55 protein-coding genes, 3 tRNA genes and 1 pseudogene (2 of these 59 running past the window's edge) are annotated in these 56,886 nt (G+C 45.3%); 28 read left to right on the forward strand and 31 right to left on the reverse strand.

Annotated elements, in window-relative coordinates:
• From LEP1GSC047_RS20370 to LEP1GSC047_RS20380, 3 genes are all read right to left on the reverse strand, one after another.
• Positions 1-522 carry the 5' portion of an adhesin OmpL37 family surface protein gene (locus LEP1GSC047_RS20370; protein ID WP_010415374.1) on the reverse strand. 330 nt of this gene lie to the left of the window's left edge, so the window shows 522 of its 852 coding nt (coding positions 1-522); it begins with the start codon at positions 520-522; its stop codon lies off the left edge, out of view.
• Positions 523-640: 118 nt separating this feature from the next.
• A complete protein-coding gene (locus LEP1GSC047_RS20375; protein WP_010415370.1) occupies positions 641-2,908 on the reverse strand; it encodes a heavy metal translocating P-type ATPase in 2,268 nt (755 codons plus the stop codon).
• A 103-nt stretch (positions 2,909-3,011) separates the two neighbouring features.
• Positions 3,012-3,218 (reverse strand): heavy-metal-associated domain-containing protein, encoded by a 207-nt coding sequence (locus LEP1GSC047_RS20380; RefSeq protein ID WP_010415367.1) that lies wholly within the window; start codon positions 3,216-3,218, stop codon positions 3,012-3,014.
• Positions 3,219-3,388: 170 nt separating this feature from the next.
• Between LEP1GSC047_RS20380 and cueR the strand changes: the two genes are divergently transcribed.
• The gene (cueR, locus tag LEP1GSC047_RS20385) at positions 3,389-3,775 is read left to right on the forward strand and encodes a Cu(I)-responsive transcriptional regulator (RefSeq protein ID WP_010415365.1); all 387 of its coding nucleotides are present in this window, start codon (positions 3,389-3,391) and stop codon (positions 3,773-3,775) included.
• 159 nt (positions 3,776-3,934) lie between these two features.
• On the opposite strand, the gene LEP1GSC047_RS20390 is transcribed toward cueR, so the two are convergent.
• The 5 genes from LEP1GSC047_RS20390 to LEP1GSC047_RS20410 form a co-directional block, all read right to left on the reverse strand.
• Positions 3,935-4,318 (reverse strand): PilZ domain-containing protein, encoded by a 384-nt coding sequence (locus tag LEP1GSC047_RS20390; protein ID WP_010415363.1) that lies wholly within the window; start codon positions 4,316-4,318, stop codon positions 3,935-3,937.
• Positions 4,319-4,325: 7 nt separating this feature from the next.
• On the reverse strand, positions 4,326-5,072 hold the full coding sequence (locus LEP1GSC047_RS20395; protein WP_010415360.1) for an NRDE family protein: 747 nt from the start codon (positions 5,070-5,072) through the stop codon (positions 4,326-4,328).
• A 3-nt stretch (positions 5,073-5,075) separates the two neighbouring features.
• Positions 5,076-6,845, reverse strand: coding sequence for a fibronectin-binding adhesin Lsa66 (lsa66, locus tag LEP1GSC047_RS20400; RefSeq protein WP_010415358.1), 1,770 nt, complete (start codon positions 6,843-6,845; stop codon positions 5,076-5,078).
• A gap of 109 nt (positions 6,846-6,954) precedes the next feature.
• Entirely contained in the window at positions 6,955-7,509 is a 555-nt protein-coding gene (locus LEP1GSC047_RS20405; protein ID WP_020988974.1) for an NUDIX hydrolase, read from the reverse strand.
• Positions 7,506-9,353 (reverse strand): carbon starvation CstA family protein, encoded by a 1,848-nt coding sequence (locus tag LEP1GSC047_RS20410; RefSeq protein ID WP_010415353.1) that lies wholly within the window; start codon positions 9,351-9,353, stop codon positions 7,506-7,508. Before LEP1GSC047_RS20410 ends, LEP1GSC047_RS20405 begins: the two co-directional genes overlap by 4 nt.
• Before the next feature lie 104 nt (positions 9,354-9,457).
• On the opposite strand from LEP1GSC047_RS20410, the gene LEP1GSC047_RS20415 reads away from it, so the two are divergent.
• Positions 9,458-10,366, forward strand: a complete 909-nt coding sequence (locus tag LEP1GSC047_RS20415) for a J domain-containing protein (RefSeq protein ID WP_010415350.1) — start codon at positions 9,458-9,460, stop codon at positions 10,364-10,366.
• Between the two features lie 31 nt (positions 10,367-10,397).
• On the opposite strand, the gene LEP1GSC047_RS20420 is transcribed toward LEP1GSC047_RS20415, so the two are convergent.
• Complete coding sequence (locus LEP1GSC047_RS20420) at positions 10,398-10,859, reverse strand: YHS domain-containing (seleno)protein (RefSeq protein ID WP_010415347.1); 462 nt, start codon at positions 10,857-10,859, stop codon at positions 10,398-10,400.
• A 282-nt stretch (positions 10,860-11,141) separates the two neighbouring features.
• Between LEP1GSC047_RS20420 and bufB the strand changes: the two genes are divergently transcribed.
• Together bufB and LEP1GSC047_RS20430 are read left to right on the forward strand one after the other, a co-directional pair.
• Positions 11,142-11,990: an MNIO family bufferin maturase gene (bufB, locus tag LEP1GSC047_RS20425; protein WP_010415344.1), complete on the forward strand. Its 849-nt coding sequence runs from the start codon at positions 11,142-11,144 to the stop codon at positions 11,988-11,990.
• Complete coding sequence (locus tag LEP1GSC047_RS20430) at positions 11,987-12,745, forward strand: HvfC/BufC N-terminal domain-containing protein (RefSeq protein WP_010415341.1); 759 nt, start codon at positions 11,987-11,989, stop codon at positions 12,743-12,745. Before bufB ends, LEP1GSC047_RS20430 begins: the two co-directional genes overlap by 4 nt.
• Here the strand turns inward: LEP1GSC047_RS20430 and bufA2 are convergent.
• A complete protein-coding gene (gene bufA2, locus LEP1GSC047_RS20435; RefSeq protein WP_020987682.1) occupies positions 12,732-12,989 on the reverse strand; it encodes a BufA2 family periplasmic bufferin-type metallophore in 258 nt (85 codons plus the stop codon). The two genes, LEP1GSC047_RS20430 and bufA2, sit on opposite strands and share 14 nt — an antisense overlap.
• 237 nt (positions 12,990-13,226) lie before the next feature.
• Complete coding sequence (locus LEP1GSC047_RS20440; protein ID WP_020989010.1) at positions 13,227-13,814, reverse strand: YceI family protein; 588 nt, start codon at positions 13,812-13,814, stop codon at positions 13,227-13,229.
• 252 nt (positions 13,815-14,066) lie between these two features.
• On the opposite strand from LEP1GSC047_RS20440, the gene LEP1GSC047_RS20445 reads away from it, so the two are divergent.
• A complete protein-coding gene (locus LEP1GSC047_RS20445) occupies positions 14,067-15,626 on the forward strand; it encodes an LA_3751/LA_3752 family putative glycosyltransferase (protein WP_020989139.1) in 1,560 nt (519 codons plus the stop codon).
• A 27-nt stretch (positions 15,627-15,653) separates the two neighbouring features.
• Here LEP1GSC047_RS20445 and LEP1GSC047_RS20450 read toward each other — a convergent pair whose 3' ends face one another.
• From LEP1GSC047_RS20450 to LEP1GSC047_RS20460, 3 genes are read right to left on the reverse strand one after another with little or no spacing between them, the layout of a single operon-like run.
• The gene (locus tag LEP1GSC047_RS20450; protein WP_010415331.1) at positions 15,654-16,349 is read right to left on the reverse strand and encodes a glycosyltransferase family 2 protein; all 696 of its coding nucleotides are present in this window, start codon (positions 16,347-16,349) and stop codon (positions 15,654-15,656) included.
• Positions 16,346-17,140, reverse strand: a complete 795-nt coding sequence (locus tag LEP1GSC047_RS20455; RefSeq protein WP_010415327.1) for a hypothetical protein — start codon at positions 17,138-17,140, stop codon at positions 16,346-16,348. Before LEP1GSC047_RS20455 ends, LEP1GSC047_RS20450 begins: the two co-directional genes overlap by 4 nt.
• A 10-nt stretch (positions 17,141-17,150) precedes the next feature.
• Positions 17,151-18,260 (reverse strand): LIC_10450 family protein, encoded by a 1,110-nt coding sequence (locus LEP1GSC047_RS20460; RefSeq protein ID WP_010415325.1) that lies wholly within the window; start codon positions 18,258-18,260, stop codon positions 17,151-17,153.
• Between the two features lies 1 nt (position 18,261).
• Here LEP1GSC047_RS20460 and LEP1GSC047_RS21750 point away from each other — a divergent pair, with 1 nt between their 5' ends.
• From LEP1GSC047_RS21750 to LEP1GSC047_RS20505, 9 genes are all read left to right on the forward strand, one after another.
• Positions 18,262-18,639 (forward strand): hypothetical protein, encoded by a 378-nt coding sequence (locus LEP1GSC047_RS21750; RefSeq protein ID WP_020988992.1) that lies wholly within the window; start codon positions 18,262-18,264, stop codon positions 18,637-18,639.
• 333 nt (positions 18,640-18,972) lie between these two features.
• Entirely contained in the window at positions 18,973-19,245 is a 273-nt protein-coding gene (rpsT, locus tag LEP1GSC047_RS20470; protein WP_010415319.1) for a 30S ribosomal protein S20, read from the forward strand.
• 16 nt (positions 19,246-19,261) lie between these two features.
• Positions 19,262-19,334: transfer RNA gene (locus tag LEP1GSC047_RS20475), tRNA-Val, on the forward strand.
• Between the two features lie 37 nt (positions 19,335-19,371).
• Positions 19,372-20,763 (forward strand): phosphoglucosamine mutase, encoded by a 1,392-nt coding sequence (gene glmM / locus LEP1GSC047_RS20480; protein WP_010415314.1) that lies wholly within the window; start codon positions 19,372-19,374, stop codon positions 20,761-20,763.
• A 2-nt stretch (positions 20,764-20,765) separates the two neighbouring features.
• Positions 20,766-22,598 carry a glutamine--fructose-6-phosphate transaminase (isomerizing) gene (gene glmS, locus LEP1GSC047_RS20485; RefSeq protein ID WP_010415312.1) on the forward strand — a complete coding sequence of 611 codons (1,833 nt, stop codon included), beginning with the start codon at positions 20,766-20,768 and terminating at the stop codon, positions 22,596-22,598.
• Positions 22,599-22,600: 2 nt separating this feature from the next.
• Entirely contained in the window at positions 22,601-23,644 is a 1,044-nt protein-coding gene (locus LEP1GSC047_RS20490) for a GlmU family protein (protein WP_010415310.1), read from the forward strand.
• Positions 23,645-23,664: 20 nt separating this feature from the next.
• Complete coding sequence (locus LEP1GSC047_RS20495) at positions 23,665-25,272, forward strand: carboxyl transferase domain-containing protein (protein WP_010415308.1); 1,608 nt, start codon at positions 23,665-23,667, stop codon at positions 25,270-25,272.
• A 326-nt stretch (positions 25,273-25,598) separates the two neighbouring features.
• Positions 25,599-26,900: an ammonium transporter gene (locus LEP1GSC047_RS20500; protein WP_039935868.1), complete on the forward strand. Its 1,302-nt coding sequence runs from the start codon at positions 25,599-25,601 to the stop codon at positions 26,898-26,900.
• Between the two features lie 38 nt (positions 26,901-26,938).
• Positions 26,939-27,283: a P-II family nitrogen regulator gene (locus LEP1GSC047_RS20505; protein ID WP_008595143.1), complete on the forward strand. Its 345-nt coding sequence runs from the start codon at positions 26,939-26,941 to the stop codon at positions 27,281-27,283.
• Positions 27,284-27,352: 69 nt separating this feature from the next.
• On the opposite strand, the gene prmC is transcribed toward LEP1GSC047_RS20505, so the two are convergent.
• From prmC to fusA, 7 genes are all read right to left on the reverse strand, one after another.
• Positions 27,353-28,216 carry a peptide chain release factor N(5)-glutamine methyltransferase gene (gene prmC, locus LEP1GSC047_RS20510; protein WP_020989075.1) on the reverse strand — a complete coding sequence of 288 codons (864 nt, stop codon included), beginning with the start codon at positions 28,214-28,216 and terminating at the stop codon, positions 27,353-27,355.
• 11 nt (positions 28,217-28,227) lie between these two features.
• Positions 28,228-28,304 (reverse strand) — tRNA-Arg (locus LEP1GSC047_RS20515).
• A gap of 53 nt (positions 28,305-28,357) precedes the next feature.
• The gene (locus tag LEP1GSC047_RS20520; RefSeq protein ID WP_010415293.1) at positions 28,358-28,999 is read right to left on the reverse strand and encodes a Crp/Fnr family transcriptional regulator; all 642 of its coding nucleotides are present in this window, start codon (positions 28,997-28,999) and stop codon (positions 28,358-28,360) included.
• A complete protein-coding gene (locus LEP1GSC047_RS20525; RefSeq protein ID WP_010415291.1) occupies positions 28,999-30,057 on the reverse strand; it encodes a cyclic nucleotide-binding domain-containing protein in 1,059 nt (352 codons plus the stop codon). The genes LEP1GSC047_RS20520 and LEP1GSC047_RS20525 overlap by 1 nt, the downstream gene beginning before the upstream one ends.
• A 24-nt stretch (positions 30,058-30,081) precedes the next feature.
• Complete coding sequence (locus tag LEP1GSC047_RS20530) at positions 30,082-31,311, reverse strand: amidohydrolase family protein (protein ID WP_010415290.1); 1,230 nt, start codon at positions 31,309-31,311, stop codon at positions 30,082-30,084.
• A 43-nt stretch (positions 31,312-31,354) separates the two neighbouring features.
• Complete coding sequence (locus LEP1GSC047_RS20535; protein ID WP_010415288.1) at positions 31,355-32,020, reverse strand: LIC_10271 family cell wall hydrolase; 666 nt, start codon at positions 32,018-32,020, stop codon at positions 31,355-31,357.
• Positions 32,021-32,110: 90 nt separating this feature from the next.
• Positions 32,111-34,231 (reverse strand): elongation factor G, encoded by a 2,121-nt coding sequence (fusA, locus tag LEP1GSC047_RS20540; RefSeq protein ID WP_010415286.1) that lies wholly within the window; start codon positions 34,229-34,231, stop codon positions 32,111-32,113.
• Between the two features lie 209 nt (positions 34,232-34,440).
• On the opposite strand from fusA, the gene LEP1GSC047_RS20545 reads away from it, so the two are divergent.
• The 5 genes from LEP1GSC047_RS20545 (at position 34,441) to LEP1GSC047_RS20565 (ending at position 39,540) form a co-directional block, all read left to right on the forward strand.
• Positions 34,441-36,018 (forward strand): potassium transporter TrkG, encoded by a 1,578-nt coding sequence (locus LEP1GSC047_RS20545; RefSeq protein ID WP_020988988.1) that lies wholly within the window; start codon positions 34,441-34,443, stop codon positions 36,016-36,018.
• Positions 36,019-36,501: 483 nt separating this feature from the next.
• The gene (locus tag LEP1GSC047_RS20550) at positions 36,502-37,401 is read left to right on the forward strand and encodes a decaprenyl-phosphate phosphoribosyltransferase (protein ID WP_010415283.1); all 900 of its coding nucleotides are present in this window, start codon (positions 36,502-36,504) and stop codon (positions 37,399-37,401) included.
• Positions 37,402-37,419: 18 nt separating this feature from the next.
• Positions 37,420-37,935 carry a TlpA family protein disulfide reductase gene (locus tag LEP1GSC047_RS20555; protein WP_010415281.1) on the forward strand — a complete coding sequence of 172 codons (516 nt, stop codon included), beginning with the start codon at positions 37,420-37,422 and terminating at the stop codon, positions 37,933-37,935.
• A 71-nt stretch (positions 37,936-38,006) separates the two neighbouring features.
• Complete coding sequence (locus LEP1GSC047_RS20560; RefSeq protein WP_010415279.1) at positions 38,007-38,777, forward strand: hypothetical protein; 771 nt, start codon at positions 38,007-38,009, stop codon at positions 38,775-38,777.
• Positions 38,778-38,889: 112 nt separating this feature from the next.
• A complete protein-coding gene (locus tag LEP1GSC047_RS20565; RefSeq protein WP_010415277.1) occupies positions 38,890-39,540 on the forward strand; it encodes a DsbA family oxidoreductase in 651 nt (216 codons plus the stop codon).
• 10 nt (positions 39,541-39,550) lie between these two features.
• Here the strand turns inward: LEP1GSC047_RS20565 and LEP1GSC047_RS20570 are convergent, their stop codons facing one another.
• A complete protein-coding gene (locus LEP1GSC047_RS20570; protein WP_039935633.1) occupies positions 39,551-40,429 on the reverse strand; it encodes a hypothetical protein in 879 nt (292 codons plus the stop codon).
• A 186-nt stretch (positions 40,430-40,615) separates the two neighbouring features.
• Between LEP1GSC047_RS20570 and LEP1GSC047_RS20575 the strand changes: the two genes are divergently transcribed.
• Both LEP1GSC047_RS20575 and LEP1GSC047_RS20580 read left to right on the forward strand, forming a co-directional pair.
• Positions 40,616-41,179, forward strand: a complete 564-nt coding sequence (locus LEP1GSC047_RS20575; protein ID WP_010415272.1) for a polyhydroxyalkanoate synthesis regulator DNA-binding domain-containing protein — start codon at positions 40,616-40,618, stop codon at positions 41,177-41,179.
• Positions 41,180-41,252: 73 nt separating this feature from the next.
• A complete protein-coding gene (locus tag LEP1GSC047_RS20580) occupies positions 41,253-42,146 on the forward strand; it encodes a HEAT repeat domain-containing protein (RefSeq protein WP_010415269.1) in 894 nt (297 codons plus the stop codon).
• A gap of 57 nt (positions 42,147-42,203) precedes the next feature.
• On the opposite strand, the gene LEP1GSC047_RS20585 is transcribed toward LEP1GSC047_RS20580, so the two are convergent.
• Positions 42,204-42,280, reverse strand: a tRNA-Val gene (locus tag LEP1GSC047_RS20585).
• A 507-nt stretch (positions 42,281-42,787) separates the two neighbouring features.
• On the opposite strand from LEP1GSC047_RS20585, the gene LEP1GSC047_RS20595 reads away from it, so the two are divergent.
• Together LEP1GSC047_RS20595 and LEP1GSC047_RS20600 are read left to right on the forward strand one after the other, a co-directional pair.
• The gene (locus LEP1GSC047_RS20595; RefSeq protein WP_010415266.1) at positions 42,788-43,639 is read left to right on the forward strand and encodes a metal-dependent hydrolase; all 852 of its coding nucleotides are present in this window, start codon (positions 42,788-42,790) and stop codon (positions 43,637-43,639) included.
• Positions 43,640-43,659: 20 nt separating this feature from the next.
• A complete protein-coding gene (locus LEP1GSC047_RS20600) occupies positions 43,660-44,511 on the forward strand; it encodes a metal-dependent hydrolase (protein ID WP_010415264.1) in 852 nt (283 codons plus the stop codon).
• A gap of 105 nt (positions 44,512-44,616) precedes the next feature.
• Here LEP1GSC047_RS20600 and LEP1GSC047_RS20605 read toward each other — a convergent pair whose 3' ends face one another.
• Complete coding sequence (locus tag LEP1GSC047_RS20605; protein WP_010415261.1) at positions 44,617-44,916, reverse strand: YciI family protein; 300 nt, start codon at positions 44,914-44,916, stop codon at positions 44,617-44,619.
• A gap of 59 nt (positions 44,917-44,975) precedes the next feature.
• The gene (locus LEP1GSC047_RS20610) at positions 44,976-46,268 is read right to left on the reverse strand and encodes a UvrD-helicase domain-containing protein (RefSeq protein WP_039935872.1); all 1,293 of its coding nucleotides are present in this window, start codon (positions 46,266-46,268) and stop codon (positions 44,976-44,978) included.
• 169 nt (positions 46,269-46,437) lie between these two features.
• Here LEP1GSC047_RS20610 and LEP1GSC047_RS20615 point away from each other — a divergent pair, with 169 nt between their 5' ends.
• Positions 46,438-47,145: a YwaF family protein gene (locus tag LEP1GSC047_RS20615; protein ID WP_010415257.1), complete on the forward strand. Its 708-nt coding sequence runs from the start codon at positions 46,438-46,440 to the stop codon at positions 47,143-47,145.
• A 225-nt stretch (positions 47,146-47,370) separates the two neighbouring features.
• On the opposite strand, the gene LEP1GSC047_RS20620 is transcribed toward LEP1GSC047_RS20615, so the two are convergent.
• A complete protein-coding gene (locus LEP1GSC047_RS20620) occupies positions 47,371-49,215 on the reverse strand; it encodes an OmpA family protein (protein WP_010415254.1) in 1,845 nt (614 codons plus the stop codon).
• 880 nt (positions 49,216-50,095) lie between these two features.
• Between LEP1GSC047_RS20620 and LEP1GSC047_RS20625 the strand changes: the two genes are divergently transcribed.
• The 3 genes from LEP1GSC047_RS20625 (at position 50,096) to LEP1GSC047_RS20635 (ending at position 50,945) form a co-directional block, all read left to right on the forward strand.
• A complete protein-coding gene (locus tag LEP1GSC047_RS20625) occupies positions 50,096-50,299 on the forward strand; it encodes a hypothetical protein (protein WP_010415252.1) in 204 nt (67 codons plus the stop codon).
• Positions 50,300-50,389: 90 nt separating this feature from the next.
• Positions 50,390-50,629, forward strand: a complete 240-nt coding sequence (locus tag LEP1GSC047_RS22300) for a hypothetical protein (protein ID WP_010415250.1) — start codon at positions 50,390-50,392, stop codon at positions 50,627-50,629.
• The gene (locus LEP1GSC047_RS20635; protein WP_010415249.1) at positions 50,619-50,945 is read left to right on the forward strand and encodes a type II toxin-antitoxin system RelE/ParE family toxin; all 327 of its coding nucleotides are present in this window, start codon (positions 50,619-50,621) and stop codon (positions 50,943-50,945) included. Before LEP1GSC047_RS22300 ends, LEP1GSC047_RS20635 begins: the two co-directional genes overlap by 11 nt.
• A 702-nt stretch (positions 50,946-51,647) precedes the next feature.
• On the opposite strand, the pseudogene LEP1GSC047_RS22420 reads toward LEP1GSC047_RS20635, so the two are convergent.
• The 5 genes and pseudogenes from LEP1GSC047_RS22420 to LEP1GSC047_RS21760 all read right to left on the reverse strand — a co-directional run bounded on the left by LEP1GSC047_RS22420 (position 51,648) and on the right by LEP1GSC047_RS21760 (position 54,275).
• Positions 51,648-52,018: pseudogene (locus LEP1GSC047_RS22420) on the reverse strand (PIN domain-containing protein).
• The gene (locus LEP1GSC047_RS20645) at positions 52,008-52,259 is read right to left on the reverse strand and encodes a hypothetical protein (protein ID WP_010415243.1); all 252 of its coding nucleotides are present in this window, start codon (positions 52,257-52,259) and stop codon (positions 52,008-52,010) included. The pseudogene LEP1GSC047_RS22420 and the gene LEP1GSC047_RS20645 overlap by 11 nt, the downstream one beginning before the upstream one ends.
• Positions 52,260-52,306: 47 nt before the next feature.
• Positions 52,307-52,744, reverse strand: a complete 438-nt coding sequence (locus tag LEP1GSC047_RS21500) for an Rpn family recombination-promoting nuclease/putative transposase (protein WP_238325621.1) — start codon at positions 52,742-52,744, stop codon at positions 52,307-52,309.
• A gap of 20 nt (positions 52,745-52,764) precedes the next feature.
• Entirely contained in the window at positions 52,765-53,034 is a 270-nt protein-coding gene (locus LEP1GSC047_RS22425; protein WP_081654408.1) for an Rpn family recombination-promoting nuclease/putative transposase, read from the reverse strand.
• Between the two features lie 779 nt (positions 53,035-53,813).
• Entirely contained in the window at positions 53,814-54,275 is a 462-nt protein-coding gene (locus tag LEP1GSC047_RS21760) for a hypothetical protein (protein WP_146036926.1), read from the reverse strand.
• 326 nt (positions 54,276-54,601) lie between these two features.
• Here LEP1GSC047_RS21760 and LEP1GSC047_RS20880 point away from each other — a divergent pair, with 326 nt between their 5' ends.
• On the forward strand, positions 54,602-56,886 hold the start of the coding sequence (locus tag LEP1GSC047_RS20880; protein ID WP_020989170.1) for a TIGR04388 family protein. The gene runs 2,485 nt beyond the window's last position; only the first 2,285 of its 4,770 coding nucleotides appear in the window; the start codon lies at positions 54,602-54,604; its stop codon lies beyond the right edge, outside the window.

Raw genomic sequence — 56,886 nt, forward strand, 5'->3', positions numbered from 1 at the left:
GGTTTTGATACCGGGCAGATAAGGTCTAGTATTATCGGCGATCGTCTTCTTAATCCCCGCCGCTCCTAATTCCCTGTACCCGATTTCCAACTGATGAGTCGCCTCGGCATCCTTTGTTCGAAGGGCGTATTTCGCCAAATGGTCCAACTCTCGTCGTACCTGAAATCGATACTTCTCCACTGCGCCGGAATATAGAACGACTAAAAGTCGCTGCGTTTGTCTCATTTCGTCGTAGGAATGGGGAAGATCGAATTGAAGATAAAGGGTAAGGGTTTCGATATGATGCTGGATGCAACGACGGTACAATGCCTTATCGTCCGCGCTTCCGAAGTTCGAGACCGTACTATTGATCGCCCTGAGATGGAATTCGTTTTCCTTCAATCCGTGTTCGACTCGAAGTAATGCGGTTGCCCGATTGCTGTCTATATCGGCTTCGATCCCGTCCATCGGAATGCCGAGCAAAATCGGTAATCCGAATAAAATTAAGCCAAGTCGAAACTTGTTTGCGGGGAAGCCTAGCATACTCTAATTTTCGGTTTTTAAGGGGGGTGAAATTGACCTCGGGGCTCGATAAGAACTAGTTCACGAATTTCATCCTTATGTCCGATTCGACGTAGAACTATCGGCCGGAATTCGTCTTTTATTTTCTTTTTAAACGTAAGGCGTTGCCCACGACCGAAACGGAACTAAACGCCATCGCGGCGCCGGCGATCCAAGGCGCTAGGTAGCCGGCTGCAGCGATCGGAATACCGAATGCATTGTATGCCAAGGCCCAAAATAAATTCTCCCTGATATTGCGCACCGTCGCTCTGCTGATCCGTATCGCATCCGCCAATCTTCTCAGATCGCCTTTTACGAGCACCACTCCGGCGGTTTCCATAGCGATATCGGTTCCGTTTCCCATTGCGAAACCGACTTCCGCCTTTGCCAGGGCTGGTGCGTCGTTGATTCCGTCTCCTGCCATTCCGACTTTTTTCCCGGTCGATTGAATACTTCCTATAACATCAGATTTTTCTTTTGGATGTAAAGATGCACGGACTTCGGTAATACCGAGTTTGGACGCGATACTTTCCGCTGTAAGTTTATGATCTCCCGTTAAGAGCACTAATTCCAAACCCAGGTGATTGAGTTCATCGACGGCTTCTTTCGTGGTGTCTTTCAATTTATCTTGAAGGGAAAGGATTATCCAGGAAGGATTAACTCCCTCCACTTTTCCCCAAACCACCGTTTTTCCTTCGGCTTCCCAGGCTTTGCTTTGGGTGACCAATTTAAGAGGGAGGTCCTCGATATTGGAAGAAAGGAATTCCGCCTTACCTACCATTACGGATTCTTCCTTGATACGAGCCCGCAGCCCTCCTCCCGGCTCTGCTCGAAGGTCGGTCGGAAGTTCTATGTGCAGCCCTTTTTCTTTTCCATATTCTACGATTGCCTTGGCCAATGGATGTTCCGAAGCGGATTCGGCCGAAGCGATTTTCCGCAAAATCTCCGATTCCCCGATTCCGGTCGTGAGAATTCCGTCAACTGCAGGTCTCCCTTCGGTTAACGTACCGGTTTTGTCGAATGCGAGTACTTCCAAGGTCGCTGCAGTTTCGAGGGCTTCGGCATTTCTAAATAAGATTCCCTGGCTGGCGGCTTTTCCGGTACCAACGAGAAGGGAAACGGGAGTCGCAAGACCCAAAGCACAAGGACAAGCAATTACGAGAACTGCAATCGATTTCTCTAATGCACTTCCCAAGATTCCGGGTTCCAACAAAAAATACCAGAGAATAAAATCCAAGATCGCGATGAGAACCACCGATGGAACGAAAACCGAAGAGATTTTGTCCGCGACTCTTTGAATCGGTGCTCTTGACGCTTGCGCGTCTTCGACGGTCCGAATAATGGAAGAAAGAAGCGTATCCGACCCCACTTTATCCGCTCGGACGATCAACGCACCGTTGCCATTGATCGTCCCGCCCATGACCTGAGATCCCGGGTATTTTTCGACAGGGAGACTTTCTCCCGTTAACATCGATTCATCGACGGCGCTGGATCCGGAAAGCACGATTCCATCGGTGGGCATTCTTTCTCCGGGGCGTATATGAATCTCGTCACCCGGATTCAGATACTCGGAAGGAACTTCGATCCATTCTTCCCCTTTCCGTATTCTCGCGATTTCAGGCTTTAATGCCAGTAAGGATTGTATCGCTTGCGAACTTCTACCTTTGGCAACTGCCTCCATCCATTTTCCCCCTAGTAAAAACGTGAGCAATACCGCGGACGTTTCGTAATACAAAGGCGGAACCATCGAATGAGCCGAGTGATCATCCGTTATAAGAAAAAACGGATTTCCGTTCGCAATTCCGGTAACAAAACTGATCGTTAAACTATACCCGAAAGCCGCAGTCGTTCCGAGAGCCACTAGCACATCCATATTCGCGGCGCCGTTTCTTAAGGCTCGGAAGGCGCCTCGATAAAAAGGAAATCCGATCCAAAATTGGACCGGAGCGGCAAAAACGAATTGAACCCAGGGATTCATAAGTAATCCGGGCAGAGGAAGGAATGAGAGAAACTCGAAATGAGAGACCATCGAATAAAGTAAGGGAAGCGAGAAAAAAGTAGATAATAAAAATCTAATTTTTAAGGAATTGATCTCGTGTTGATGGGTTTTGGTTACTTCGGCGGAATTCTTGTCGGTATGCTCGGAGGCTTTATATCCGAGTGACTCGACTTTTGCGAGCAGTTCTAAAGTCGTAGTTTCGGGGTTATGACGCACGAAAGCGGTCTCTCTCGCAAAATTGACTCTCGCTTCCGATACGCCCGGTATTTTGGACAGGCCTTTCTCGATTCGCAAAGCGCAGTTCGCGCATGTCATGCCGAATAAATCGAGCGTGACTTCTTCCATACCTTGAGTTTTATTTGCTGTCATGTTAATTATAATTTCCCTTAAACGAATACAACTGTGAGAGTATCGTCACGTTTTAAGAGCTTACTATGCGACGTTACGGAACATTCGGTTTCGTCTTTGCAATTTAAATATTCTTAATGGACAAAAGAGTATACCCTTCTTCCCGAATCGCATTCGAAAGGTCGGCTTCGGTGGAAGCACTTTCTATTTTAGCGATGCCCGTTTTTAGGTCGATTTCGATCTTCGCTTTCGGATCCATTTTCTGAATCGCTTTTTTTATCGTGGACATGCAATGATCGCAGGTCATTCCGTCTATCTTTAGTTCTCTCATTCGAGTTTTCTCCTCTATCGCTACGGCAAAGTTTAAAGCTTACCGCCGTGGGAAGGTCAATAGGCTAAACCAAAAAAAGATAAAAAAAAGAAAAAAAGTAACTTTTCTTCAATCCTTCCCATTATTGGAATGTTTTACGATTAAAAGAATTCTTAATTCGGATATAAATTATGAACATCGGCGAGCTGTCTAAACTTACCGCGATCAGCGCAAAATTAATCAGACATTACGAATCTACCGGACTCATTCCAAAAGCCTATCGAACCGAATCGGGGTATAGAATCTACGGAGAAAACGACGTTCACACCTTGAGATTCATCAAGCGTGCCCGGGGGTTAGGTTTTTCTTTGAAGGAGATTAAACAGCTTTTAGGGTTATGGAGAAATAAATCCAGAGCCAGCGCTCAGGTGAAAGCGCTAGCAGTGTCCCATGTAAAGGAAATGGAGGAAAAAATCGCAGAATTAGAAGGGATGTGCGCTACTTTACGTCACCTATCCAAACATTGTCATGGGGATAGTCGACCGGATTGCCCGATCCTAGAGGAACTAGGCGGTTGATCAGAGGACTGAAGACAGAAGCTACACGACGTTCGAAAGGTTACGGAAGTAGAGGAAGAATTTACGATGACACAAGAAACTTTTTCTAGAAGGTGGAAACTCCACTCACCAATGTTCCGTCCTCAGTTGCGATTCAGGGCCCGATCGCTCCGGAATTGATTAGGCTAAGGGTTTCTTGTCCTTATCGAAAAACTTTTTATGAATCAAATCTTGAATCAGATCCCGATCCTCATCCAAAAGATTTACGAAGATAACATTGGCTTTTTTTCCGGAGACTCGGATCACTTCTGATTCCAGTTCCATGTTCTTACCGTTGATGGGAGCAAAGAGAAAGATTCGATCTCCTTCGAAAACGGAAGTTCTCGTTTCTAAACCGGCTCCTCCCGTTCCGATATCCACTAGGTGGGCCGGAAATCGCTGAGACTTCCCTTTGACCGAAAAGTCGGCATCGATCGTGATTTTGACGCGAGCGTTCTTCCTCTTTTGTTGAGAGGGGTCCCGATACTCGTATTTATCGTCGAAAAGAGAATGCGTGCCCGCCATAGGACAATCATAGAGAGGTTCGGAATTCAGTCAAAGTGAAATTGAATTCCTCTTCAGGGCCTTCTTCGCAAGGTTGGATCGGCTTATAAAACGAGTTAACTTGTTCGTTTTCGACAACAAAAATAGTTCTAGATACCGTCGTCGCATCCCTTCTATGCATGCATGGAGAAAGCGCTCCTTTTTCCGGTAGGTGCGAGGAGAGGAAATTTTTTGCCAAAGAAACGAAGTCCATCCCGTCGGGCAATGCCGACGGTAAAAAATGTTTTTCGAAGATGTCCCGTCTTACTACCTGAGCTTTCGGGCCTTGCGTGAAAGAGCTGCCGAACACCGTATAGATGCCCTTATCTTTTTCGTTTTCATACGTTTGGCCGTCCCAAATAAAAATATCGGTTTCGTCTCTTCGAATCCGGAATAATTTAAAAGGATAGTACTGTTCGAGTTCCGAAACGGAATAGGACTCCGGAATGCGTTCTTTCAAAAGAATAGAACGCACTAAAAGACCCCTGCTAGTGGGATTGCGCAGAAGTTTTAAGGCGGCTTCGTAGTAATTCAAAAGACAGATGATCTCTCCGTCTTGGGAAATTCCGATCCAAGTCCCGCCCGCATCTCCGTCTATGGGTGCAATTGCCTTTGCCGAAGGAGATTCCAATAAAACCGGAGACAGGGAAGGCTTCCGTTTTACGGATTCGTCCCGGTTGAATCCAAGCCCGTAAAGCTTGCGAGTCGGGTCCCGATAGATTAAGGCTGTGCACATTTATTATTTTCCCACGCTTAGAAAAAAATCGATTCGTTGGTTCCGGTCCATTTCATAAGTTCCGTTTCCGGGGATCAATGGAAGAGTTTCTCCGAATCCCCGAAATCGATACCTTCCGAATTCCGATTCTTTTCCAAAGAAGGAGCGATAGATTTTTCGGGCCTTCTCTTCCGAAAGTTTCAAATTATATTCATCGTCTCCATAGTGAGAGGTATGAAATTGAAGTTCGATTTTGTAACCGGGTAGCTTCGCTAGGATGGATTTTAGAGTCGAAGGGAGAGTCCACCAACGTTCTTCATAGAGGCGTTCCGGAATCGAAATCCTATAGCCTTCCTTCTCTTTTATAATCAAGATACCTGTTCTAAGATGACCCAGCTCCTCTTCGCCTTCTCTTCCGAAAAGATCTTTATAATGAAGGACGACTCGTAACGGTGCTAAGGAACCGATCCGCCTTCCTTGGTCGTCTTTTCCGGACCAGGATAGTCTTTCGGGAATAGCGTTTTGTCCCGACCATACTCGAACGATTCGTTCCTCTTTTTCATCATCTCCGAAGGATTCTAAAAGGGAGATTTTCCAATTTAGAATCGGCAATTTTTTTGAGCGAATCCGAATTTCCAGACTATCCTTATACCAGTCGTCGTCGGGAGTGACTCCGTTCGGGAAAACGTCGTAGGAAAATTTCGCCTTATCGTCGGATAACGTGAATTTCTTGGGGAAGCTCGAGAATTTATCGTAACGACTATAAATCGTTAAGCGAACGAAATATGCACCGGAGTTTAAAGGGCGATTTTCTTTATCCTTGGGTTCCCAGGTCCATTCGGCGGGCGGCTCACCCAGCCCTTTATGCGTATAGACTTGAGTCTCGTCGTCGCCTTTCCGTTTAAAAACCTCCCATTCGAACGAATCCGATTTTAATTTGGAGGAAATAAAAGCGGTAAATCGAATACGACTTAACGTAACGCTCGGATCAGTGGAGTAAAGTTCCGTGTCGGTATTGATATCGGCTCCGACCACTTCCGATCTAACGGAGAGATTGTCGATTCTGGTAAACGATTCATTGCCGGCCGGATCTCTCGCGGTTAGTTTGTAGGAATAGAGTCCCGCAGGAACCTGTTTTCCGGATGCGTCGGTTCCGTCCCAACTCAAGACAGAAGGGAGATCCCTCGTTCTCCAGCTATAGGATTTTATAGAGCGTCCTTGCGGGTCTAAAAATTCGCCCCAAAAAATATCGGCTGATTCTCCGACTCCCTTCTGCTGGATCTGTATCTTGGATAAATTTCTATCCTCGAAAAGAAGCAGTCGGTTTTTTGTTCCGATCTCCACTTTCGGGGGATGCGAATCCAAATATACGGTGGCTTCTTCGGAAAGAATTCTTTCTTGGTTGGAAGTTAATAATAATAGTTGATAAGTGTAGTAACCGTCCGGAACGGTATTACCGTTTTCATCTTCCCCGTTCCATTCTATATTTTCCGGGACTATCACGTCTTCCGGAGCGAATTCGTTTTCGTCCCACAGGAAAACGAAATCCTTTTTTCGAAGACGATTTGCCTCGAATTTGCGAACGGACTCTCCGGACGCATTTCGAATGGTAAGTTCCCAATCCTGCAATTTCGGTAGGGAAGAGGATTGAATTTTAAATCGGAGGGAATCGATCGAACCGTCCCGATTCGGAGAAAACGTAGTAGTTTCCGTGCTAATCAAAGAATTAGCGTGCAAAGCGGAGCTCAAAAAAAACCCGAAGATCAGCAAGCGCGGGATCAATTTGATGCACATGCTCCTAGAAAAATCCGGTTAGGAAAAATTGCACCGGTTTTTCGAATCTTTGAGAAGGATAGAAATATTCGATCTAACGCAATAAATCCGTCCTTTGGTTCTAAGAGCGTCAGTCAGTATTCTTTTTCTTTCGATCGGCGGATAAGGAACCTAGGTGAATTCCGCTTTCGGGAATTCCGTCTTCCTCGGTATATTTACGTAAGGCATACGTAACGGAAGCGAAAGCGATTTCCTCCCAAGGAATTTCATCGGGCGAGAATAATTTCACCTCCTCGGATTCGGGGCTTACGTCGAATTTTCCGTCTACGAGATTCGCCAGAAAAAACATATAAACCTGACTGATATGAGGAATGCTATAAACGGTATGCAATCGGAGAATTTGGATCTGTGCGTTTGCTTCCTCCGAAGTTTCCCGAGAGGCGCCGTCTTCTACGGTTTCTCGATTTTCCAGAAAGCCGGCAGGAAGAGTCCAGTACCCTTTTCTGGGTTCTATCGCTCTCTTGCATAAGAGAATTTTACCTTCCCAAATCGGTATGCTTCCTACGATCACCTTCGGATTTTGGTAATGAATCGTACCGCAGGTTTGGCATGTATACCGAGGAAGGCTATCTCCCTCGGGAATCCTCAATGTAACCGCGGAACCGCAAACGCTGCAAAATTTCATGTTCGAGAAAACCGCCTCCAGGCTAGGATTGCCTCCACGAGTAACCAGAGAGTGAGTAGGATTAAGGTTCCGCCCACCGCTGCGAGCAGGTAATTCGGAGTTTTATCGAATAGAAATTCGTGAAAGTTCGCGATCATCGCCCATAAAGTCGCAGTTAATACGAATAACATCGGAATAAACGAAACCCAAGTTTTTCGTTTCGAATATAATAAGTAAATCGTAACCACGAGTAAGGCCAAGCCCGCCAGCAATTGGTTCGTAGTCCCGAACAATTTCCAAAGAGCTAATCCGGCGGCTTTTTTCTTTCCTCCTTGTTCGACTTCCAGAAAGGCAAAAAAGGCGATGGCAAGACAGGCGATCGTGCTTGAAATATATCGATTTCCTAATATTTTTTTTATAAAATCGATTCCGGTGCTTTCGGCGATTTCTTCCACATTATAACGCAGCAAACGAGTGGCCGAGTCCAACGAAGTTAAGGCGAAACTTACCACGATCAATGCGATGAATCCTTGAGCGAATCCCTGATCGAATCCTAGCTGGGAAATGAATCTACCGGTTCCGTAAATATACGCTCCGACCTGAGGAGCTAAACCCTGAATTCCGGCCCATGATTTATAAAAGGAAGACCATTCTGCGGCGGAGGAAAAACCGATCGTGCATGCGACTACCGAGGTAAGACCGAGTAAGGATTCGCCGATCATTCCGCCGTAACCGATAGGTCTTGCATCCACTTCGCGATTCAATTGCTTAGCGGTCGTTCCGGAACTTACCAAGGCGTGAAATCCCGAGACGGCTCCGCAAGCGATCGTAATAAATACGAAGGGTATCAAATCCAAACCGATCGATTCCGAACGAACCGCATCCGCATTGAACGAGGTAAATTCTCCGAATATACTTCCCTTGAAGAAACCGAGATAGATAGCGATGATGCCGATATATAAAAGAAAGGAATTAATATAATCGCGACTTTGCAGTAGGAGCCAGATCGGCGTTACGGAAGCTAAAAATGCGTAGAACAAAAGCAGAATTTTCCAACTAGGAATACTCGGCGATCTCTCGGCGTCCCCAAGTCCGGTCCAGGAGAGAACGGATTCGTTCATTCCGATAATCATTACGATTAATGTAAGGATTACCGAGAGTATGGTAAGCGGCGCGAGTTTGAATCCTTTCTTAAAATGTAACCAACCCACCAATAGAGCCAGAAGCATGAGTCCAACTGTCGGAATAACGGCTTCCGGAAAATTACTTCTCAATTGAATCGGGGAGGCGCTCTCGATTCGAATTTCATCCGAATGAGCGTGAACCGAAGGAACCTTTTCTTCCTGAGCGGAAATCGTCGGCTTGGGATTAGGAGGGGTTATTTTTTTCCCCGCCGAGAACATTTCCGCAAGTACGATGACGAAAACACCCATGGCCAGAGCTACTAGGAAAAAAATAATTGCATGGAATAGACTTCTTGCACGCGGCCCTAATAAATCCTGCGCCACTTGTCCGATGGACTTCCCTTCGTTACGAACGGAAACGACTAAGGCTCCAAAATCATGAACGCATCCTATAAAGATCGCCCCAAAAACGACCCAGAGCATGGCAGGAAGCCATCCCCAAATCACCGCAACGGCCGGACCTAAAATGGGAGCCAGTCCCGCAATCGAGGCATAGTGGTGTCCGAACAGGATGGACGGTTTCGTAGGAAGGTAATCTACCCCGTCGTTGTATCTATGCGCCGGCGTATCTCCTGTCGTATCTTTTAGCCTGAAAACGGACCTGGAAAGATATCCGGAATAGAATTTATAGCCTAAAAAATATAGGAAGAAGCATCCGAGGACGGTAATAAGGGGTAGCATGGGGGAAAGGTCTTTCCTTACCCGGCACCGATCAAACCTTTTTTACCGGGAAAAGGATTGGACAATCAACCTCGAAGAAACAGGGTCTAATTTAGGGACCTGATGTGACGGCGAAAAGTTTCGATCAAGTGAAGTCCTCCATCGAGGATATACTTTTTGAAATCCAATCCTCTAGTACGGATTGCGAATGGTATATTTCCGCCGACAAATTAATCGAAATATTGGATATTCGGAGGGAGGATTACTATAAAATCCTCTACGGTCTTCGGGCCGACATGGCCTATTCTTCGAAAGGTGCCCAAGGCTTTCGGGAATCGAGGGCGGATATCCTGGTACTTCTCTTGGGTAAGATTCTAAAGATCGAAGGACTGGAGCACGAATTTGCAAAAGCCGGCGTTTATTTCGACGACGTTTATTTAGAGGAACTTCGAATCCATTTAAAAGAGATCGTAATCGCCAAATTGGACAAACACGATCTGGATAAAGATTTACTTTTACTCTTAATCTCCTCGACTAAGAGATTTGAAGACGCTTTCGATTCCTACTTCGACGATAAATTCGATCTGGGACGTTTAGTCGATAACGGAATTGCGGAATTTTTGGATCGAAAATCCATCCCGGCCGATTATGGCGCGGATGTCTTCCTTCGAAAATACTTTTACCAAATCTTAAATACCAAGGTTTTTCCTCTTCGGGAGTTCACGGCCGAATACAGGGATCGAGCTTATTACGAGATTTTCGGTCGCTTTCGAAAGGATGAACAAAAAAAGAAAAAAGCCAAAGCTCATAATCGTCGATCGCGGGTCGTCAATTCCTACGAAGAGGACGAGGAGACGCGCCGTCATCGGGATTTTTTAGGTTTGGCGGAGGATTACGATAGCGGGGATCTTAGAAAAAAATATAAGGAATTAATTAAGAAATACCATCCCGACGTGAACAAAGACGGTCTTGAAATGACCCAGAGGATCGTAGCTTCATATAACTATCTCGTCATGAAGGGAAGAAGCGAATGATCGCTTCTTCAGTAAATAAAGGATTTATAAATTACGGAATTTCCTTTTTCTTCGGAAGTTTAACCCATTGATCGTCCGCTTTCTTTATATTTCCCGGAATGTCCCGACTCCAGAATCCGTTTACTTTTTCGTTATAGTTCAGATATAGTTTTCCTTCCACGATTTTCCAAGCGTTCGGATCGATTTCATAAGTTTCACCATCCCGCATAGCGTACGCGCAATATCCGCCGTATTGGGGCGCGAAATTTTCGGGCTTTTTCTTAAATGCGTCCATGTTTTTGCGCGAGGAGAATTTCCATTTAGCCCCGTTCCAAGTGGTTTGGAATTTGTCATCCCCGGCGACAGCTTTGTTATCCGAAAAATAGGAAACCGGATCATAGCCGCGAATCGCGACTAAACCGTCGGCTTTGAATACCGGGTCGACCGCCTGCCTGGCGCTACAGGCAAGAACGAAAAGCAAAAGAGATGGAAAAAGAAAATACAACTTGTTCATGTAACCTAGTTCGTTTTAAATCGAAATAGGTTACAAGTCGAGAGAGTATCAGAAGACAGAGGTCAGAGGGCCGAAGACAGAAGTTGCTCGAAGTTAGAAATGCTACAGAGGACGGGAGACAGAACATTGATAAACGAAATTCCCACGTTCTAGAGGAAGATTCTTGCGTTATAGCGGATTCTTCCTCCTGCCCCAGGATTTCCAACATCGAGCAGCTTCTGTCTAGCGTGAGCGAAGCGAATGCATCTGTCTTCTGACCTCTGTCCTCAGGCCCCTGTAAATATGCCGAATCTGAAAAATAAGAATGAATCGCTCGGAGCATTGGGCATCGGTGTCGGTCTTCGCTCGGAGCATTATCCCTACTTACGGGAGAAAAAACCGGTTCGAATCTCTTGGTTCGAAGCCATTACCGAAAACTACATGGATTCGGAGGGAAAGCCTTTCGCGATGTTGGAAGAAGTTCGAAAGGATTTTCCAGTCGCGTTGCATGGCGTCTCCTTATCATTGTTAGGCGGTTCTTTTCCGAATCCGCGTTATATGAGCAAATGGAAGTCCCTAATAGAAAGAATCGATCCCGCGATCGTCTCCGATCATCTGTGCTGGACGGATCATGACGGCCAATATTTGCATGACCTACTCCCATTTCCGTTTACCGCCGGATTTCAAAAACTGGCCGTCGAGAGAATCGGAAAAATTCAAGAGTTTTTAGGAAGAAGAATCCTGATTGAAAACGTTTCGACATACGTACGATTCCGTTCGGACGAAATGACGGAATGGGAGTTCTTATCAGGCGTTCTGAAGGAGAGCGGCTGCGGCCTATTATTGGATTTAAATAACGTTTATGTAAATTCGTTTAATCACGGTTTTTCCGCGAACGAATTCTTGGAAAAAATTCCTTGGGATTCCGTAGGCCAAATTCATATCGCAGGGTTTACCGATACCGGAGATTTTTTGTTCGATACTCATTCAAAACCGGTGTCCAAAGCGGTTTGGGATCTAATGGCCGCATACGCTAAGAAGATTGAAGGCATTCCGATATTATTGGAATGGGACGCCGATATTCCCTCCTTTCCGGAATTGGAGATCGAGGCTTTAAGGGCCGCAGAATTCCTGTCGATTGGAACGATATGAAAGAAAATACTTTTCGGGAACTATTTGCCGGCTCGATCCTAAGTTCGAATTGGAAAACCCCCTTACGGCCGGAAATTCTTCCCGCGGCGCGATTAAATGACGTTTCGGCTTTGGAAATTTATTCTTCGGGATATATCGTAAGGTTAACCGAAGCGTTAGGCGAAATTTTCGAGACAGTCTGGAGAGTCTTGGGAGACGAGGAATTCTTTACTATTTCGGAAATCTTCCTTCACAGTAATCCTTCTATTTCGTATAATTTATCCGATTATGGGAAGGAGTTCCCCGCCTTCTTGGAGCGGAAATTTCCGAAAATCGGATTCCTAAGAGAATTGGCGGAGTTCGAATATTTGTTCGCTCAACTGTTTCACCGGCCGGCCGATTCAGCGATCGATCCGAAACGTTCATTGGAAGGAAAGGAGCCGGGAGATCTTCGTTTTGTCTTTTCCGATTCGGCAGTTTTCTTGAAAAACAATTTTCCCGTTTACGAACTATGGAAAAAAAGAAAGGAGGAGTCTTGCCGGATTCCCGAAGAAAAAAGCGCTGAATTTCTGTTATTAGGTAGAAAAGGACTGGATGTTCGAACGGAAGTTCTGGACGAATGGGGGTGGACTTTCGGTAAGCGGTTGCAGGAAAATAAAACCCTCCTGGAAGCAGTGGAACTGACCGGAATGCCTTCATCGGGTACTAAAGCCGTCACCGACTTTTTATCCACTTTGATCCAAGGAGGGTTCTTAAAGGATATTAAGATTTCTTAAAGGTTCCTTTTTTAGCGTCACAATCCTTTTTGGAAAGGGAGAGCCAGCCATGACCTTTACAGGAATTTTTACCGGCGCATGAATGTCCTTTACCGCCGCAATCTCCGGTTCCTTTGCAGGAATTAATTCCGTGACATTCCCCCTTCGAATCGTCCGATCCGGATTTATCCTCTGCGATGGCTCCGGTGGTCAATAAGCCCGTTAATGCCGCTCCGATCAATAAATGTTTAGCTAAGTCGTTCATTTGATTTCTCCTTTTGAAATCGGGAAGATCGTTCGTTCTTAGAAACGTCAACGCTTCCGTTAATCTTCTGTTAATTCGATTAGATGGAGAAATAGTTACAAGATAGTAAGGGCATGAAACGATAATTTCGGAAGGAACTCGTATTAGGACGAAAAAAAAGGTAGAGTCCCGCGGGATGGGACCGTCGAAGTGTAAAAAGCGGGAGCGAAAGCGATCCCGCTTTTATCATTCGATCTATTATTCCGGAATTGCTTCGCCTTCGATGCGAATAGCAACTTCTTCTCCGACTAACACTCCGCCGGTTTCGAGAGTTTTGTTCCAGGTCAGGCCGAAATCCTTTCTATTGATTTTGGTCTCGGCTTCAAATGCGAGATGGGTATTTCCCCACGGGTCTTTTGCAGAACCGCCATATTTCACATCGAGGACGACAGGTTTGGTGACGCCTTTGATCGTCAATTCTCCTGCGACTTTGGATACGCTCCCTTTTTTAACGGCAGCTTTCGTTGCCTTGAAGGTTATGGTAGAAAACTCGCCGGCGTCGAAGAAATCCTTCGCTTTCAAGTGCTTGTCGCGGTCGGCGTCATTCGTGGACACCGAAGCCACTTGGATCGTTACTTCCAATCCGGTTAAGCTGTTGGTTTTTTCGTCGAACGTAAATTTGCCGTTATATTCCTTGAATGTTCCGGGAACATTGGAGATGGCAAGGTGTTTGACTTTGAAGCCAACGGACGTATGAGCGTTGTCTAACTTAAAGTTTCCGGCTTGCGCGCTAGTAAAAGCGAAGGCTGCCAGCAACACTACGAGTAGAAAATTTTTTTTGTTCATGAGTAATTACCTAACTCAAATGGAGTTGTATTCGGATAGTTCAACTTGTAATAGTTTAAATTACAAGTATTTTTTTAAAAAATTCCCCGATCGGAATTTTTCCGAAAGTCCCGCACTTCGCTTAGCATTTTTTACCGTAATTGTCTTACTCTATCGGATTTTTGTGGATCAAGTCAATCCGCTCGACTATCTTGCCTTATCTGCTTGGTCGGTTTTCAATCTGCAGGATTGTCCGAACTACGAGAAATTTAAGTGCGCGATAAAAATCTAAAAGCATTTCTCGTTTTTGCCACCGCGTATCTGGGTTTATTGATTTGGCTCAAACCATGGAATGGATTCTTTTCCGATTCGTTATTAAAAATACATGAATCGTATTCTCTTGCCGCCTCCGGTTTTCATTCGGAATTACTTTTGTATCCGGGAAAAGCGATCGATCCGAATTACGAATTTTTTCTATGGCAGGGTATATTTACCTTTCGGTCCGAGGATGGACTTATAGGAGTTTTCCCGATTTTCCTGTCGGTACTATATCTTCCTCTGACAAGTTGGGGAGCCTTTTCGTTTATTCCTTTTTTCGGTGCGATATTTCATCTAGGGTCGGTATGGATCCTGCGAAATCATTGGAAATTATCCTGGTTTTGGATCGCATTTGCTTTCTTTGGAACTTACGTTTTTCTAATGGGGCCGGAAGCCTCGGAGCATCCGATCCTTTTATTTCTGCTTCTCTTAGGTATCACTCAATTTTTCAAATTCGAACGCCGAGGGATGATGTTCGCAGGTTTGTTTTTTGGCCTCGGAGTTTGGCTTCGTCCGGAGACTCTCGTTTTTTTTGTTTCGTTCTGGATTGCCGGTTGGATAAGTTTCGGAAAAAATTGGCTTCGAAGCTCTTTTTACTTTTCGCTCTCTTTTTCCTTACTCGTTTTCTTATTCTTCCTATTTAATTTTTGGGATTATCATCATATTTTCGGCCCCCGCGTTTCCGAAAATTTCAAGCCGGATCTTTCGGCCGAAAATACGGTTTTCAAGAGAGCCTGGGATATTCTTGTGGGATCATATGCGATGCCCGGTTTTTTACTCTATCTGCCCGTATCGGTGATCTTGTTCGGGGGAATTTTCTTTACCTGGTCGAAAATTACGCCCTTCGAAAAAATTCTGTTCTACACACTTTGCATTTTTATTCCGGCGATCGCGGTTCTATCACCGAATAACGGGATCTCCAATTGGGGGCCTAGGTACCTTGGGTTATCCTTATTCCCATTCACGATACTTTTATCGAGAGTATGGGCGGTCTCGGACTGGAAGATCATCCGCGTATCGGGTATTTTGAACGGAATCGGTATGCTTCTGATACTTTATTCTTTTCTAATGAGTATAGCGGGAATTTTGATTTATCGAAGCAGCGTTCGCCAGATTCACGAAACACGCTCGGTGGCCGAAAAGGGACATCCGGACGTACTGATCTATTCGGATGGAGTTCTTTGTAATTCGATCGGCACCGAGTTTTTTAAAAAAGTCGTATTTTGCTCCCAAAAAGGAATTTCCGATCAGAGAATCGAAAGGCTATTAAACGATATATCCGGATCTTACAAGGGTAAACGACTGGGCTTTATTTCCTATGGAGAAAAAGCCTACGAGATGGCGATGGGCTCGCAAAAGAAAGAGCTAGACCCCAATATCCGAACGTATCTTTCCGCCGTGCTTGCCGAAAAACGAAATAGGGACTTTTGGCTGGATTCTTTTAAAACGAGATTCGGGCAGGAAACCCTGGAATCGAGGAAAATATGGGAATATAGGGAATATATAATTAAATGAGAATTCTCTATATTAAAAAAGAGTAAACTATCCGAATAGATTATATTTGACTATGCAGTAAATGGCGCGAAATCCGTCTTTCCATCCGATTTTTTTGCCTTCCGCGTACGTCCTGCCGTAATAGGATATGCCCACTTCATAAATTCGAATTCCCGGAATCTTAGCTATTTTTGCGGTAATTTCCGGCTCGAAACCGAATCGATTCTCTTTGATCCGGATGCTTTGAATAATTTCCCGCCGAAAAGCCTTGTAACAGGTTTCCATATCGGTAAGATTGATATTTGTGAACATGTTTGAAAGGGTGGTTAATACTAAATTCCCGAGCCTGTGCCAATAATAAACGACTCGATGCGGACGATTCCCCATGAAGCGACTTCCGAACACGACGTCCGCCTTGCCCTTATAAATCGGGTCGATGACGACAGGAATTTCAAACGGATCATACTCCAGGTCCGCATCCTGTACGATAACTATATCTCCCGTCGCGGATTGAAATCCGGTCCTAAGTGCGGCCCCTTTTCCTTGGTTTTTTTCATGAAGAACCAAGCGGTCGTACAGCTTTTTAAAGGCGGGTGTCTGTAATAGTTCCCTCGTGCCATCAACGGAATAATCGTCTACGACGATGATCTCCTTATCTTTGAAGGGGACTTTGCGAACCGTTTCCAGGATATTTTTAATAGTTTGTTTTTCGTTGTAACAGGGGATAACGATGGAAAGTTTCATTTAGGATCCAGGCCCACTAGTTCGCTCATTCGGAAATCCCGGATGATGTTTTCGACGCGGACTATTATTTTCTCTAACGCGATGCCGAAAAGCAAATTCTTATACGCTTCTGCTGCTTTTGGAAATTCCCGTTCGGATATTTGTACGGTCATTCGATCGCTGACTCGATTTTTTTCGATACATTCTTTAACGGTTTGCATCAACTTCGCCAGGGCTATGGACACTTCTTTCAGAATATTCTGACTATCGCGTTCCATCGCGGATTGATTCCCGTTGGCGTCTAACAACGCTTTAATGTGTTCCGCGATTCGCAAGGATGGCATTCCTTTTCGGGTCACTCCGATTCTTTCAATCATGGCCAGAGAATCCTGGAAGGAGGAAAATTCGGGAGTTCCCCGGAAAATATGGATCAAAACGGGATATTCCGTTTCCGCAAAGTTCGTCATCGCTCCATAGAAATATCTCATCTCCGTTCTCGCCAAAGGATGAAAATCGACTCTGGGATATTTGGAAAGTTTTTCTTCCTGCTCGTCCAGGATCCGGTTAATGGTGTCGCCTTTGGAAGCGGTGCGTCGCTCCACTAATTCCCGGTGTTTTTCCTTAACTTTTTCTAAAAAACCGACTTCGTCCTTCAGAAATTTTTCCAGATTTCCCCGATGCTTCAGAGTCTGGATGTACCTGTCTTCGAAGCCTTTATTGTCGAAAAGCTTCGGACTCTGTTGAGCGCCTTCCCGGTATTCGGACCGGATTTTTTCCACGATTTTTTTGAGTTCTTCGTCGTTGAGAGACATGCGGAAGGTTCTACCCTTCGCTATCGACCCATTTTTGCAAGGATATAAGTAGTGCCCCCACATCCTCCGAGCAATATAATAGAGCGTTCCTAGCGTCTTTGAACATTTGCTGCTGGTTATAGGCGATTTGCTTAAGGTGGTTATCGTTCTTGGTATTTAAAACGTTCAACGTATCGAGCATCATTTTCTTCAATTTTTTCGTTAGAGATAGCAGCATTTCCTGCATTTCCCAGCGGATTACGAGTTGTAATTTCTCATGATCGCCGGATCTAGACTGAAGCGCTTGCTTTCTGCCCGACTCGTATTTTGCCACATAATAGGTGATCGATCTAGGAAAAGAGGTCAATTCCTTATGGTAATTCAAGATCTTGTCTAATTTTTGAAAAAACTCCAGGTCGTATTCCCGATTGAGGTTGCCGATGATATTTTTATTCTCGGACGGGTCCCCGGTTGCTTCAAAGATCTTAGAATTACGAATATTATTCAGAACCGACTCGATTCTTTCCTTAATTCGCAAAAATCCTGCAAGCGTATCCTCGATAAATTTCGTCTCACGACCTGCATTGCCGTCCGACGGTTCGATAAAGAACGGAACGTCTTCGTTCTCGGAAGCGGGAATACTTTTGCTTTCCATAATATTTAAATCGATTTTAGAAAGATCGAATTTGTCAAAATTAGCCGGAGAAGTCTTCGACGCGGTTTCGGAAAAGTCGATCGCGGATGTGGCCATTTCGACTTCGCGTGTAGGAATTCCCTCCGCATTGGCGGGAGCGGGAGGGATTGCCTTCGCTTCCTTTGCCTTTTCCACCAGGGCATCGATCCATTCGGTATTTTGCTGTTTTGTGCTCTTTAAGAGAACCGATAATTTCTCCAGATCCAGCGGTTGCGAAACTTTTCCGGACTTAGGTCTTGGGCGCTGGGGCGGAAGTGCCTCCGAAGCTTTTTGTAATGTTATCCGAACTATTTCGGCTTTTCGACTATCCTTATTAAAGCGAACCGCATATCGATTGCCATGACGATCCATATACTTTGTACCCAATTGCGAGAGAGAGAGTTTGTTCGGATCTATCTGGCTGATCGAATTGACGAGTATGTATTGCGGTTCTTGTCCAGGAATCATAATGAATTCGTTTAGTGCTGACGTAATATTCGACGGCGGCATGTTCAAAAAACTACCGAACCGTTTCTACTGGATCGGGTTTTTCAGTACAAGAAAAGAAAAAAGTTTCAATAGAGCAGAGGACAGAGGACAGAGGACAGAGGACAGAGGACAGAGGACAGAGGACAGAGGACAGAGGACAGAGGACAGAGGACAGAGGACAGAGGACAGAGGACAGAGGACAGAGGACAGAGGACAGAGGACAGAGGACAGAGGACAGAGGACAGAGGACAGAGGACAGAGGACAGAGGACAGAGGACAGAGGACAGAGGACAGAGGACAGAGGACAGAGGACAGAGGACAGATAATTATTCCTATTTCCCTGACAACAATTTTTTAAAATCGAATTACGTTGGAGCGAGGTATCAGAAGACAGAAAGACTGAACATTGATAAGCGGAGTTTCCACGTTCTAGGGAAAGATTCTTGCATTATACTGGATTCTTCCTCCTACCCCAGGATTTCCAGCCTCGAGCAGCTTCTGTCTAGCGTGAGCAAAGCGAATGCATCTGTTTTTTGACTCTGTCCTCTGAAAGCGAACGCGTCTGTCTTCTGAACTGCAACATAATCGAAATGTCTCATTCCGATGAAATCACTAAAACCCAAAAAACCGTATTGACACTGAAGAAAGTTGCGAAAACCTGGATAGCATCCCTCTAAAGGAAGGTCGATCCTTGGCGAACATAAAGTCTTCAGAAAAAGATATCCGCAGGACTAAGCGCAGAAATGCGGCAAATTCCCAGAATCGGAACCGCCTTAGGACCCAAGCAAAAAAGATCCTAAAGGCCATCCAAGATGGTGAAAAGGAAGCGCTTAAAAGCCTGTATAAGGAATACGCTTCTCTTCTCGATAAAGCAGCCAAAACCAACCTCATCCACTCTAAAAACGCAGATCGCAAGAAGAGTCGGATGGCATTGCGCATTAATAACCAAGCTGCCACCGCGTAAAAACCGTTTTCATAACGGGCGATTAGCTCAGCTGGGAGAGCGCCTCCCTTACAAGGAGGATGTCGGCAGTTCGATCCTGTCATCGCCCATGTCATTTTTTAATTTCAAGAGATTCTATCCGGAACCATGGCTTTAGATCCACGATCACCGGTCTTCCAACACTCCGATCTGATGGTTTCCGTTTCCGGAATCCGCGGTATTATTCCGTCGGGACTCAGTTCCGACGTGATTTATGATGCTCTCCGTGCTTTCGGTTCCTGGCTTAAAGGAAATACCGTTGTCATCGGGCGAGATTCTCGACCAAGCGGAGCCTTCATCGAAAGCATCGCGATCGGAGTCATGCAGGGAATGGGAAAGAACGTAATTCTACTTGGAATCGTTCCTACTCCGACAGTAAAAGCGGTCGTAAACCAAACCAAGGCCGCGGGTGGAATTATGATCTCCGCCTCGCATAACCCGGTAATCTGGAATGCTTTCAAATTCATCGGCCCAGGCGGCTTTTTTACCGGTGCGAGCGACCTGGAAGAAATTCTGGATATAGTCAGAAACGAGAGTTATAAACCGTTCCAATTTAAGCCGAATGCAAAGGTCGAGGAAGGTCAGGACAAGATTCGAGGACATATTGATTCAGTTCTTGCGAGGGTCGATGTCGCTGCTATTAAGAAGAAAAAATTCAGCGTATTCTTAGATGCGGTGAACGGCGGGGGAAGTTTCGTTTTACCCGAATTATTAAGGAGTTTAGGCTGCAAAGTGATCGCCTTACATTGTAAACCGGACGGAACATTTCCTCGCCCTCCGGAACCGACTCCGGATGCGCTACGCCAATCCTCGAGAGCGATGAGACAATCGGGGGCCGACATCGGGTTTGCCTTGGATCCCGATGCGGATCGCCTTGTGCTCATGACTCCCAAAAAAGGGGCGATTTCCGAAGAATATACTTTGCCGTTGAGTTTTTTGTCTTATCTGGCATTCAATAAAGTTCCGAAGCGCGCCTCCCTTACGGTAAATCTTTCCACGAGTTTTATCAACGATTGGGTCGCGTCTTCGGCAGGGGTTCCCACCTTTCGGTCTAAAGTCGGAGAGGCAAACGTTGTGTCGGAAATGATACACCGAAAATCCGTGTTCGGCGGGGAAGGAAACGGCGGTGTTATAGATCCGGCAATTCCTTCTTTTGGTCGAGATTCCCTTTCAGGTGTGGCGCATGTCTTGAATCTGCTTGCCCTGAAGGGAGAAGGAGTCGATTCTGTGCTGAGCGGTCTACCGGTTGTGCATATGCGAAAAATCGCCTATAAAATCAGCGGTAAAAAACCGGAACAGATCTATTCCCAATTCAGAAATGAATTTCCGGATCACGGGGAAGATTCCAGGGACGGTTTGCGCTTAGCCTCCGAGGACTCCTGGATTCATATTCGCCCGTCGAATACCGAACCTATTCTGAGGGTTATAGCCGAGGCTCGAACGAAAAAAGATCTCTCGGCGTTGATTGATACGGCCGGAAAGATTATGGAGAACTCATAAGTATGTGCGGAATCGTAGGATATGCCGGTGATAAAAATGTAGAGTCCGTTTTGGTAGTAGGACTTATCAGCCTGGAATACCGGGGATACGATTCTGCTGGAATTGCGGTCTTAGATAAAGGCGAAATCCAAGTTCGGAAGCAAAAGGGTAAGATCAAGGACCTGGAAAATTACCTAAAAGAGCATCCGGTCCGCGGAAACGTAGGTATCGGCCATACTCGCTGGGCCACTCACGGCGAACCGAGCCAAATTAATGCCCATCCTCATACCGATTCCAAGGGAATTGTAGCCGTCGTCCACAATGGAATTATAGAAAATTACGGAGAACTTCGCCAGGAACTAAAACACCTGGGTCATGTTTTTCACAGTATGACGGATACGGAAGTACTGCCGAATCTCTTGGCCGAAAGTCGAAAGCAAGGAAAATCGAATAGGGAAGCTTTCTTAGACCTTTTTTCTAAAGTCGAAGGTAAATGGGCCATTGCGGTGGTATTCGATAACGAACCCGAACGCGTTTATTTCGCTCAAGACGGAGCTCCTTTACTGATCGGAAAAGGAAAAGAAGAATACTATCTTGCCTCCGATATATCTCCTTTAACCCGTAATTGCCGGGAAGTTTACTTTATTAATTCGAAAGAGTGGGGATACTTTACAAAAACCGAATGTAAAATTTTCGGATTCGACGATACGGAAAAACTCCTGGAATTTAAGAAGCAAGAGATCAAATTCGAGGATGTGGATAAAGGCGGATACCCGCATTTTATGATTAAGGAAATCCACGAACAGCCCGGAATTTTCAGGCGAATCATCCAATCTAGAATTTTGGAGAACGGCGAAATACAATTTCCGGAAACCGCGATCTCAAGAGACGTACTTTCAAGAGTCAACCGAATCATCATTCAAGCCGCCGGAACGAGTTATTATTCCGGGATGCTCGGAAAACACTATCTTGAGAATTTTGCGAAAATTCAAACCGATACGGAAACATCTTCCGAATTTCGGTACCGGAATCCGGTAGTCGAAGGAGATACCTTAATTATCGGAATTTCCCAATCGGGCGAGACCGCCGATACCCTCGCTTCGATTTTAGAAGCAAAGGCAAAATTCATTAAGGTCGTTTCTCTCGTAAATAACGTAAATTCGACGATAGCCAGGGAATCCGATTCTTATATTAGAACGGATGCAGGACCTGAAATCGGAGTGGCAAGTACGAAAGCGTTCACCGCTCAAGTGATCAATCTTCTGCTATTTTCCCTATACGTCGCGAGATTGAAATGGATTATTTCCGAAGAGGAACTTCGAGTTCTACTGGATGAAATTCGACTTCTGCCCGGAAAAATGGATCAGATTTTAGCCAAGGCTACTTTGCTAGAATCTTGGGCGGCGGATTTTACTAAGACCAAGGATTTCGTTTTTCTTGGAAGAACGTACAATCATCCGGTAGCTCTCGAAGGGGCTTTAAAGTTAAAGGAAGTTTCCTATATTCATGCTTCCGGTTATGCCGGCGGTGAATTTAAGCACGGTCCGATCGCGTTGATTACCAACGAAGTGCCGGTGGTTTGTCTTGCGACTAAATCGGAGATTTATTCCAAAATGCTTTCGAACATTCAGGAAATCAAGGCCCGAAACGGAATTATTATTTCGATCGTAACGGAAGGAGACAAGGAAGCCAGAGAACTTTCCGACTACTGTTTCGAAGTGCCGGATTGCCCTGAAATTTTAAGTCCCATTTTGAACGTTTTGCCGCTTCAACTTTTGGCGTATTATTCGGCGGTAGCGAGAGGTTGCCCGCCGGATCAACCGCGAAACCTGGCTAAATCCGTAACCGTGGAGTGACGATGGCTAGGGTCCAAAGAATCCTAATCGATGAGAGGGAAATTCCTTCCGGTTTAAAGGCTTTAACGAGAGTCAGGTCTTTTACCGAAATTCGTGACGGAGTTCTAACACCCTTAGAACGATTAAGGGCCCAATACGGGGATGCAAAATTCTTCTACGCGCATTCTCTCCCTATATTCGAAAAATCTTTTTTAGAACGGAATTCAAGAATCAATATCTACGACGGTCGCGACGTGGATCTGATTATTACCCCCGAAGAATTTCTGCCATGGAAATTAATAGACGGCACCGGTCGCTCGATCGAGCAGGATATCGATTTAAATAAGGATCTGCGAAGATGGATTCGAAAATTAAAAGTGAAATCCGGAGATTTTCAAATCGTAGGAAAGTCGAAGCATTTACATGTACATCCTTCGGCCAGTATTTTTCCGGGAGTCGTGATCGACGTCACCTCGGGGCCCGTCATTATCGATAAGGACGTAAAAATCACTTCCTTTTCCTTTTTAGAAGGTCCGCTGTACATCGGTCCGAGCGCTCGAATCGATAACGCAAGGATCACGGGCGGCACGACGATCGGGCAAGCCTGCAGAATAGGCGGCGAGGTGGGTGAAAGTATTATATTAGATTATTCTAATAAACATCACGAAGGGTTTCTCGGCCATTCCGTCGTTGGGAGTTGGGTAAATATCGGAGCCCTGGCTACGACTTCCGATTTGAAAAACAATTACGGCATCGTAAAAATCAAGGAAGAAGACGTCGAATGCAATACCGGGTCCATAAAATTCGGATCCATTATCGGCGACTATTCTAAAGTCGGTATCGGCGTAATGTTAAATACGGGTACCGTGATCGATTTCGGTTGTAATGTGGTCTCTTCTCGAGTCGGAGGTTATCTACCTCCTTTTTCCTGGGTTAACGGAGAGCCGTACATACTGGATCTATTTTTGCGCGACTCCAGAAAGATCATGGCTCGCCGTAACCGGGAACTTTCTTCTTCCGAATCCGAACTCATTCGAGTTCTTTACGAAACTAAAGTACGTAAGTAAATTCTTCCTAGGAGGGAACCATGGAAGTTTTAGAATCGCAAATTCGTACGTCTTCGTCCGAATATAAGGAAAATTACGAGGATCTATCGAAGAGAGTGGAAGCGACTCGCCGACTCTTGGAAAAAGTCAGGAAGGGTGGCGGCGATAAAGCGATTCAACGCCATAAAAGCCGAGGGAAACTGACCGCACGCGAACGAGTGGAAGGCCTGCTTGATCCGAATACGCCTTTCTTAGAATTCTCGGGTTTGGCCGGACAAGAAGTCTATGCGGATGAAGTTCCGTCCGCGGGTATCATTACGGGAATCGGTAGAATTTGCGGTATCCCTTGCGTGATCGTTGCAAACGATGCCACGGTGAAGGGAGGGACTTATTATCCCCTAACCGTCAAGAAGCATATTCGCGCACAGGAGATCGCTCGGGAAAATCGTCTTCCTTGCCTATATCTGGTCGATTCCGGGGGAGCGTTTCTTCCGATGCAAGACGAAGTTTTTCCGGATAAGGAGCATTTCGGAAGAATCTTTTATAACCAGGCAAACTTATCGCGGGAGGGAATTCCTCAGATCTCCGTCGTAATGGGGAGCTGCACGGCCGGCGGCGCATACATTCCCGCTATGTCGGACGAGTCCGTCATCGTGCGTGGAAACGGAACCATCTTCTTAGGCGGTCCTCCACTGGTTAAGGCAGCGACGGGAGAAATCGTCACTCCGGAAGAACTGGGAGGGGCGGATGTCCATTGCAGGATCTCCGGTGTAACGGATCATTTAGCGGAAAACGATACGCATGCCCTCGAAATTGCGAGGCATATCGTGTCCACATTAGGTTCGGAAGGAAATTCGTCGATCCGATCCATTTCGTACGAAGAGCCTCTGTATCCTGCCGAAGAAATTTACGGCATTATTCAGAAAGATATTCGCAAACCCTATGACGTGAGAGAAGTAATCGCTCGGATTGTGGACGGTTCTCGATTCCAAGAATTCAAAAAGAATTATGGAACGACGATCGTCACGGGATTTGCGAACATTTACGGGAAGTTAGTCGGCATCGTGGCAAACAATGGAGTGCTTTTTTCCGAAAGCTCCCTTAAAGCGGCCCATTTTATCGAGCTTTGCAATCAGAGGGAGATTCCCTTGATCTTTTTGCAGAATATCACCGGATTTATGGTCGGAAAGAAGTATGAAAATTCCGGGATCGCAAAAGACGGCGCAAAGATGGTCAACGCAGTTTCCACTTCGGTAGTTCCGAAATACACTGTGGTGATCGGAGGTTCCTACGGGGCGGGTAATTACGGAATGTGCGGGAGAGCCTTCGGTCCTAGATTTCTTTGGATGTGGCCCAATGCCCGTATTTCGGTGATGGGCGGGGAACAGGCCTCGAACGTTTTGCTAACCGTAAAATTGGATCAATTGGAAAAAGAAGGAAAGACTTTGTCGGAGGCGGAAAGGGAACTTTTCCGAAAGCCGATTTTGGAAGATTACGAAAATCGCTCGTCCTATTTATACTCGACGGCAAGACTCTGGGATGATGGGGTTTTGGACCCGGCTAAGACTCGTGAATCGTTAGGTCTGGCTTTGTATTCCGATCATTCCGCGAGAGGACAAAAACCGTCCTACGCAATCTTTCGAATGTAATTCTTTCGGACGTTTCCTGGTATTTTGAAATTTTCGAGTCATCTGCCAGGCTTGGAACGTCTAACTCCTCAAAATTTTGGCAATTCCCCAAAATGTGCTTAATTAATAGGCAAAGTGCCGACCATCGTATTCCAAAACCCAGAGTATCCGTTGCTGTTTGAAGACAAATTGATGCGTAAACAAAGAAAAACCCTTTCCAGATTAGTATTTCGCCTTCTCTCCTGGACGAATTTGTAAATTTCATTTTTTTTCCCATAAATTCTGATTCGGGTACTCTTTTTGCATTAGGGGGAGTAAACAAAATGCCCGAGATGAGATTTGAGAAAATGAAATCGGTTAAAAAAATTCTTCCGTTCCTGATCCTCGTGATTCCAGCCCTAGTATGGGGCCAGGACGCAACTCCCGCTGCGGCTGCACCGGCAGCTCCCGTGCCCACCTTGGATAAAGGTGATACTGCATGGATGATTGTAGCATCCACCTTCGTGTTCTTTATGATCCCCGGCCTCGCCTTGTTCTATGGCGGTCTGGTAAGATCTAAGAACGTTCTTTCCACAATGATGCATAGCTTTATCGCTATTCTCGTTTTGACACTGCAGTGGACTATTTTCGGATACAGCTTCGCTTTTTCCGGGGATAACCCTTACTTCGGCGACTTTGCGCTCGCGTTTTTGAACGGGATCGATGAAAATACTTTGGAACTGACCGTTCCAAAATACGTTCACTTCCTGTTTCAAGGAATGTTTGCATTGATTACTCCCGCGCTGATTTCCGGTGCGATTGCAGAGCGAGTTAAGCTTTCAGGATACGTCGCATTCATTCTGCTTTGGGCGACCTTCGTTTACGATCCTGTCGCGCATTGGGTTTGGGCCGGTTCAGGTTGGTTATTTAAAATGAGCGCCCTTGACTTTGCGGGAGGAACCGTTGTCCACTTGATTTCCGGTATTGCAGGATTGGCAGCCGCCATCGTCATCGGAAAACGTAAAGGAGAAGGTATTTCTCTTGTTCAGCCGAATAATCTGACTTACACTTTGATCGGTGCCGGTTTACTTTGGTTCGGTTGGTTCGGATTCAACGCAGGTTCCGGACTTGCCACTAACGGTATTGCCGCTCGCGCATTCGTCGTAACGTTGATCGCTCCAGCTGCCGCAGGAGTTGCCTGGTTAGCGATCGAGTATCTGCATACTAAAAAAGCGACCGCTCTCGGTGCCGCTTCGGGTATCGTCGCTGGGCTTGTCGTTATTACGCCCGCTTCGGGTTTTGTCGGTCCGGTAGGAGCCATTTATATGGGCTTGATTGTCGCTCCGATCTGCTACGGCGCTATCCTTCTGAAAGGTAAGCTCGGATACGATGACTCTCTCGATGCATTCGGTATTCACGGAGTCGGCGGTGCGATCGGCGCCATTCTAACGGGTGTATTCACTCTCACGTTAGGAGCCGGAGTCGCCAGCAAGGGAGATCAGATCGTAGTTCAGTTGATTAGCGTCCTAGCTACCGGCGGTTACTCGTTCATCGTTTCCCTCATATTAGCTTTCGTTATCGAGAAAACCATTGGATTCAGAATTTCCGAAGAGAAGGAAATTGCCGGTCTTGATTCGGAAATTCACGGAGAGAAGGGTTATATTCTTTAATCCTTTGAAAATTTGATTTAATAAGTAAAGGAGAGCATATGAAATTAATCGTAGCAATTATCCAGCCCCATAAACTGGAAGAAGTCAAAGCCGAGCTGACAAAGAACGAGATCTACAGGCTTACGGTCAGCGACGTGCAAGGCTACGGGCAGCAGAAAGGTAAGACGGAAGTCTTCCGCGGTCATGAATACCAAGTAAACCTTCTTCGCAAGGTAAGATTGGAAATCGCGGTAAACGACGAGTTCGTTAAGCCTACCGTAGATGCCATCTTGAAAGCGGCAAAGACCGGCGACGGAAAAATCGGCGACGGAAAAATCCTGATTCTTCCGCTCGAGGATGTCATCCGCATCCGTACCGGCGAAAGAGGAAGTTCCGCTATCTAAAGGATTGATTCTTCCCCCAAACGAGTCGAAACCTGCTTGGGGTCGGTACTACCGGCCCCTTTTTTGTGATTATTTCGTTAAGCGAAGGAATCTATTTTTATAAGATAGATCTTTCCGAATCAATACCTCCGAATACCCGATGGAAAGGGCTTCTTCGGATAGCCATTGCGAGTATTCCGGATGAGTCTCTAGGAAAAGTTTTCCGCCCTTAAATAGGTAAGCTAACGCTTCCTTTAGAAGTTTCGCATGGAATTCCTTGAAATTCGATACGAAGAGAGCGATATGCGGTTCGTAACCGATCACGTCCTGCATGATTTCCGTCTTTTCGGATTCGGGAATATAAGGGGGATTTGCGACGATAAAATCGAACGATAAAATCGTAGGTATGGGAGCGAGTAAATCTCCGATGAAGAAGTCCATCGCGCGCTCACTTCCCAGAATTTCCAACCCGTTCCGCTCGGAGATTTTCAAAGCTTCTTGAGAAATATCGGAGAAACTTGGAGACCAATCGGCTCTGGCTTTTGCGAGGCTAATTCCTATGCATCCGCTTCCGGAACAAAGATCTAAAAATTTCAGCCGACCGTTCTTGTCCGGGAATTCTTCCAGTATCCAGGCCACCAATTCTTCCGTTTCCGGCCTTGGAATCAGCACGGTATTATCTATAAAGAAATCCGAATCGAAGAATGCCTTTCGTCCAATGATGTAAGCCGTAGGGCGGAATCTAGAGCGTTCCACTATTCTTTCCCGATATGCGTCTTTTTCCTCGTTCGAAAGCGGACGTTCAAAATCCACATATAACTTTACGCGAGGAATCTTGAGAAGGTCGGCTAATAATAATTCCGCGTCGAGCCGAGCTGAGGGAATATTCTTTTTCTTCAGAAATTCTTCCGACTTCTTTAGTAAATTAAGGACGCTATCCTGAGAATCCGGCATGATAAAATGAATGGTGGCCCCGAGAGGATTCGAACCTCCGACCAAAAGTTTAGGAAACTTCTGCTCTGTCCACCTGAGCTACGGGACCGAATTTAAAGCGGTGTAAATCCCGGGTATCGGACTGGGATTGCTCAGCCATCTTTACGACGGTTTGCGCTTCTGGGAGACTATTCTTTGAAAGTCGTTAATATTGTGAATAACGATTTTATCGGAATAGATCTCGATTTTACCGCTTTTTGCGAATTGATTCACGACTTTTTGGACTTCGCCCACCGGTTGCGCGCACCAATCGGCAACATCCTCCACGGTAATGTTCAACACGACTTCCTTAAAGTCCGTATGAGTGTGCATTTTTTCGTAAAGCATCAGGAATACGTCGGCGACCTTGCCCGTAATATCATCTAATAATAATATAAGAAGGCGTCGTTTTGCATCGTAAATACGGACCGAAAAAATCGTGAGAATCTTGAGCGCCAGAGTCGGGTTTTTGGTTAAAAGCAATTCGAAGTTAGCTCTGTTAAAGTTCAAAACCTTCACGTCGGAAATGGCGATCGCCGTCGCGCTACGAGGCTGTTCTTCCAATATTGCCATTTCGCCGAAGATATCTCCCTGTTCGAGTATATCCAAGGTTTTGATGGAAGTCCCGACGGTTTTAGTGATTTTCACTTTCCCTGTTTGAATCAGGTAGAAATCGTTTCCGGGTTCGTTTTCGCAAAAAATAATTTGGTTCGGATCGTACGTCTTTCCGAACTTGGAAAACATGGATTCAAGCATCAGATCCATTAAGCGCTAAGCTCCTTGGCCTTTTGCCGGGCTTTTTGTGAGAGACTGTCCCTCTCGGGAGGGAGTAGAGCGACTTTGCCGAAGAGCATACCGGCTCTCTGGCGATCGCCTTGTAGTTCCGCTATTTCCGCCAAATGAAACAAGGATTCTTTGACGGATTCGCCGGAGGGATGTTTTTTAATGTACGTAGAAAACGTGTTACTTGCGGTTTCCAAGTTACTCAGCTTGAGAAAGCAAACTCCCATTTGGAAAAGAGCGTTATCCACGAGTTTTTTCTCGCTATCATATTTAAAATCGTTTCGACCGGTCAAATCTTTGAAAATTCCGACCGCTTCTTCGAATTTGCCGACGTTCAAGAAAGTATGAGCCCTATTATAAAGCGAAGTGATCGAATTATCCACTCCCGATCCCACGCTGGATTTCTCGGTAGCCGGTTTCATAATATTCTGCAAGTTTTCCTGAGTCATTCGGGGCGAGGCTCCGGCGTCATATACGAGCGGCGGCATGTTGATCGGGTAGGGGTTTCCTTTCCTTGCCAAATCCAGGAGTTCGGTCGCCCTGCCTGCGTAAGCTCCGTTCGAGTAATGCTCCAAATATTTTGAAAATGCATAGGCGGCGTGTTCGTAATTCGTATTTTTATAAAATACTTCCCCGACGTTCATTAGCTCGAAGGCGGGATTCCGCGTTTCGGCCTGACCTAGAATTTCTCTCAATTTCTTATGAACCAGGCGTAATTGGCTGGAGAACACCTTCATCATTTTTAGAATGAGGTGAGTTTTTTCCGAAACAAAGATTTCGAACTCGTGGAGCTTGAATACCAATACGGTCGCTCCGCCCACGACCTGCGCCGTCTCTTCCCTCGGGTATTTTCCCAAGGCCGATTTGACTCCGAAGAATTCGCCGAGTCTTACGTCTTCTTTCACTTCATAACCGGTATCGATTGCAGTGTACGTAAGTACGACTCGACCGTTCCTCAGGACGTAGATATCCTCAGACCGATCTTTCTCGAAATAAATTATGGAGCCGCCTTTATAATTCCGGATTATGGGCCCAGCCAAAACCGTTACCTTCCACTCTAAATCTCACCCGATGGGAAAAAATGCCAAATCCTTTTTGTAACCAAGGGCGCGAGTGACCGATTCTACCAACCCTAGGGGATCTCCTGCAAGGTATTTATCGGTTCCCGCGATCCTTATTTCGCGTCCAAGAATTCCAGTTTCGTCGAAAAATTCTTTCAAAGTTAGATCACCATATGCCGGTTTTCCATCATTGATAACTAATCGTATCGAGTCCAAGTCAGCAGAGCAGAGCGCTTCGTAGGCGTCTTCCTTTTCTGAAGAAAGCACCAGGATATCCGCAATTTTTCCTTCTTCTAAACTTCCCAAATCCTTAGAGATTCGGAATGCTTTTGCCGGATTGGACGTAACCATCTGGAAAATCATCTTTGCATCCAGATCTTCTCCGTATTCTTTCCTAAAAAATGATCTCGCATTTTTAATTTCATCTAGGATGTTCAAGGAGCCGGATAAGGGGGAATCCGTACCGAGGCTGACATTGATCCCGGCCTCTAAAATAGCGCGAATTGCGGTCGTTTTTCCGAATATATACAGGTTCGATTCGGGGCACCAGACGAAATGCGCTTTCGCTTTTGCTATGGATCGTATGTCCGCTTCGTCGAAGGCGATTCCATGCACTAATACGCTGTGCTCTCCCAAACCGCCGAGAGACTCCAGGATTTGGACCGAATTTTCGGATTCTTCGTCGAATCCTTCGGCTATATGGGTTATGAACGGCAAATCCGCTTTTTTGGCTCTTTCGTATTCGATTGCGGGACCGTCACCCCATCCTAGAGAATAGGAACAAATACTGTGAGCAAGAGTATATCGATTCAGGATGCGAAGCGGGACTCGATCGACAAAAGGTTCCTGGACGAAATGCGGAATATGATCTTGGACAGAGGTAACTCCGCTAATTAAATTTTTATAAGATCCTAAAAAGTATAATTGCTCGGGCTCTAATTGTTGGCGTTCGGCAAAGACGACGGAGGACTTGAGATCGTTGTCCCAAGGAAGCCAGTTCGGATAAGGACGATTGGTTCCTACCTTCGGAAGATAGGAACCGAGTAGGTGGTCGTGAGCGTTGATTAATCCAGGATATACGAACATCCCTCCGAGATTCAGGCGAATCGGAAGATTATCGGAAGGTCTTCCTTTACGGATGGACGCAATTCTCCCGTCCTTTACGCGGATCGTCGCGTTTTCCAGGATTCCTGCGGGAGTCACGGCTCTTGCATTAATAATTTCCCATTCCATCAGGTTCTATTTATTTCCCGTCGTAAGACTCGTTTTTAGTTCTTTACCGGCTGACGAAAGGGATCGGGTCGAGAGCTTTCGCTCCTTGATTGATCTGAAAATACAGTCCCCTCCCTTCTTCCAATTCGCCGACGGTTGCGCCTTTTTTTACGCTTTCTCCTTCCTTAACGCCGACAGAACGCAAATTCGCATAGATCGTGGAATACCCGCCGCTATGCTCTAAAATAATATATTTCCTATAGCCGTCCATTTGGTCCACCACAACAACCTTTCCCTCGGAGACTGTCCGTACTTCCTTATGTCTTCCTGCTTTGAATAGAACTCCCTTATTCGGATAATAACTTACTTTTGAAAAAGGAAGCGCTACCGGCGGAAGCCTTTCCAACGGCTTTCGGAATTTCGGTCGAGTCGATGCCGTTCCGAGCCCTATCGGTTCTCCTTTTGGAGCTGAATTCTTTGACGGATTCGGAGGCAATCTTAAGACTTCTCCTTTTCGTAATCCGTCGGATTCTTTCTTGCCATTCCATTCTAGGAGAAGGCGCCAATCGATTCCGTGCTTTTTGGCGATGGAAAATGCCGTTTCCTTGAATTGGACGGTGTGGGATCCCGAGGGTGAGCGGGTACCGCCTTCGGAAGCTTGCGAGAGTAAAAATAGAATTCCGGCCGTCAATGAAAACAGAATCGGACGGATTCGGAAACATTCCCGCATACTTTTGGTATCGGCAAATCCGCGGCATAGAAAAAGAAAAGGGAGCCTCAGACGGCTCCCTTTTCGAGGAAAAATCCCGAAAGATCCGGATTAATCTTCGTCTTTCGAGTGCGGCTTGTATTTCTTCATCAGCTCTTCCGCAACGTTCCGTGGCACCGGTGCATAGCGGGAGAATTCCATCGAGAATTCCGCCTTACCCTGGGTGGAGGAACGGATGACGGTCGAGTATCCGAACATATCCGCTAAGGGAACTTCGGCTTCCACTTTGCAGTAGCTGTCTTGTTCCGTAGTGTTTAGGATCATCCCTCTTCTTTGGTTCAAAGAAGCAAGGATGGCTCCTTGGAATTCCGCCGGTCCATCCACTTCCACTCTCATAATCGGTTCGAGGATTTGAGGGCTTGCTTTTGAGAAACCTTGGCGGAAAGCGTAACGGCCTGCGATTTGGAAGGCCATATCCGAAGAGTCCACATCGTGATACGACCCGTCATTGATGGTCAACTTCACACCGATAATCGGGAAGCCGATCAGGCTTCCGCGATCCAAGCAACTCTTGAATCCTTTATCCACCGAGGAGATGTATTCGCGGGGAATCGATCCGCCCACGATAGCGTTTACGAATTCGTAATCTTTTCCCTCTTCCTGAGGAATCGGCTCGATAAAGCCGGCTACGCGACCGAACTGACCCTGGCCACCGGTTTGCTTTTTGTGGGTATAGTCGAAGTCCGCGCGTTGAGTAATCGTTTCTCGGTATGCGACCTGAGGAGCTCCCGTGACCAATTCCACACCGTATTCGCGCTTCATCCGCTCGATATAGACTTCGAGGTGCAGCTCTCCCATTCCTTTAATAATAGTTTGGCCGGATTCCTGATCGACGTGGGTTTGGAAAGTCGGATCTTCTTTGGTAAAGCGGTTGAGGGCTTTTGCCAAATTGTTTAGGTGTTTGGATTCCTTGGCTTCGATGGTAAGAGAAATCACCGGAGCCGGAACGAACATGGACTCCATGGAAACTTTCATTTTACCGTCGGTAAACGTATCTCCGGACGCGCAATCGATTCCGAAAAGAGCGATGATATCTCCTGCTTCCGCAGAATCGATGTCTTCCATTTCATCCGAGTGCATCCGACAGAGGCGCCCTACGTTATGTTTCTTGTTATTGGACATATTGTAGATCGTCATACCTTTCTGGATTTTACCCTGGTAGACCCTTACATATGTGAGCTGGCCGTAACGTCCGTCTTCCAACTTGAAGGCGAGGCAAACGAGGGGTTTTTCCGGATCGGAAGGAAGTACGATTTGGTCTTCGTTATTATTAACGTCAAGAGCCTTGTTGGTGACATCTACCGGAGACGCAAGATAATCTAAAACTCCGTCAAGGAGTTTCTGAACGCCTTTATTCTTGAACGCAGAACCCATAAAAACCGGGGTTAATTTTAACGCGATCGTACCGTTCCGAATCGCAGTCTTGATCTGTTCCACCGTAGGTTCGCCTTCGAGCATAGCTTCCGTGAGTTCGTCCGAGAACATCGAAGCAGCATCCAAGAGTTCTTCGCGTTTTTTCTGAGCGAGCTCTAAATGTTCCGCCGGAATTTCTTTCTCGACGATCTGCATTCCTCCGTTTCCTTCGAAGTAAACGGCCTTCATCGTTACTAAATCGATGATTCCTTGAAGGTCGTTTTCCAAGCCGATCGGAATTTGGACGGCCACAGCATTATGCTTGAGCTTCTCGCGAAGTTGATCGATCACTCGGAACGGGTTGGCTCCGGTTCGGTCCAGTTTGTTAATGAACGCGACTCTAGGTACGTTGTAACGACGCATCTGTCGGTCGACGGTAATGGACTGAGACTGAACTCCGGAAACGCCGCAAAGAACTAGGATAGCGGAATCGAGCACGCGAAGAGAGCGTTCCACTTCGACCGTAAAGTCCACGTGGCCCGGAGTGTCGATGATATTGATGGTATAATCTTTCCACTTGCAGTAGGTGGCTGCGGATTGGATCGTAATCCCTCTCTCTCTTTCCAGCTCCATGCTATCCATTTTCGCGCCGACTCCGTCTTTTCCACGAACTTCGTGAATAGCGTGGATACGGTTCGTATAGAATAGAATCCTCTCTGTCAGGGTGGTCTTTCCGGAGTCGATATGGGCGGAAATTCCGATATTCCTGGTTTTGAGGAGTTTTTCACTGGCTTTAAAATCCGCGACGGCAGTACTCATAGGGTCCTCGTAATAAAGATTGGGTTATAAAAACGTCAAAGGCTCCCAGGGTAAAGGAGCCCTAATTCTTACCAGATTTCTAGAAGCGCCTCATTTGTAAAGATATTCTTAATCGAATTCCTACCTGGAACTCCGAGTGCCAGGTTTTTCATTGCCTGGCTTACTTACCTGAAAAAAATATCCCTTCGGAAGAGGGTTCCCCTCACCCCATGCAGTCGATTAAATTTTTTAAGAGAAACATCAATCGGATCGCCCGGGCATTTTTACTGCTTTCGGTCGCTAGAATCCTGTGTTTAGGCTTTGCCGGGGCGATCCTGCTCGGCTCGTTTATGATCTATGCTTCCGAATCGGGCAGACTCGGTTATCCCGACTCGTTTTACATCGCGGCCTCCGCCATTTGCGTCACCGGATTGACGACCGTTTCCGTCAGCGAGCTGGCATTTTCCACTCAGGTGATCATGATGTTTTTGATCCAGGTCGGCGGGCTAGGGATTATTACTTTTACGGTACTGGTCGGAATACTAGTCGTTAGAGGGTTGTCTCGGAGCACTCGAATCGCGTCATTCGTTTTTGAAGCGATCGATTCGCATGAATCCGAAGACGGAACGGAGAAATCTTCAAAGAAAGCACATTACGTAAAAAGAATATTGTTTTCGATCGTTAATATTTCCGTTTCGTTGGAATTACTGGGTGCTCTCCTACTTTATCTCTTCATGCCGAAAAATTTAAGCGAATTGCCCGGCGACCCGAATCGGCTTTTCCTGAGTTTATTCACCGCAGTATCCGCGTTTAATAACGCGGGGTTTTCGATCGTGGACGACGTTAGTTTTCTTGCGAGCGAGCCGGTATGTCTTGTCATTATACAGGGATTGATCGTGATGGGAGGTATCGGATTTCCCGTCATAATCTTCTTCGAGAAAACGTTGTTGGAAACGTTTCGCAAAATTATGAATCGCATCGAAGTCGCGATGGAGACGTATTTGATGTCTCGAGCGTTGGAGGAAGGAAAGGAGCCTTCCTGGATTTACCTGCTTTTGATCCGCCTGTCCTTCTGGGCCGAGGATCGCCTGAATCTATACCGAGAAGCCCTGCACGGAGAGTCGAATCGCATTCAAATGAAGGTGATTCTTTATGGATCCTTAATATTGGTGCATGTCGGAGGGTTGGGGATTCTTTTTGCGGAATGGGACAATCCGGATACGATCGGAAAATTCGGTTTCATGGATAAGCTATTCAATTCATTCTTTCTTTCCGTCTCGTCTCGGACGGCGGGATTCAATACGTTCGATCTTTCGGAAATCAGAAGTCCGACTTATGTTCTCCTTTGCTCCTTAATGTTCGTGGGAGGCGGTCCTCAGGGTGCGACCGGGGGGATTAAGATTACGACTTTCGTAATTCTCTTAATGTATTTGAGAAACGTAATCAATCCCCAGGCTAGAGTAACCATCATGGGCGAAGAAGTATCCAAGAACTCGGTCGCGATTTCCACTCGAATCTACTTTCTGGCGACGATCGCCATCGTATTCTTTATGTTGGTGATCACCATTACGAACGAGCATAGGCACGGGATCGAAGATATCTTTTTCGAGGTGATGTCCGCTTTCGGCACTGTCGGCTTGACAAAGGGTTTGACGCCTTATATTACCGGGTTGGAGAAATTCTTTTACCCTTGCATAATGTATGTCGGGAGAGTCGGGGTATTTACTCTTTTAATCGCTTTTACGGGACATTCCGGTTTGGGCAGTCTCGGTTCGAAAGATGACGGCGTCAAGATTCAAGTAGGGTAGGCAGAGGGCAGAGGACAGAACATTGATGAGCGGAGATTCCATGTTCTAAAGAAAGATTCCTGTGTTACAAGGGGATCTTTCCTATACTTCTGTAACTTTTCCAACGTTTGGCAGTTTCTGTCTAGCGTGAGCGAAGCGAACGCATCTGTCTTTCAGAGGACAGAAGACAGAGGACTGAGGACAGAACATTGATGAGCCGGGTTTCCATGCTCTAGGGGAAGATTCTTGTGTTATATTAGATCTTTCCCCTACCTCGGCTGCCTTTCCAACATCTAGCAGTTTCTGTCTTTCAGAGGACGGAAGACAGAGGACTGAGGACAGAACATTGATGAGCCGGGTTTCCATGCTCTATGGAAAGATTCCTGTGTTATAGAGGATTTTTCCACGTCCTCTGTTTCACGATTTCGAATCAGTTTTTAATTGAAACTCTTGCGAAGAACGACATCCTGTCCTTCACGAACGACATTTCTCTTTGGAGCCAGAATGCTAGTGTCTTATATCAAGCTACTCCGACCTCATCAATGGGTTAAGAACATTATTCTCTTTGCGGGGATTATTTTTGGCAAAAAACTCGGAGAACTAGAATCCGTCGAGCGTGCGGTCGCTGCATTCTTCCTATTTTCACTGACTGCGAGTTGTCAATATGTGATTAACGATTTTCTGGATCGAAAGGAAGACGCGTTGCACCCGGAAAAAAAGCACCGTCCGTTAGCTTCGGGTGCGATTACGCCTACGGTTGCGCTTTTTCTTACGGCGATATTACTTTCGGGAACTCTGATCTTATCGTTTCGTTTACAGCCTGAATTCTTTTATCTAGTCACATTCTACCTGGTTTTCAACGTCATATATAGCCGTTTTCTTAAACACATGGTGATCTTGGATGTCATGAGTATTTCAATCGGCTTTGTCGTTCGAGCGGTAGCCGGCTCCGTCGTAGTGGGAGTAAGCTTTTCATCCTGGCTTTTACTCTGTACTTTTATGTTGGCCCTTTATTGGGGCTTCGGAAAAAGAAGAGGGGAACTGATCATTCTCGAGGATGGGGCGATCGGGCACAGAAAGATTTTAGAAGAGTATTCCGTAAACTTTCTGGATTTGATGATGGCGATCGTCGCAACCATGACCCTAGTCACCTACGTAATGTATGTGACGAGTCCGACTACGATCGAAAATTTAGGAACGGATAAGATGGTCTATACGATTCCGATCGTTGTTTACGCCATCTTTCGCTCTTTGTACATCATTTATATAAAGAATATGGGTCACAATCCTACGAGAGCCATTTTGACGGATTTAGGGGTGTTGGTTGCCGGGTTTATTTGGCTTCTTTTGGTGGTTTGGATAATGTATTCCGGCCCCGGCCAAAGCTTACCCATTCACCTGTAAGCCGAGTCTAAAGAAAGGATGAACGCCAAGACAAAGAGTGCTTTTCAATACGGTGCAGCGCTCCTGTTGCTCCTTTTCGCCACGTTTTTTTTAGCTTGGTTTAGGGCTTTAGATACCAAGCCTATATTGAGTTTGGAAGGAATGGAGTTTCGTATTCCGGAAGGGAAGAAAGCGGAAATAAAAGGGAAAACGACGGTGGTTTATTTTTGGGCGACTTGGTGCGGTGTATGTACTACGAATCTTCCGCTCGTTAAGTGGTACGCTTCGTTGTTAAAGGAAAGATCCGGTTTTAGGTTTTTAAGCGTGGAAGAAGGCGAAAATCCGGTCGCTCTAAACGAATATATCCGAAAAAAATCCATCGATTTTCCCGTAATCCCGGGGAACCCGATTCTTCTCAGAGATTGGAATATCGGCGGATATCCTAGTTTTTATATTTTAGACGGAAACGGAAACGTTCGTTTTGCGGAATCCGGAATCATGAGCCCGTTGGGCATTTTTCTCCGCTTGCTCTGGGCGAAAATCTTTTGGCCTTAATCGTCGAATCTACTAGAATATCGTGAGTCGGCTCTGAATTACCGAGCCTCCGATTCCGATAGGATTCTAAAATGGACTCGTACAAACCGAAACCGTTACTGAATAAAAGCGAGCTCCGTCAAATTAAACGTTCGCGGACCAGAGTCGGCGGAAAGAAAGTAATCACCGATGACGTAAAAAAACTCAAGTCGTTAAGCGTTACTCCGGACCTTCCCGCCGAAGAACTGATTCAATACTATAAGGAACCTATTTGGATAGAATATTACATCCCTCGGGAGTCTCGATTCGCGTATGAAATAAAATATCTATTCGTAAAGCTGATCGACGTGGAACCGAGACCCGCGCCTCAGGATGCGATATTAAGAGAAGCGAGGGAAAAGGATAGCTTCATCGATTTGATGGAAATTATCCGTTTATATCCCGAAAAAGAAAAATTAATAAATACCTCGTACGTAAATACGCTTCAATTTTTCGAATCCGTTTCTTCGGGATACCAGCAGTACATGCAAACGAAGGATCCTTATTATTTACGAATTCCCTTGTACCATACCGAAGCATTGATGAAGAGGGAGCCGTCCTTAGCCGCCTTGGAATTTTTAGGAGCGTTCACTTTACATAATTTGAATTGGCTGGTTCGTCGACTCAATCAAGGAGGGAAAGCCTTCTCTCTCGAGGACGAAACCATTTCGGTATTGATCAAGCGTAGGAACGAGTACTGGGAAAAAAAGAACCTGCCGGAAGACGAGGATTTCAACTTATTTTCCGCTTTGTTTTACGAACAGGCGTTTCCTCATCGAGGTCTGGAAGCTTTGGAAGGCGAGGAACTTTTGGAAGAAGAATAGAATCTAGAATAAGTAAGGATTCTTTTTTTTCCGGACCATTCTATCCTCCCGCAAAAAAAGAATGCAATTCTGAACTGGCTTGTAAGTCTAACGGTTACAGGAGACATTTTCCTTGAAGACTGAAATTGCAATTTATTCGGACGTCGTATGCCCTTGGTGCTATATCGGGAAAAAACGATTGGAGAGCGCTATAGAACAATGGAAGGCTACGCATCCGACTGATTCGATACAAGTCAATTGGAAACCGTTCGAGTTGAATCCGGACATTTCTCAGGACGGAGAAGACCGCGAATCTCATATGGTCAAAAAATTCGGCTCTTTGGAAAGAATCCGCTCGATGACGGGGAGAGTCGCGGATATAGCGAAGGAAGATGGTTTAGTTTTTTCTAATTTAGATAAAGGTCATCAACCTAACACGTTCCTTCTTCATGCTTTAATTCGTAAAGCGAAGCGATACGACAAGGAATCCCAGCTGGCCGAAATATTCTTCCGGAACTTTTTTTCGGACGGAAAAAATTTATCGGACGAATCCGTCCTTTTGGAGAGCCTTCGGGAAGCGGGAGTCCCGGAAGCGGAATTATCATCCGTAAAGGAAGATACGGCGCTACTATCGGAAATCGAAAAAGAGGAAATCGAAGGGAAGAATCTGGGCGTTACCGGAGTTCCATTTTATATTTTTAACGAGAAATATGCGGTCTCGGGGGCGCAACCTGTCGAACTATTTTTACAGGTATTCGATCGTTTAGAATTGGAAGAGGCGTAAATCGAAGTTTTTACGTCGAAGAATCTCCACGGACTGCGCCGTCTCCCAACCAGAGAAACATTCTACGGATCCTAAGAACGGACTGTCCGTTATCTTCGGGAATTTTCGGAATATTGGGAAATTCGTATTCTCGGATATTTCGCGGACTTCCCCCCCAGGCGATAGCTTGGTATCCGGATTCCTCGTCAGCCGACCGTAACGCGAAGCGATCTCGAATGAAAAGTAAAAGATCCTTAGGATCAAAAAACGCCTTTGCCAGATCCTTTAAACCTCTGGCCAGGTCCTGATAAACGTTTTCTCTTCCGAAATCGATTAAACAAAAACTAAGTGGATAGTAAGGAACGCCTAAAATAGGGCGAAGCTTCTCGATTAATTCCCGGGCTTCGAACGATTCGGCGTCCAGGATCAGCAGTCCCGGCTTGGTTTCTTTTAAAAGATTCGGAAGTCCGAAAATATCTCTACACCAATATGCGTTGGATCCGGCGGCTCTAAATAGGGACCTGTATCTATAATATAAATTTTCGTTCTGCGTCAGTAGAATCGTTTCGGGATGAATCGGTTTGTTCGGGCGAAACATCGGAAATTCATCCAGGGGGAAAGAGGTTAAATCGTAGATTCGATTCGTTCCCGCTCGCAAAAAAGCGTTCTTTTCTTCCTGATCAAACCTTCCGAGTAAGCAGGCTTCGCGAGACCAATCTTTTGTCTGCGCAATGTCTTCCGGTTGCGCATCCATCTTCCAGAGTAAAGTGTCTTTCGAAACGGAAGGAAAACCCGAAGAGGTCACCCATTCGAAAAATGAAATTCCTTTCCATTTTAATAGAGCTAACAAAAATTCCCGCTCTTCCGGAGTAAGTCGTCTTAGAAGTAAAACGTCTGAGAGTAGATTCATACCAGCTTGGAATAGAACGGGTTTTTTCCTTGACCTTGGGGATTTTAACCCGATCCTAGAATTGGTGCGTTGCGAAAAACCCGCAACTAGAAAGGCAATCCGAAACAAAAAACGGACTCCTCCTTTATTCGGTTCTGGATCCAGCGCATCGGTCTCGGATTTTTCGAGGCAAAGGCAAACGCCCGAATGAAGGTACTCAAACGATACGCAAACCGAAGGTTGTACGACCCCGAGACTAGCAAAACCATCACCTTGGAAGATGTTGCGGAAATGATTATTGCGGGAAATGAAATCAAGGTGATCGATAATATGACCGGCCAGGATATTACGCCGAAAATCCTGGGTCAGACTTTCCTAAAAGTCAGCCTAGGACAGAGGAACGAAGAATTTTCCAACTACATGCTTTCGGCGTTAATCCGTGAAACGGGTAAGAATATCAGCGCTCTATTCGGGCGATTGGTTCTGGGCGGAATCGGACTCGCATATCTCACCAGAGAAAAAATGGACAAAATTCTCCAAAGCATGGTAGCCTTGGGGGAATTAAAACTGGAAGAGGTCAAAAGTTATCGGGAGGACCTCCTTACTCACCTAGCCCAAAGAGCCAGCGAAAACCGGGAGCAAATCCAAGAAGATCTCAAAAAAGTGGGTCGAGAATTGGAAGAAGGCGGCGAAAAGGAATTGGCGGTGGAGGACTTTTCGGAGAAAATTCGGAGGATCGCGGAAAGGGTTCGAGACAAAGACTCTCTCTGATTCTTCTTTCTTAGCCTCCGGCGGGTTAAGACGGAGAACCCGAAAACCGATATTCTAGAGGAAAGGGGGGGCCATGTCCGTTGCCAGAATTTCAAGCCTATTCCTAGGTGCACTTTTATTCGTTTCCTCGGCCGTTTCGGCGAAGGAACCCATCCATGATAAATTGGATAAACTATTCTTCGAACAAATTCATAATTTGGAAAGCGGTACCTTGGAGGAAAAAATCCAGGCCGCCGATTATCTAAAATTCGTTAAAAGCAAATTTGCCGTTCGACCTCTCGTGAATGCACTCAAAGGGAATCCGAAAGTCCCCAAATCGGAAGAGAATTCTCCCACGCTTAAATTTGCGATCGCCCAAGCCCTGGGAGCGATGGAATTGGATATCGCCGCTCCAGCGCTTATGGATGAATTCAAACGAATGTCTCCTCTTGTTCAGGAAATGGATATTCCGAGTTTCAGTTCTCCTGAAGGATATAACCTTACGATTTCCGTCGGAGAAGTGCTAAGAAGCATCGGACTTCTTCCGTATATGAAAGAAAGCGAAGATACGATCGTTTCCGGATTGAGCCACGCGAATTTCTATATTCGTGCATCCGCGGCGGACGGATTGAAAAATCTGAATCGAAAAGAAACGCTTCCTCAACTAAATGCCGCTTTGGATAAGGAAAAAAATTCATTCGCGAAAGTTGCCATTTTGAACGCAATCGTTTCCATCAATAGAATTGCGAATCAGAGGTTCTACGATCTCTGTTCTTTTTTAAAGGACGAATCGCCTATGGTTCGTTACAGAGCTTCGATGGCGATCGGAGAAGTGGATTTGAAAGCGGGAGAATTCTCCCTCAGAGAAGCATTACTGATCGAGCAGGAACCGATGGTTCGCGAACAAATTAAAAAAGATTTGGCGAGCGTGATCGGATTTAAGATGCCCGCAACCAGCTTTATGTTCACGGAACAAAGCGGAAAGTAAGCTCCCAGGATAATCGGCTTTCTAAAGCGGAGAGCCGATTGCGGAAAATTTTGCGGGTGGTGGGAGATACTGGGATCGAACCAGTGACCTCTACCATGTCAAGGTAGCGCTCTAACCAGCTGAGCTAATCCCCCGGTAGCGACCAGTATTTTGTTGCATTCATTGTCGTAAAGCCTTTTCATCCGACCGTTCTCCTCGTTTATTGCGGTTCGCTTTTTCCTCTCGAACCGGAATGATTGCCGGAAATGAACCACGCTTTTGGTCGAACTTTCGGATTCTCGGAAAAATCGGAGCGCCTTCGCTGAGAATCCGGAAAGTTTGGGTGGGAATATTGTCTTGGCTCCCTTTTCCAGGACATACGTAAATCGCTCAAGATACGCGCATACGGATCCATTCCTGAAACCTTCGCATTTTGGACCGAAGAATAAAATCCTGGGCTTGCAATTCCACCTTCCCGCCAGCCGGAGAAAGCCGATTTTTTCTTCCGATTCCGGATAGACGAAGATCGTTCTTAAAAATTTTTCCAATAATCCCTACCGATTTCGGAATTAGCTAGGATTTTCCGGGATCGGCGGGCGGTCATTCCGAACATAGGTTATAGTAAACGCTACAAAAGTCGACGTGCTGACTGGGAGACACCTATGAACGTCCAAACGAAACGTAAAAAGAAGGATTTGAAACCGATCGATGCGCAGGCACCGAGCGTGCGTAAAATGGATTTTGAAGGCTTGGATCAGCTTTCCGATTATTATATCGCGGGGAATTCATTCGTCACGCATACGGTAAACGCCTATCACATTATTTTCCCCGAAGGGGAAAGGTTCTTCATTAAAAGCGTAAAAGCCTTCGCGGATAAAGTTCAGGATCCCAAACTCCAAAACAATATCAAGGCATTCATAGGACAGGAAGTTCAGCACGGTAAGGAGCACGAAAAGGCTTTAGAGATGCTGGAGAAGAAAGGATACCCCGTCGGTAAGATTCTAAAATTTTACGTAAAAACGGCCTACGAATTCTTTTGGCCTATTCTCGAGTTTCTTTTCGGCAAAAAACTGAAGCTTTCCGTAACGGCAGGGTTGGAGCATTATACCGCCACTATGGGCGAAATTTCGTTGCGCCATAATTTACACGATCAAGCCGAAGGTGAGATGAGAAACCTTCTGCTCTGGCACGCCTGCGAAGAGATCGAACATAAATCCGTGGCTTACGACGTTTTGCAGACCGTATCCAAAAGTTATCTTTTACGGGTATTGGGTTTTATCGTAGCGACCTTTATGTTTTGGGGTTACGCAATCATAATACAGCATTTGTTTATTTTGTCGGATCCGGGAATCGGTTTTAAAAGATATTTCACGGACATGAAAAACGCCGGGCCTTATGCGGGATTACTTTGGAAAGATATTTCCAAATCGTTTCTGCTTTATTTTAAACGGGATTTTCATCCGGATCAAACCGGCGGGTACGAATTAGCGAACGCAGCATTAGCGACTATATAATTTAGGTTTTGGTGAAAAGAATGAGTAATGAAACAACAGCTAAAAAAAGAAATTTAAAACCGATCGATGCAAAATCACCGTCGGTTCGCAAAATGGATTTCGTCGGTCTTGAAAAGGTATCCGATCACTACGTGGCCGACAATTCCTTTTTAACGCATAATGTTAACGCTTATCATATTCTGTTTCCCGAAGGGGAAAGATTCTTTATCAAAAGCGTTAAGGCCTTTGCGGACCGAGTAAAGGATCCCGGATTGCAGAATCGGGTAAAAGCTTTCATCGGACAGGAAGTTCAGCACGGAAAAGAGCATGAGAAAGCGCTTGAAATTTTGGAAGCCCAAGGTCGCCCCGTTAAGGTTATGCTAAAATTTTATATAAAAACCGCGTTTGGAATTCTCTTGCCAATTCTCGAATTTCTTTTCGGAAAAAAATTGAAACTTTCGGTCACTGCAGGGCTGGAGCATTATACCGCGAGTATGGGCGAGGTCGTTTTAAGAAACAGACTTTACGATTATGCCGAAGGTGAAATGCGAAACCTACTTCTTTGGCACGCTTGCGAAGAGATCGAGCATAAATCGGTCGCTTACGACGTCTTGCAAACCGTTTCTAAAAGTTATACGCTCAGGATCTTAGGTTTCTTGATCGCATCCGTTATATTCTGGGGGTATTCGATTTTCTTACAGCATTGGTTTTTAATCGCGGACAAGAAAGTCGGAATTCGCAAATACTTTCAGGATTTAAACGGGGCCCGTCCCCAAGGGCGAGTCTTGTATCCTGCGCTCGCAGCGATGTCACTCCTGTATTTCAAACCGAGTTTTCACCCGGATCAAACCGGCGGTTACGAACTAGCTAACGCGGCGTTAGCGACCATTTAAGCACCCATCCAATCCACTTGTTCCCTGCTTCCCGCTCCGCAACGAGCGGGAGGTCGGTTTTTTTCCATTAGAAAAACGTAAAGAATAATCGGTTAGAATACCGCGTTATTTTTGCCGGATCCAATCTTCTAAGAATGCTTGGCGTTTTACGGGGGAAAATTCGGTGAATTTATAGTTCGCATACTCGTATTTTTGAAACGGATCGTTTTGGAATATATCTTGGATTTCCTGCAAAGATTTCGACTTTCCTAGGATCACTCCGCCGATTCGAGGTTCCTTTGGGCCGGAGAGAAGGAGAATTCCTTTATCATACAAGGTTTGCAAAAAATTACGATGCTCGACGACTGCCTCATCGATTTTTTCTATGGGAACGGTATATAGTAACTCGATTAAGAAAAATTTCATTCATTCCATCCTGGATCCAAAATTTCATAAGGTTCGGGCATGCAAAGTATAAGATACGATTATCTAGGAGGTTTTTTCCATGTGGGAAGGGCTTTTGCAAAGTACGAGAAGAAATGATCCTCGGCCGTTTCCCTACCGGAATTTCTCATCGATCCTATGATCACTAAACTATCCTTGGCCCTGGATAACGCCACATAAAGGATTCGGTGTTCTTCCTCCAAGACTTCTTGCGGAGACGTCCGTTTTACGTTCCAACCGTCGGCGATGTCCACGAAAACCGTATGAAATTCCAGACCCTTGGATGCATGGATGGTCATGAGAAGTTCTTCCGGAATACCGGCGCGGATATATTCCCGGATACGATGATTGGAACGACAGAGAATTTTTAATTCGCCTCGACTGAATCGATATGCTTGACCGAGAAAGGGGAAGAGATCGCTGATCCTATTTATCTTGACAAGGCCCACTAACGCTTTTCCCGAACGGTGAGCTTGCACGATCTTCGGGATTTTACTTTTATTTCTATCGATCGGAATCGTCGATATCTCCACGATTTTCGGGAGGGAGCGATAATTGGTAGTTAGGGCATGTTGGCTGGTTCCCTGAAAAAGTTTCGGATAATCGAGAAATAATTTTACGTTCGAACCTCTAAAGGAGTATATACTTTGGGAGTCGTCGCCTACGACTAAAATCGAGGCGGTATCCGACAAAAGTTTAACGAACGTTAGCTGTTCGTGATTGGTATCCTGGAACTCGTCCACTAATATTCTTTTTAGAGAGGACCTAACGGCTTCGGTCCAAGGTTCTCTCTTTTCTAAAGCTTCTAGAAATATGGCGACGAGATCGTCGAAATCCATTTTTCCCTGCCCTTTCTTGAACTTAGCATATTCCTCCCGTACTATCGGTAACCAATCTTTCGGGAATTCCTCCGGAAGGGCCGAAGGATTCGTAAGTAGTTCGTAAGGAATTCCACCGATCAAAGAAGGATCTTTCCGAAACCAGTTTCTAAAAAATCCGTTTCGTTCGGAGGGCAGTAGGATTCCGGGCATGCGTTGTTGAAAATCCGGATGGTGCCGGGCCAGAGACTGAAAGCAAAAAGAGTGAAACGTATGAACTCGGACTCCCTTTTGTCCGGTATTGATCTGGATTCTGTGTTTGATTTCCCCGGCGGCTTTTCTCGTAAAACTAAGTACAAGAATCTCCCGGGGGTCCGTTCCGTCCGAAATACATCGTTCCACAAAGCCGACCATCGTACTGGTTTTTCCGGATCCTGCCGCGGCTATTACTTGAATGTATCGGGAGGAATCTCGTATGATCTCTTCCTGAGCGGGATTGAATTTCGATCTTTGCATCCGAATACACGGGTAGATATTTTGCGCTAATGCGGTCGGTTTTTCGTTTGCGGGAATCAATCCGACTCGAGTTTTCTTTTTGAAATTCCTAGAACAAAGCGGATAAAATGGATTTCGAGATACGAAGGCCGGCATCGATACTTAGAAAAGTATAATTTAGGAAGAAACCTTGGAATCGCGTTTTGAACATTGGTCAATCTTGCATATTTTTATCCTATTCGGAACGGTTCTTTTTTTGGCATTTTTGATTTACGTCGCGAGGAGATGCCCTGATGACCGGGCTCCGAAAAGAATCGGACGGTTCATCGCATCGATTCTACTTCTTAATTATATCGTTTATATAGCCTATCGAATCGATCTCGGTTATTGGGAAATTCGATACGATCTCCCTATGGAATTTTGCGATTGGTCCCTGTTCGTCACGTGTATAGCCCTCTTTACTCGGAACAGAATGATGGCCGAGCTCTCTTATTTTTGGGTTATAGCGGGGTCGATCAATGGAGTCGTTACCCCGGATTTACAGGTATCGTTTCCGCATCCTTATTTTTTTATATTCTTTATCGCGCATTCCGGATTAGTTATCGGGGCTTTGTATGCCGTATTCGGCCTAAGGCTGTATCCAAGGAAATGGGCGGTTCCTCGAGTGATTCTTCTCTCGCAGTTATATTTTCTCTCCGCTCTCCTGATCGATTTTTCGTTTAAGGCAAATTACGGTTATCTAATGGAAAAGCCCGGCTCTTCGTCTTTGATCGATCATTTGGGGCCCTGGCCCGTTTACCTGGTCAATATGCAACTCATCGGGTCGGCGCTGTTCTGTATTCTTTATCTCCCGTTCTATTTTAAGAATAAAACGAACGAAACGAAATCGTCCCGATAAAATCGGATTTTAAAGACTTGTAGGCGCTCGGCGTTAAACGGGCGCCGAACCGACTTTGTTCGAATCAGGACTGTCCCACTATTCTTTCTCCAACTGTAGTTCGATTGCCGATCCTTTTGCCCCGATTCCCGTCAGTTTCTGAACAGCGGTGCAAATTAGTAGGGCAGAAATCGCTAGGCTTATAAAGAAAATTCCGATGCCGACCGGCGATCCGGATATTATCGATTATTCCAGAATTTGAAAAACGACTCGTCGATTTTTTTGCCGGCCTTCCGGGGTATCGTTGGACGAAATCGGCTGGGAATCTCCGTATCCTTTGGTCTGCACACGATCTTCGCCGATTCCATGTTTCACTTTAAGATATTCCGCGATAGCGTTCGCTCGATTTTCGGAAAGAGTTTGGTTATCCGTTTTTTTACCGACGTTATCGGTATGTCCTTCCACAAGAATTTTTAAATTCGAATTCGACTTCAATAATTCGGCAAGTCGATTCAGCTCCGGTTCGGATTCTTTCGAAATCTCGGATTTTTTCGTTTCAAAAAATAAATTATTCAGCTGAATTTGACGACCTATCGCTATGGAAGGCAATACGAATTCGACGGCGACTTTTTCCTGATCGGATGGATTCTCTAAATTCAAATTTCGGGATACGGTTAGATATCCTTCCTGCTTGGCATAAAATCCGTATTTCTCTCCGTAAGGGAGCACTAGGCTAAAAGACCCGGTCTTAGGATCGCTTTTTGCAATACCTAACTCCTTGAAGTTAGTTAAAGATTCATAATGTATTTCCGCGGAAATCGGATTCCCGTTTTCATCGGACACTTTTCCGTTTACGACGACGACCGAGTTCGGACGGAAATCCTGAGGGAGATACGCCATATACAGTTTTCCGTCCCTGCTGACATACGCCCATTTACTATTTGCGGGGATGGAGAAAAAATTGACTCCTTTCAGATTTTCGGAAACTTCCACAGGCTTAGTCCATTGAGTCCAACCGTTCCCGATTCTCCGTGTCACGTAAATGGAGATCCCTTGGTGACCGTCGCTGGAAAAATACAGGGTTCGATCGTCGCTAGCGAGAAAGGGAGCCATTTCTTCCTTTTCGGTATTGATCGAGCTTCCTAAACTCTGTCCAAACGAATAGGTTCCGTCTTCCTTTTGAAAGCTAATGTATAAATCCAGTTTTCCGACCGAATCTTCCCGTTGAACCGAAAAGATCATGACCCTACCGGAAGAAGATAAAGTGGATCCGCCGAAGACTTCCTGAGAAGGGTTACTGCTTTTTCGATAGTTATTATAAAAGCCGGGAAAATCTATGATTTTGGGAACGGACCAAGTCCCATTTTCGCGAAAGCTTTTGTATAAAGGCACGCGTTTGGCCAGAGCCTCCTTTTTTTTCCGATGTTCCTTCTCTATTGCATCCAGCTTGGCGGAAATATTCGGGTCATTATCGATATCTTGGTATATTTCCTTTCTTTTATGTTCCAATTCTTCGTCTAGTTTTTTTCTTTGTTCTTCTTCGTCGTAGCTACCGAAGACATAAAGTTCGTTTCCGCCGGGCAAGGCGGATAATACTGCGGACGGCATATCGTTATTTAAAGGGTGAGGCATTTCCTTTCCGTCTTTCCAGAAACCTTTTTCGTCCTTTTCCGCGTACCAAATTTTCTGAGTCCCGTGCCTCCCTTGGGGTCGGAATACAGTCCAAAATAAATATCGTCCATCGGGGGTGACCGTCGGGTTGATCGAGTATTGATGTCGACTAACGTAGTCGGGAATTTTTTTCAAAGTCCAGGGCTGAATACCGGCTTCTTCGTTAAAAGGGGGTAAATCGAAGCGCAACGGCATACAATGCTGTTCTTTCATTTCGCATAAAAGGCGAACGGTATGCTGTTGGTATTTTGAAAGTTCGGGACCGAGATCGTTGGATTCGATTTGTATAAAGTCTTCACCCGAGTGAATGAGTTTTCCGAATTGAAGGAGCTTTCCCTCCACGATTTTTTCTTCCGCTATGAGGGGAAGAAAGCAGGAAAAAAGTAAGAAAGTATAGATACTCGATATCCGGCCCTTCATGTTATTTCCCCTTGGGGAATTTTATTTTGATCCGTTGTTCTGAAAAGAATTTCTTTGTTTCCAGGTTTGGGAACAGAAGACAGAAGACAGAGGACGGAGGACAGAACATTGATAAACGGAGTTTCCATCTTCTGGAGAAAAATTCGGTGGTAACCGGTGGTGACCAGTGGAATTTTCCGCTATTTCTTGTAATTTTTCCGACATCGGACAGGTTCTGTCCTCGGGGGTACGGCGGAAGTTACCAATTTTACTTTGAAATTCTCCCAAAACGATTTGGACGGGCTCGCAGTTTTATCAAAATGAATCGGCTCTCGTTCGCTATAACCGCACTTTCATCTGCTGTTTCGGTTTTTGCAAAACTAATTCGAGATCTTTCGTGGGCCCTTGTTTGGCCGCGTCCCTCAGCTCTTTTTTTATTATAGTATCTTGGTTCAGTAACTTCGGGTCAGGCTCTCCGCTTCGGTCAAAAAATCGCATCCGCGATTTTGTGACCCCGCGTCGATCCTTCGCGGGTCGTGAAGCGGAGAGTCTGTTTGTAAGTTGCGAGGTTGATTGCTTAGTCCGATCTTCCCGCCTTAAATCGAACCAAGTTGGAATTGAAACTTGAATGCGTCTGGATCAGATACTTCTTCGCCGATGACTTGAAATCGAACCATGTGAAATAATCGAAGTTGAAAAAATACTGACGGACAGTATTCTTCGTTCCTGTCGTCGATCCCCCAGGAAAATTCGGTTACGGACACCGACGCCTTCCTCAAAAGAGGACGTATGCAGTAGGTCTTAGGAAAAAAGGAATTAGCAAACGGATAAAAGAAACGAAATTCATTCCCTATAGATATGATTCAAAACGGGTGGCACCCGTAAACCGCCAAAGAATAGTATGAAATCAATCAACCCTCAATTCATCACCGACGATAAAGGAAAAAAGCTCTCCGTAGTTCTTTCCGTTAAAGAATACAAGGCTATCTTAGAAAGCTTAGAAGAACTGGCCGATATCCGACTCTACGATCAAGTGAAAGCTAAAAACGAAAAATCTGTCCCTTTGAAAGATTATCTTAAGAACAGAAAGAATAATTCAGTCTAAAAGAAGCAGTCCAACAAGTGAAACTCTCAAATAGCCAGCAAATGAAAACGCAAAAGCCCTATTCAAGAACTCTTAGAGAGCTATAATACGATGCGACCTCAAATACAACAAGTCATACAAAAACTCGAACATCTTTCCCCCCGGCGCCTCGCAGAAGTGGACGATTTCATCGACTTTATACGACATAGGGACGAGCACGCCCAAGAAGAGAAAGAACCCACTAAAGAGGAAATCCTCGCTGGTATCGCCCAAGGTTATAAAGAAGCTCAACTGATCCTTGCCGGCAAACTAAAATCGAAATCCCTAGATCAGTTCTTAAATGAACTATAAAGTCGAAACCACTTCGAATTTCGAAAAGGAATTCAAACTCTTAGTCAAGAAATACCGTTCTCTTAAAAAAGAAATCAAGGAGTTGGGTGAGTCCCTTAAAAAAGACCCAACCCAAGGAACGAGTCTCGGCAAAAACTGTTATAAAATACGAATCCCGATCGCTTCCAAAGGAAAAGGTAAATCCGGAGGAGCTAGAGTCATTTACTTCGTTATACTCGCTAAAGAAGTCGTTTTTCTGCTCTCTATCTATGATAAAGCCGAAAAAGAGAGTATCTCCGACTCAGAACTCGAAGGATTCTTAAAGAAAATTCCTTAAAGCTCATTCAAATCCTAAAGATCATACGTCTATAATTCCTACAAATTAGGTATTAGATGTTAGATATAGACGGAGGAGGAACAGTATTCTAAGGGGGCTTACTGCCCAAAGCCAAATCGCCTTGTGTTAGGCGCTAGCGAATGCCAGTCTATAAATATCGGGGCTCAGGCGGAAGGAAGTCGGATCAAAAAAAGCACCGGAAAGATTTGCCAGGATTTAAGTAAAATGCTTACTCGTGTTATTGTTCTTGAACCGTTATTTCGAAGTTGAAAAAATACTGACGGACAGTATTCTTCGTTCCTGTCGTCGATCCCCCAGGAAAATTCGGTTACTAGACATCGACGACTTGCTCACTTCATAGATGGTCCCGAATTTGGGAATACTAAGTGTTTAAGCGGGTTTTTAATTGAACCAGAGTGGAATTGAAACTGGAATATTTCAGGGTTTGGGTTAACCGGATCCGATTTTTAATTGAACCAGAGTGGAATTGAAACAAGAGCATAGATTTTATTTAGAAATTCTGATGAAGACTTTCAATCGAACCAAGTTGGAATTGAAACAAATTTAAATCTCTCTCAACTGAGGAATTCCTCCAGTTGGAACGCTCGCTGGCGCAAACTCAACTTTCGTTTTTGCGGGGCTCGACTAAAGGGAGGAAGGTTCTATGAGGATGCCGGATTTGGAAATCCGTGTCCGTTTTGCTCACCTTTCATAGGGTTTCGTAATTTTCAACTCCGGCAATGCTTTGTAATGTTTCGCATTAAAAGTATACAAATTCATTTTGTAAGAAATAGAAGTCTGGCCTATCAAACAATCGGTAAAACCAATACCATGTTTGAATTTATGCTCTTTGAAAATCGATAGAGCTTTCCGAATTTCTTTTTCATCTAACCATAGAACTTCAAACAATGATATGAACTTTTCTACTTTCCGGAGAGCCTTCGAATCCTTCAATCAATTCGAAATAAGAATAACCGGAAATGGAAATAGTTTCTTCAATGGAATGAAGTTAAGTAATCGCTTTTTCAAAGCCTCGTAAAATAGTCGATTAGGATATCCGAATCAACCAGCATTTCTAGTTTCGAGCTTCTTTCTTAATTCTCTGGAATAGGACGAGCCGTCTTTTATACCTCTATCTTTCCAGATACCAGCCAAATGTAATTTTTGGAGTTCCTTACCGGTATTCTTTTGTTCCTGGAATGGGTGAGCTACCTTTTCATCGATGAAGGTCACTAAAACCTTACCATTCTGAACTTTGACCTTTTCATCCAAAACGATCTTACCTTTTTTAATCGTGCCGCTAATCGTTATCATTCATTTTAAATTCCGGACTCTAAGCTCTCGATTGTCCAAATGGAATCCTATAATATCCCGTGGTCTCGAAGATCTCTTTCGGTCAGGTCGGTAATTTCCGAAACCGCCTTAAGATCAATACCTTTTGCAAGCATCTTGCGAGCGGCTTCCAGTTTACCCTCTAACTTGCCTTCCAGCCTCCCTTTTTGTATCCCTTCTTGAATCAGTCTTTCTGCCGTGGTCATCGCTACCTCCTCGTACCTCTCCAATTTCCTGCGATGGAGCATCTCCTTCAATTCTGAAGGCTGGAAATCCTTTACCCAGAAAATATATAAAAGTAATTTGTGTAAGATTGCAACTCTTTTAGATTCGTCCCCAATCCCATCTAAGAGAGAAAGTAAGCCGGGTAAATGATTCACAAAAACCGCCTCTCCTTCCCGAATCCTCTGTACTACTCCGAGGATGACTTGGAGCGCTATGCTTTCCAATCTCTCTTGTAATTTCACTCCGGACAAATCGAAAAGATCTATTTAAAGTTCGGAATAAATTCGGATAAGACTCTTGCTTCTCCTTCAAGAAGTTTGAATTGGCTTAAGAAAGTTTCACCTAACGTCCACTGTCTTTCTCCATGATAAAAAACGAATGGGATTACGATGGAATGGATTCCCTCCGTTCTTACTTGATTCCTGTAGATCTCCGAAAGATAACCTAGCAGTTGGACATAAATGCCTGTTGCAGAGGACTGACGACAGAAGACGGATGCGTTCGTTTTCAGAGGACAGAGGTCAGAAGACAGATGCGTTCGTTTTCAGAGGACAGAGGTCAGAAGACAGATGCGTTCGCTTTGCTCACGCTAGACAGAAGCTGCACGATGTTGGAAAAGTAATAGAGGTAGAGGAAAGATCCAATATAACACAAGAATTTTCCTTTAGAACGTGGAAATTCCGCTCATTAATGTTCTGTCCTCTGCAGAAGACAGTAGCTGCTACTAGTTGGTAAGGCAACAGAGGTAGGGGAAAAATCCACTGACACACCCGAATCTTTCTTTAGAACGTGGAAACTCTGCTTACCTATGTTCTGTCCTCCGTCCTCCGTCCTCTGTCCTCTGAAAGATTTCGGACATGCATAAAATCCGGTTCCGGAATCAAATTCGATGCGTGATATTTTAGGATAGCCGAACCGGATGTTTCTTACTTGCAAAACTCCTCACGATGAGAGATCGTCCTTCCCAGTGGTAACGAAAGGTTGAATATTTCAATAGTTGTTAGGTGTTAGAGAATGCGGATTTATAAATAGCGGTGCTCAAGTGGAATCGGAGTCGGGGGAGAAAAAGGGAATCGGGCAGAGCTGCCCGATCCAGTAAAATTGATCAAACGTGTGTTATTGCTGTTGGACGGTGATATCCGTGGGACTGGATGTATTATAAAAGGGCTCGATCACTCCGTTTGCTTTTTCCAATATATAACCTTGTTATGGGAATTCAGACACCTTTTTTCGCTAAAAAAATGAGAAGGGTGAGTAGAAAACGGAACCGGGCAGAGCTGCCCGGATCTAGTAAAATTGATCAAACGTGTGTTATTGCTCTTGGACGGTTATATCTGTGGGACTTGATGTATTGTAAAATGGTTCAATCACTCCGGTAAATGCTTGGGAGAAGGTAATCGTATAATTTGTAGATGTATTGGTTGTTACCGTAAACGGGGGGCTGTTCGACGCCGCTAAACCGCAGCTTGTTACAGAATAAGCTGTAAAATTTGAAGCAATATTTGTAGTAGTGGATGCGAAAATCAATTTTTGGCCAGCTGCCGCTACGACTTTTACATAACCAATATATCCAAATCCGGAAGTCGATGGTGAGAAACTTACAGATTGCGCAGAGGTTGTATTTGCGGTTATCTTCGCACAAGAATAGTTGGGTTGGCCTAGTAGCGCATAGAGGGTGGCCTGGTCCGAATTATTGCTGCTGCTTTTTTGGCAGCCGAAGAACAGGAATCCACAAACTGCGAATCCTGGTAGGGTCATAAATATGCGTTTCAATGTTTTTTACCTATTGGGAAAACTGTAATGCGACATTTTCAATTTGGAATTGTTCCAATTTCAAGGATATTTTTCCTTTTAGGGAACGCCATGTAAAATTATCTTACACCTGTAACGGGTCAAAATGGCACCTATGGCAGATTCCTGTCTAAAAAATGATTTTGGCTCAATCCTTGCGATGATTATTTTCTTGAATCTTTTTTGTCAATTTGTAAATTTAGCTCTACCTATTTGAAAAAAAATCGGGATTCCGATAGGTTTTCGGAGTCTTTTTATTCAACCTTTTTTGTATTTTCATTTCAATTTCTCCAGGGAGTAGTTTTATTATGGAATCGAGATTTCTATCGAAGAACTATGTCTTTCTTTGTATTATTTTCCTAGGAATTTCCACCGGTTCCGATCGGGTCTTTTCCCAGCCCGCTGTTCCTCCCAATCTGAACGCACCCCAGTTTGATCCGAACGTTCTGGCGACGACATATTCCTCCGCCGCGAGCCGGTTTTCGAACGCCGCCGACTACGATAATTACGTCCTCAACGAATTACAATATTATAAAACGGCATACGAGGCAGCTCTGGACCAGGAGATCACCGCTTACGTGAATTCCATCCAGACCCAGGACAGTTTTAATAGCGTTCAAGACTACAAAAACTATGTTCAGGACGCCTTGAAGTCCCAGGAGGATCAGGCCTTGACCGCGTTTACGGTTGCGGCGGATATCCAGGCCTACGCCGAACAGGATGCTTTTTTGAAACAGATTTTCGGCGCCGACTATGTGCAAACGGAGGCGGATAAGGCGAGCTTTACGACTCAATTGAATACCGCTTTGGCGTCGAACGTGGATTTGTCGAAACCGGTGGGAACTCAGACCGTTTCGGAAATCCAAACCCAGTGGAACCAGGCGTACAATACGAATTTGCAGAACGGACTGGCTCAGTACGAGTACGGTCTGCAAACCATGACGAGCAATTACCAGGCTTTGCTGAGTCAGATCAATCAAACGGACGCGAATTACCAGGCGAATCTATCCCAAATCAATCAGTACAAACAGAATATCGTGGGTCAGGTTCAATCCTTGGTTTCGAATGTTCAAAATTACTTAAATACGGAAAATTTATTTTGGGTGGATCCAGCGACTAAAACGACTCTGACGGCGGATGGCCAGAATTTACAGACCTTTTTAAATCAGATCCAAACCGATATCACCCAAAACCAACCTCTAACTACGATCGTAAGCGACCTGAATGCCTTTTTGCAAACCGAGAGCTCGATTGGGACCGGTAATGCAGCAAATTATAATGCGTTGGCTTATCCATCGACTCCCGTCAGTTATGCAAATGGCTTTGCAAGTATCCCTACAATGTCGTGGCAATCTGGCTCTGTCGGATACAATGATGTCGGCTTGTCAAAAGAACTTCAATCTTATCTAGACGGAAGTATTACACAATCACAGTTTATTTCCTGGTTAAACGGCGGAATCGGGAATGGTTTAAATTTAGGTTTGAGCGGAGGAATTCAGGTGTATCAAATTCAAACTGCCGATTTGCAAGCTTTCAATAATAATGGAGGATACTGCAATGATATTTTCGGCTGTGGAATTCCAGGATTATTTGGGGGGTGGACTGTTCTACCGTTTTTGAATCTGAATGCTGTATATAGCCAAGCAGGTGCAAATTTCGTGAATTATATTGAAAACGATGTGGTCGGCTGGGGAGGACTTGGCGGGACGGTGGCTCACGTTTCGACAGAAAATGACGTACACATTCTTTTATCCTACAAAACTTACGATCCGAATGCAGCCCAGAACGCCAGTGAATGGAATTCGTTAGTTGCCCAACTCAATTCGTTTTCTGCCAATATCACCAATAACGTACTCCCTGCGATTTCGAATTGGGAGATCCAGGCCAATCAATACCAGTCTCAGTACAATGCGTTTTTAGCGCAAAAACAACAAACCATCGCTAACGCCCAGGCCAATTTTACGGCCGGGGTGCAGGCGTTGCAATCCCAGGAAGCATCTTGGTATATCAATATGGATAACCTGAAAAAGAACGCTGCGGGGGAATTTGCACAGGCATCGATAAATGCAAGTAATCTAAATGCAGCCGATCTGTTTACGGCGTTACCATCGGCCACCTCCAATACGGGAGTGGGGAGCGTCCTCGACCAAATCAATTCTAGGTTTCAGAATTTAGCGTTTTCCTTACCTAGCTCGAATACAAATCTACCGGATAACTCCGCCTTACAAACTGTGTCGACGTCGTTGACTCAAGGGATCACCGCAGCGGAGAACGTGTCCTTGTTAAGCGCAGCGAATACGGCGTTGCTGAATAGTAGAATGAGCTATATAGACGGAATGGTAGCGAATCTATCGAGTCAGTTAACGTTTACGGATAGCGGACTTGGTCAATTACTAAAAGCGAATGGAGATACGATCTATACAGGTAAGGCTGGAAAAGACGGAAACCAATACATAGCGGATATAGACGGAAATATGAAGCGGGATGCGAACGGAAACGGGATCACGTTGCAGAGTTTTATCAACTCGACTTGCGGGCAAGGACTTGCGAACGCGGCTTGCGCAGCGTATACGACGAAGGAATACGCGAGCGT

The organism is Leptospira inadai serovar Lyme str. 10 (genome assembly GCF_000243675.2).
GTDB classification, from domain to species: domain Bacteria; phylum Spirochaetota; class Leptospiria; order Leptospirales; family Leptospiraceae; genus Leptospira_B; species Leptospira_B inadai.

Bases quoted from the DNA above. Each gene is read 5' to 3' on its own strand.
- prmC (WP_020989075.1), bottom strand. From the start codon at position 28,216: ATGCCGGATTCTCAGGATAGCGTCCTTAATTTACTAAAGAAGTCGGAA.
- bufB (WP_010415344.1), top strand. From the start codon at position 11,142: ATGCCGAATCTGAAAAATAAGAATGAATCGCTCGGAGCATTGGGCATC.
- LEP1GSC047_RS20495 (WP_010415308.1), top strand. From the start codon at position 23,665: ATGGAAGTTTTAGAATCGCAAATTCGTACGTCTTCGTCCGAATATAAG.
- LEP1GSC047_RS20380 (WP_010415367.1), bottom strand. From the start codon at position 3,218: ATGAGAGAACTAAAGATAGACGGAATGACCTGCGATCATTGCATGTCC.
- LEP1GSC047_RS20420 (WP_010415347.1), bottom strand. From the start codon at position 10,859: ATGAACAAGTTGTATTTTCTTTTTCCATCTCTTTTGCTTTTCGTTCTT.
- LEP1GSC047_RS20595 (WP_010415266.1), top strand. From the start codon at position 42,788: ATGAACGTCCAAACGAAACGTAAAAAGAAGGATTTGAAACCGATCGAT.
- LEP1GSC047_RS20430 (WP_010415341.1), top strand. From the start codon at position 11,987: ATGAAAGAAAATACTTTTCGGGAACTATTTGCCGGCTCGATCCTAAGT.
- LEP1GSC047_RS20460 (WP_010415325.1), bottom strand. From the start codon at position 18,260: ATGATTCCTGGACAAGAACCGCAATACATACTCGTCAATTCGATCAGC.
- LEP1GSC047_RS20605 (WP_010415261.1), bottom strand. From the start codon at position 44,916: ATGAAATTTTTCTTAATCGAGTTACTATATACCGTTCCCATAGAAAAA.
- LEP1GSC047_RS20520 (WP_010415293.1), bottom strand. From the start codon at position 28,999: ATGGATCTGATGCTTGAATCCATGTTTTCCAAGTTCGGAAAGACGTAC.
- LEP1GSC047_RS20455 (WP_010415327.1), bottom strand. From the start codon at position 17,140: ATGTCTCTCAACGACGAAGAACTCAAAAAAATCGTGGAAAAAATCCGG.
- LEP1GSC047_RS20500 (WP_039935868.1), top strand. From the start codon at position 25,599: ATGAAATCGGTTAAAAAAATTCTTCCGTTCCTGATCCTCGTGATTCCA.
- LEP1GSC047_RS20545 (WP_020988988.1), top strand. From the start codon at position 34,441: ATGCAGTCGATTAAATTTTTTAAGAGAAACATCAATCGGATCGCCCGG.
- glmS (WP_010415312.1), top strand. From the start codon at position 20,766: ATGTGCGGAATCGTAGGATATGCCGGTGATAAAAATGTAGAGTCCGTT.
- LEP1GSC047_RS20560 (WP_010415279.1), top strand. From the start codon at position 38,007: ATGGACTCGTACAAACCGAAACCGTTACTGAATAAAAGCGAGCTCCGT.
- cueR (WP_010415365.1), top strand. From the start codon at position 3,389: ATGAACATCGGCGAGCTGTCTAAACTTACCGCGATCAGCGCAAAATTA.
- LEP1GSC047_RS20645 (WP_010415243.1), bottom strand. From the start codon at position 52,259: ATGATAACGATTAGCGGCACGATTAAAAAAGGTAAGATCGTTTTGGAT.
- LEP1GSC047_RS20625 (WP_010415252.1), top strand. From the start codon at position 50,096: ATGAAATCAATCAACCCTCAATTCATCACCGACGATAAAGGAAAAAAG.
- LEP1GSC047_RS20450 (WP_010415331.1), bottom strand. From the start codon at position 16,349: ATGAAACTTTCCATCGTTATCCCCTGTTACAACGAAAAACAAACTATT.
- fusA (WP_010415286.1), bottom strand. From the start codon at position 34,231: ATGAGTACTGCCGTCGCGGATTTTAAAGCCAGTGAAAAACTCCTCAAA.
- LEP1GSC047_RS20575 (WP_010415272.1), top strand. From the start codon at position 40,616: ATGAAGGTACTCAAACGATACGCAAACCGAAGGTTGTACGACCCCGAG.
- LEP1GSC047_RS20440 (WP_020989010.1), bottom strand. From the start codon at position 13,814: ATGAACAAAAAAAATTTTCTACTCGTAGTGTTGCTGGCAGCCTTCGCT.
- LEP1GSC047_RS21750 (WP_020988992.1), top strand. From the start codon at position 18,262: ATGAATTCGTTTAGTGCTGACGTAATATTCGACGGCGGCATGTTCAAA.
- LEP1GSC047_RS20535 (WP_010415288.1), bottom strand. From the start codon at position 32,020: ATGCGGGAATGTTTCCGAATCCGTCCGATTCTGTTTTCATTGACGGCC.
- LEP1GSC047_RS20505 (WP_008595143.1), top strand. From the start codon at position 26,939: ATGAAATTAATCGTAGCAATTATCCAGCCCCATAAACTGGAAGAAGTC.
- LEP1GSC047_RS22300 (WP_010415250.1), top strand. From the start codon at position 50,390: ATGCGACCTCAAATACAACAAGTCATACAAAAACTCGAACATCTTTCC.
- LEP1GSC047_RS20635 (WP_010415249.1), top strand. From the start codon at position 50,619: ATGAACTATAAAGTCGAAACCACTTCGAATTTCGAAAAGGAATTCAAA.
- LEP1GSC047_RS20580 (WP_010415269.1), top strand. From the start codon at position 41,253: ATGTCCGTTGCCAGAATTTCAAGCCTATTCCTAGGTGCACTTTTATTC.
- LEP1GSC047_RS20410 (WP_010415353.1), bottom strand. From the start codon at position 9,353: ATGCTACCCCTTATTACCGTCCTCGGATGCTTCTTCCTATATTTTTTA.
- LEP1GSC047_RS20395 (WP_010415360.1), bottom strand. From the start codon at position 5,072: ATGTGCACAGCCTTAATCTATCGGGACCCGACTCGCAAGCTTTACGGG.
- LEP1GSC047_RS20375 (WP_010415370.1), bottom strand. From the start codon at position 2,908: ATGACAGCAAATAAAACTCAAGGTATGGAAGAAGTCACGCTCGATTTA.
- LEP1GSC047_RS20550 (WP_010415283.1), top strand. From the start codon at position 36,502: ATGCTAGTGTCTTATATCAAGCTACTCCGACCTCATCAATGGGTTAAG.
- glmM (WP_010415314.1), top strand. From the start codon at position 19,372: ATGGCTTTAGATCCACGATCACCGGTCTTCCAACACTCCGATCTGATG.
- bufA2 (WP_020987682.1), bottom strand. From the start codon at position 12,989: ATGAACGACTTAGCTAAACATTTATTGATCGGAGCGGCATTAACGGGC.
- LEP1GSC047_RS20570 (WP_039935633.1), bottom strand. From the start codon at position 40,429: ATGAATCTACTCTCAGACGTTTTACTTCTAAGACGACTTACTCCGGAA.
- lsa66 (WP_010415358.1), bottom strand. From the start codon at position 6,845: ATGTGCATCAAATTGATCCCGCGCTTGCTGATCTTCGGGTTTTTTTTG.
- LEP1GSC047_RS20555 (WP_010415281.1), top strand. From the start codon at position 37,420: ATGAACGCCAAGACAAAGAGTGCTTTTCAATACGGTGCAGCGCTCCTG.
- LEP1GSC047_RS20600 (WP_010415264.1), top strand. From the start codon at position 43,660: ATGAGTAATGAAACAACAGCTAAAAAAAGAAATTTAAAACCGATCGAT.
- LEP1GSC047_RS20530 (WP_010415290.1), bottom strand. From the start codon at position 31,311: ATGGAATGGGAAATTATTAATGCAAGAGCCGTGACTCCCGCAGGAATC.
- LEP1GSC047_RS20390 (WP_010415363.1), bottom strand. From the start codon at position 4,318: ATGGCGGGCACGCATTCTCTTTTCGACGATAAATACGAGTATCGGGAC.
- LEP1GSC047_RS20405 (WP_020988974.1), bottom strand. From the start codon at position 7,509: ATGAAATTTTGCAGCGTTTGCGGTTCCGCGGTTACATTGAGGATTCCC.
- LEP1GSC047_RS20490 (WP_010415310.1), top strand. From the start codon at position 22,601: ATGGCTAGGGTCCAAAGAATCCTAATCGATGAGAGGGAAATTCCTTCC.
- LEP1GSC047_RS20620 (WP_010415254.1), bottom strand. From the start codon at position 49,215: ATGAAGGGCCGGATATCGAGTATCTATACTTTCTTACTTTTTTCCTGC.
- LEP1GSC047_RS20610 (WP_039935872.1), bottom strand. From the start codon at position 46,268: ATGCAAAGATCGAAATTCAATCCCGCTCAGGAAGAGATCATACGAGAT.